The sequence below is a fragment of the uncultured Campylobacter sp. genome (assembly GCF_905372745.1).
GTDB lineage: Bacteria > Campylobacterota > Campylobacteria > Campylobacterales > Campylobacteraceae > Campylobacter_A.
Genome location: NZ_CAJPQR010000011.1, coordinates 1 through 57,671, shown reverse-complemented (window position 1 = coordinate 57,671; position 57,671 = coordinate 1). Strand labels below are relative to the sequence as shown.

The following is a 57,671-nucleotide window of genomic DNA, read 5'->3' as shown; positions in this document are numbered from 1 at the left end:
CGCCTATGATGATCCACGTGTAGGCGCTGATAACGATATGCAAGATACTGCCGACTGCTTCTAAAAATACCGAAAATATCATCGTAAAATTTCCTTTAGATACGGTTTGATGAGCGGATATAGCTCGCTAAGCTCGGGGCCGTGTTCGGCGCCCGTGAGCAAAATCCTAAGCGGCATAAAAAAGCCTTTGCCTTTTAACCCCGTGGCATCCATGAGAGCTTTTTTTAGCCCGTTAAATTCACCAAATTCGCTCAAATTTAGCGAATTTACAGCGGCCTTTATAGCCTCGCAACCCGCCTTAAACTCATCAGGGATAAATTTAGTCGCGAAAATCGCATCGACCTTGGCTTTTATCTCGGTTAGCAGGCTGCTTTCTTGCGTGTAAAATCTAGCTATAGCGGCAAATTCGGGCTTTATACCCATTAGCGCGGCTAGTCTTGCGTCGCCTGCTCTTTTGATGTGTTCGCGGTTGATGTGCTCTAGCTGTTTGACGTCAAATTTGGCCGGAGACGCCGAAACCTTCGAGATATCAAACCACTGCGCGGCTTCTTCTATCGTAAAGATTTCAACCGGCGCCTTGTAGCCTAGCGAGACGATATAGTTTGCGATGGCTTCGGGCATAAAGCCTTGCGAGAGCAGCCATTTTACGCTACTTTCGTTCTCGCGTTTGCTCATTTTTTTGCCTTCGACGTTTAGGATGATAGGCAGGTGGGCGTAGTTTATCTTTTGCGTGTAGCCTAGGCCCTCGCGGATGAGGTCTTGTTTTGGCGTGTTGCTGACGTGATCCTCGCCGCGGATGACGAAGGTTACGCCCTCCAGCATATCATCGACCGCGCAGGCGAAGTTATAAGTCGGCGTAAAATCAGCTCGCATAATCACAAAGCTATCGACGTTTTCAGGCTCGAAGCTGATTTCACCCTTTATAGCGTCTTTAAATTTCATCGTACCTAGCGGTTTTTTCATACGCACGACGAAAGGCTTTTGGTTGTTTAGCACTTCGTTGTCGCTTAGATGCTCACACGTACCGTCGTAGCGGTAGGCTTCGCCTCTAGCCTTTGCAGCTTCTTTTTTAGTCTCCAGCTCGCTTTCGGTGCAAAAGCACGAAAACGCTTTTTTATCTATCAAAAGCTTTGCCGCAAATTCGCGGTGAAATTTCAAATTTTTACTTTGATAATAAAGCGTGTCCCATTTGATACCGAAAAGCTCTAAAATTTCTAAAATTTCCTTGTCTTTTCCGGGGATATTGCGCTCCTTGTCGGTATCCTCGATGCGGATGATAAAGCCGCTTTTATCCTGAAGCGAACAGACGTAGTTTAGGATCGCAACCCTTAAATTTCCCAGATGCATATCGCCTGTAGGCGACGGCGCAAAACGATACATTTTTATTTCCTTATTGATTTTTGGGGCGATTATAGCATTTTTGGCATTTAACCTCGCTTTTTTATCTTTTGTGAAGCTAAAATAAATATAATTGATATCTAATTTTAAAATTTAAAGGAAAAAGATGAGTTTCATCAAGGAATTTAAAGAATTCGCAATGCGCGGCAACGTCATCGACATGGCCGTGGGCGTCGTAATCGGAGGAGCTTTCGGTAAGATCGTTACCTCGCTAGTGGGCGACGTAATCATGCCTATCGTGGGCGTACTAACTGGCGGCGTGAATTTTACGGATTTAAAATTTACGCTAAAAGACGCAGTCGGCGATACGGCTGCCGTAACCATAAACTACGGCTCGTTTATACAAACGATGGTCGATTTTACGATTATCGCGTTTTGTATTTTCTGCGTCGTTAAGGCTATAAATTCGCTCAAAAAACCAAAGGCGGAGGAGCCAAAAGCCGAGGAGCCTGCGCCGGTGCCTGAGGATATAGCGCTTCTAACCGAAATCAGAGATCTTTTAAAAAATAAATAAGAACACCAAATGCTAGAGCAAATCCCGTTTTTTCAGGGGCTAAACGAGGCCGAGCTAAAAAGGCTAGAAGATATCAGCATCCTAAAAAAATATAAAAAAGGTGAGTTTTTATTTATGGAGGGCGAGGAGTCAAAGTGGCTCCACCTCCTCATAAAAGGTTCTCTCAAGCTATATAAAATCGGCCCTAAAGGCAAAGAGATTTTTATGCATCAATTTAACGGGATTAGCTTCGTAGCCGAACTTGCCAACTTTGAAAATATCAAATTTCCGGCGACGGCGATATTTTTAACGGGCGGCGAGGTACTAAAAATCGACTACGATAAATTTTACGCCGAGTTTTTATCAAATCCGCGCGTATCGCTGCAAATAATCAAATCGCTCTCGCAAAAGTTAAAAATCGCAAGCGAGCTGATACATCAAGAACTCGTGTTAAACTCCGAGGCCAAGGTTGCGAGCTTTCTCGTTAATCACGCCGACCTTTTTAACGAGCTAAAACACATCAAAATCGCCTCCATCCTAAACATCACTCCAGAGACGTTTTCAAGGATCTTGGCGAAATTTAAAACACAAAATTTGATCGAACTAGACGCAAATAATAAAATCGTAAATATCGCTACAAGCGAGCTTTCGGAGATGTTTGAGGGATAAATTCGGCCGCTTGCCGGTTTTGTAAATTTAACTCAAATTTTACTTCGCGACTAATCCGCCAGAATTTTAGAAATTTGATCAAATTTGACGGCATTTAACGCCGATTTAAGCCCAGAATTTTAATTTTTCTTCTTTTGTGCAGCCTCGGTATCTGCTAGCGAGGCGATTTCGTATTTTTGATCGATGTAACCCATTTCTAGTAGCTTATTAAAGATTTTAGCCGTGAGAGGTCCGGCAGCCAGACCGCCGTGTCCGCCGTGCTCGATGATAACGGTAACGGCATATCTAGGCTCTTCGTACGGCCCATAAGTCGTGACCCACGCGTGCGAGCGGCGCAGATACTCCATGTCCTCTTCTTTCATACGCTTTTTTTCGGCCTGCGAGATGCCCACGACCTGCGCGGTACCCGTTTTTGCCGCTAGCGTGAGTTTTGCCTCTTTAAAATATTTATGCGCGGTGCCTTTTTTATGATTTACGACCTCATACATCGCCTTTTGGATGTACGGCAGCTGCTTTTTCTCAAACGGCGTGAGGATATCGTCGGTAGGCTCAAATTTAACCTCCTCGCCGTTTACGCTACGTAAAAAATGCGGGATGATATTTTTTCCCGTCGCTAGTATGCCCGTATATCGCACCACCTGCATCGGCGTCACGAGGAAGTTGCCCTGCCCGATCGAGGTAATGAGCGTCTCGCCCTGGTACCACGGCTGGGCGTACTTTTGCATTTTCCACTCGCGTCCTGGCACGATACCGACAAATTCATTTGGTAGATCAACTCCGCTCTTTTGCCCAAACCCCAGCCGCTCTAAAACCGGGGTTATAGCGTCGATACCGACCTTTAAGCTGCCTTTATAAAAATAATCGTCGCAGCTCTCTCGTATGGCCGAGTTCATATCCATAAAACCGTGTCCATAGACGTTCCAGCAACGGAAATTTCGCCCTCCAAGCTCAAACGAGCCTGAGCAAAAATACCCATCGGAGCGACTCATCTTACCGGTATCTAAAAACGCCATCGCCACGCCCATTTTGATAACCGAGCCCGGCGGATAAAGACCGTTTACGAGCTTGTTTGTGAATGGATGATCGATACTTTTAACAAGCTCGTCCCATTTAGCCTGCGAAAGACCCGTAACAAACGGGTTTAGATCATACTCGGGGAAGCTGCCCGCAGCCAGTATTGAGCCGTCTCTCACGTCCATCACGATGATGACGCCCGCGTTATCGCCGAAAATTTCCTCGATGTATTTTTGCATCTCAAGGTCAATCGTAAGCGAGATGTCCGAGCTTTGCGGGTAGCTCACGGATATCTCCTCTACCTCCTGATTTAGCGCGTTTACTTTTACCTTTCGCACGCCCTCTTGCCCCTGCAAGACGGAGTTATAAAAGCGCTCCGTGCCGCTTCTGCCCGTGTGATTGGTTAGCTTTGCGACGGGATCGGACTCGACGTCTTGCTGGTTTGCGCGACCGACATAGCCGATGATGTGCGAAGCTAGATTATTGTAGGGATAGTGGCGCTTTGATGCCGGCTTAACCTCTAAATTTTCTCGCAGCGAGAGCTCGGATATACGCGGTATCATCTTGTCATAATCCATAAAATCGATAATCTGAATGAAATCTTGGTTATAAGGCGAGTCGGCCTTGACGTATTCTCGCTTTAGTTTCGTGACGTTTAAGTCCTCGAATAAATTTTGCAAATTTGCAAGCTCGGCGTCTAAAATCTCCGCCCTCTTGCCGCTTAGATGCGGCTTTAGCGCGACGGAAAAACCGAGGCGATTTACCGCCATCGGGCGGCCTTTGGCGTCTAAAATCAGCCCCCTGACGGGAGCTAGATACTGCGTTTTTAGCGCATTTTGCTCGGCGATCTCCTCGTAAAAGTCATTTGATTTGACGCTAAGATAATAAACGCGCACCAGCAAAAGTACCCAGACGCTAAATATGATGCCAAACACTATGCGCATCCTCATAAGCGCCCCTTAAACAAAATTACCGCCAAAACAGACTCCACGCCGACGTAGATCAGGTATTCGTAGTCAAATTTTAGCATGGGTAAATTTGCCGCGTATGAGATAAAAGAGCTCGTCGCGCAGGTCCAAACATAACCGCTGGCGACGAATCCCGCCGCCAAAAGCTCTCTTGATTTTAGCGTAACGATGAGCCAGTCGGACATAAAATGATAAAAAAGCATAAACGCAATCACAGCTGAAAACAGCGCAAACCCGTGCGCCTGCTCGGCAAAAGTAAGGTAAAATAGGCAAAAATACCACTCCTTGCCAAACTCTTTGAGCGTCTTTTGCTTCTGCAAGGTTAGCATAATCATATAGGTGAAAAATATCCCGATAAGAGGCGGTAGATATGTAAATATAGTCGTTAGGCTCTGATAAACGATGAGAAAAGCCACCCAAGCAAGCTGCTTTAAAAATCGTTTCTCCGCGCCAAGTCTTCGCATCGCCGCACTCATTTGCATCGTTATAGGTTTTTAGCTAAATTTGCAAATTTAGTCTTGGAGTCGCTTAAATTTGTAAATTTAGTCGGAAAATTTGATGGTAAAAATGCCAAAATTTGCCTGAGGCTTTTTGATTTCATTACAGCCCCAGCGCGTTTAGATATATAAGCTCGTTTGCCTTTTCTACGCCCGTTTTTTTAAGCGCCGAAACGAAATGCGCGCCCGGATAGACTTTTAAAACCGCGCTTTTTTGGCTTTGATTTAGCTTGTCTGATTTTGTGAGGAAATTTAAAATTTTTTGATCGGGGCGCAGGAAGCTTTGCAAATAGTCGTTTACGTCCCTATCGATTTGCATATCAAACTGGCGCGAGTCGATGAGATGCACGAAAAGCTTTATGTTGGCTCTAAATTTTAGATATTCGTCGAGATTTTTTCTCCACTGCGCGTGCATGCTTTTAGCCACTTTGGCGTATCCAAAGCCCGGCAGATCGACGAAGGTCAAATTTGCCCTCTCCTCGCTTAGTTCGTCTTGCTCGTTTTTGATACCGAGCGCATATTCGACCTCGAAAAAATTTATGAGGCGCGTTTTGCCTGGCGTCGAGCTGCTTTTGGCTAGTCCTTTTTGATTAACCAGGGCGTTTATAAGGCTGCTTTTACCGACGTTTGAACGCCCTAAAAACGCTACTTCGCTAGAATTTGCAGGCGGAGCTAGGGAGATGTCGGGTGCAGAGATAATAAATTTTGCGTTTAAAACGCGGATCACTTTTTATCCTCAACCTGGAATATAAATTTAACCGGCTCTTTTTTGCCGCTGTTTACGTTATACATACCGCTATTTTGATTGACGGTTATCTTTTCGCCATAGACTTTTTTATCAGTTTCTATCTCGTGCAAAAATCCGTTGCCGTTTATCGTATATAAATTCGGCGTTGGCTCGTAAATAAGCTCGCTACCGCTACCGTCGTATGTTTTATTTTTGATAAAAACTCTAAATTTGGCGTTACCGGAAGCGACATATTTTAGCGGATTGCGATTTTTATCAAAATGTATAACGACGAGATTAGCAGTTAGCGTATCTTTACCTTTTTTAATATTTACGTTACCTTTAAATTCGCTTATTTGCTTGCCTTCGTCGGCGTAAAACTCATCTGCGGTGATCTCTACTTGCTCTGCTAAAAGAGGCAAAGCACCAAGCGCCAAAACCAAAACCGTCTTTTTAATCAAATTTATCTTTGTCATTTTTCGTCCCGTTTCTTTCTATCTTGTTCTATTAGGGCAAACGCTTTTTTGATATAAGCCTTTTTTAGCTCAAAATCGTAAACCAAAGCCTTGCCGACTACCTTATCCTCGTCGCGCGTCATCGTAAAAGGCGTCTCGGTCGCGGCTACTTTCGTCGCCGTACTATAAACGACCTCGTCCGAAAAAAACGTCAATTTTTCGCTATTAGCATATTTAGCGTTACCTTTAAATTTAATGCGACCTCCGTTATAAAATGCCTTATCTGCGCTAACGTTATGCTCCTTATTGTCCTTAAAGATTTCTGCCCTAAATTTTATAAATTCGTCAAATTCGGCGTATCTATTCCACGTATCGGCTTCGTATCTAGCATTTACAGTCGTGGCGTTTATCTCATAGTCGGTAACCGCGTTCATCTGCATATCCGCGCTAACTTCGCCGCCCTTTAAGAGTTCGCTATAATAAGGCTCCTCTATCGCCAAATAAACCATCGCCACGCTAAAAACGCTAACGACGATATAAAATATCCTTATAACCAACGTTTAGCCCACTCTCGCCTTAAGCCTTCGCTGTTTATAAGCATCTCTATCATCTCGCGCACCGCACCGTTACCGCCCTTGTAATTAAGCTTCGTTTTTACTTCAAGCTCTTTGATCGCGTTTTTTGGCTTAAAGCTCCATCCGACGCTTTTTAGCAGCTTGTAGTCGTTATAATCATCGCCTATAGCCGCAGCGTTTTCAAACTCCAGCCCTTCAAATTCCAGTATCTGTTTTGCGGTTTGAAGTTTATCGCTAACGCCTTGATAGACGTGCGTTATCTTTAGATCCTGCGCCCTTTTTTCGACGATTGGAGAGCTTCTGCCGGTGATAATCGCGACTTTTTTGCCAAGCTTTAGCCAGCTCTCGATGGCGTATCCGTCCTTGACGTCAAAAAATTTAAGCTCGTCGCCGTTAGGACTATAAACGATCTTGCCGTCGGTTAGGCAACCGTCTACGTCTAAAAATATAATCTCTATCATAGTACGCCTTTCGTGCTAGGCACGCCGACTCTGGAGTTTTTAGCCAAAGCCCTTCTTAGCGCGACGGCGCAGGCCTTAAAGCTAGCCTCCAAGATATGATGAGAGTTTCGTCCGCGAATTTTAGCGATATGTAGCGTAATTGCAGCATTAAACGCTAGGGCTTGGAAAAATTCGTTCGCCAGCTCTACGTCAAATTCGCCTACTTTGCCTTCGTTTATACTCTCATAGACTAAAAACGGGCGATTTGAAAGATCAAGCGCGCAGTTTACCGCAGCCTCGTCCATAACTACCGTCGCCTCGCCAAATCTCTCGACTCCGCTAAGCGGATAAATTTTCTCTCTTAAAGCTTGTCCGATAACGATGCCTACGTCCTCCACGCTGTGATGAAAATCTACATGCAAATCGCCCTTGCAGACAAGCTCCATATCAAAAAGCGCATGTTTGCAAAAAGCCTCAAGCATATGATCGAAAAATCCTATACCGGTACATATCTGGGCTTCACCGCTACCGTAAATCTCAAGCTCTAACCTAATATCGGTTTCTTTAGTTTTTCTTTGCATTTTATTCTCTCACGAAAAATGCGCCCGCGATATGACCGGCATTTATAAAGTCTTTAGCCTCGTCCTCGCTTCTAAAGCCGGCTATAAACACTCTATATACCTTACCTCCGTCAAGCTCGTAAGACTTTATAACCGTATCATACGCTCCATTGCCGTATTTGCCGGCGTATTGCTGTCTTTGCGCATTTGCGCCGCTTAAATTTTTAAACGCGCCGATTTGCACCATAAAGACTCCGCCGACAAAACTTTGCTGCTGGGTTTTAGCTATACCCGAACTTTGCGCGCCAGGTTTATTTTTGGCCTGAGGCGCCTGAGCGGTAGTTTTGTCGCTAACGTTACCGTTAAAACCTACGACTTCAAGCAAAACCGGAGCCGTGCCGGCGTTAAATACGTCGAGCTTTACCGCGCCGGTTTTTGAAAGGTCGATTACGCGACCGGCCACGAAAGGACCTCTGTCGTTGATACGCACGACGATACTTTTGCCGTTTTTTATATTCGTCACGCGCACCATCGTATTCATCGGTAGCGTCTTATGCGCCGCCGTCATAGCGTGCATATCGTATACTTCCCCGTTTGACGTCCTTTTACCGTGGAAATCAGGTCCGTACCAGCTAGCTACTCCGCTAGCTCTGTCGCCGACTTTTACGACCGTAGGATAGTACGTTTTACCATTTATGGTATACGGACGCATAGTGGCTTCATGCATGCCTTTAGATGAGTTTATTTTACCGCTTCCGCCCTTTTTAGAACCGCCGCCCGTTATGCCGCCCATAGGCGAGGTCAAAAACGAACAACCGCTCATAAAAAAAACTAAAAATAGGCTAAAAAATATAAATTTAACTCTACTCGGTTGCGGCAAGTTTAGCTCCTATAGAACCGTTTGAGCTCATTAGCGTATTAGCCTCTTTTAGATCTTCAAGCGCGACATCGAATTTTTGCGACACTTCACCTAGCGTCTCTCCGCTTTTTACCATGTATTCCGCCAAATAATTTACATTTTGTTCGCTAGGTATGACTAGTTTTTGATCAGGCTTAATTTCATTTGAAGCAAGGCCGTTGTACTCTTTTATAATTTTATGATTTACGCCCGTTTTTTCGGCTATGGTTAGCAACGTATCGTTTTCTTTGACGGTATAAATTTCAAATTTTCTATTTTTTGCAGCCTCGAAATTATCGTTAAACATTTTCTTTTTATTAGACGGTATATATAGATAATACGGCTTTTGCGTCGGAGGAGTGTAGACGAATTTTAAATGCATATTGTTTTCTTTCATCTTTTTTAGACTAAGTCCTATGCTGTCGCCGACCTCCATCAGCGTAGTACCGCCCGGGACGCTTACCTTAGATAGTTCGGCATTTTTGACGGCATCTTGGGTCTTGGTTTTAGCCACCAGGTTTTCTTGTTCTTTGGCTATATGCGCGATAGTTAAAATTTTCTTTACGAATCTTTTCGTCTCTTTGGGAATATAGCTTTTTTTATCGTCGAGTAAAACGGCTAGATCGTCGGTGCCGGCCTTTTTTATTCCCTCTCTTAGCCTTGCGTCGCCGCAGTTATAGGCCATCATTGCAAGATACCACTTGCCAAAGTCGTTTTTTAAGCTTTGTAGGTATTTAGTGGCCGCAGCGGTAGCCGCCATAGGGTCTTTTCGCTCGTCGGCATATTTATCGACTCTAAGGCCGTAAAGCCTAGCCGTAGACTCCATAAATTGCCAAATTCCGATGGCTTTCTTGCTAGATACTATATGGTTTGAAAAACCGGACTCCGTCATAGCAAGATATAAAAACGACTCCGGGATACCGGAATCTTCTATAATCTTTTGAAGCATCGGGATATGCTTATGACCGTTTCTTATAGTATCGGCAAACTCTTTTCTTTTGCTATCTTTGATAGATTTTTTTATATCGTTATAATAAGAACTCTTCATAAATTTAGCGTCTATGTCGAATTCTTTTAAGATCATCTTTTGGGTTTGCTCTGAGTCGCTACCGGTTGCGGACGCAAAAAGCCATCCCGCACAGGCTAGACACAGCATTATTACTCTAAAGATTTTCATTTTTCTCCTTGATTACGTGTTAAATTTCGTAAAAATTTTCTTCGCGTTTTTCGTAGTTATTTGCATTACCTCTTCTTCTTCTTTTAAATTTAAAATCTCAGCCATCTTTGCCGCAACCAACCGCGTAAAAGCAGGCTCGTTTCTTTTGCCTCTAAAGGGCTCCGGCGTCAGATACGGCGCATCGGTTTCAAGTAGCAGCCTATCTAGCGGAATTTGGGGCAAAATTTGAACCAAATTCTTTGCGTTTTTAAACGTCAAAACTCCGCCGATGCCAAAATAAAATTTGCCCATTTTAGCAAGCTCTAAAAGCAACGGCGAAGCGTTATAGCAGTGTAAAACCGCAGCAACCAGCCTGCTTGCATACTCTTTTAAGATATTAAAACTATCTTCGTTTGCATCTCTTATATGCAAAATGACCGGCAAATTTAACTCTGCCGCCATATCAAGCTGTGCTCTAAATACGCGCTTTTGTTCAGCTTTTTCCGCTTCTTTTTCGTTCTCATCCTTGGGCAAGCGGAAATAATCAAGCCCACACTCGCCCACGGCTATACACTTTTCGTCTCGCGCAAATTTACGCAGCGCCTCTTCGTCAAATCCCGCCTTCTCATACGGATGAACTCCGACGGCAAAAAATATATTTTCAAATTCGTGGGTTATTTTAGCCGCTTTTGGTAAATCATTAATATCAGCCCCAGGTATCAGTACTCCGCCAATACCGTTTTTACGGGCGTTTTCGATAACTTGCGCAAGATCGCCGTCAAAGCTTTTGTCATCCAGATGACAATGCGTGTCTATTATCATCAGGCTATTTCCACCCTATTTCTACCGTTTTGTTTAGCTCTGTAAAGAGCCTCATCGGCAAGCTCCAAAATTTCGTCAACGTTATAATCGCTTTTACCGAAAGTAACGCCTATGGAAACCGAAATTTTAACCGATTCGTTTTTAATATTTATCGGATTGGCTGCTATTGCGGCTCTTAATCCGACGAAAAATTTAACCGCGTCTTCTTGCGATACGTTTTTTAATAAAACGCAAAATTCTCCGCCGCCGAATCTAGCCGCTATATCGCTGCTTTTGGTGTCGTCGATTAATTTTTTAGCCAGTAGTTTCAAAATTTTATCGCCGCTATCTTGTCCGTATTTATCGTTGATATTTTTAAGCCCGTCTACATCGATCACGGCTACGGCGTAAGGCATAGGATTTTCTTCCAAACTAGCCAAGTACCCTTGCATATCGTCGTAAAAATACCTTCTATTAAATAATCCGGTTAGAAAATCTTTATTGGCGAAATTTGCGATTTTATTGATATTTTCCATATTTTCTATAGTATTATTTACGCGGCAAATAAGCTCTTCTTTTAAAAACGGCTTAGCGATAAAATCATTAGCTCCGTTTTTCAAAAATACCGCGCCGCTAACGTTTTCGTTCGCGCTAGTCATCATTATAACGCCTAGTTCGTTTTTATCTTTTTGTTCCCTTAGCTCTTTTAAAACCTCCAAACCGTCTTTTACCGGCATACCGTAATCAGAAACCACGAGTTTTATATCGGGATTATCGGCAAAATAATTCATCGCTTCTTCGCCGTGAGCCGCCGTAAATACTTGAAACTGCAAATTCTGCAATATTTTTTTTACGTCGTTTCTAGTCTGCATTACGTCTTCTACTACCATGACCTTATACTGCTTGTTGTTTTTTAGCCTATCTATCATATGAAATATATAATTTACGTCGCTCATATTTCCCTTATAGACGTAGTCCACGATGTCCTTGTCCATAAAAGTCTCTCTAGTCTTATCGTCCATACTGCCCGTTAAAACTATAATCGGTAAGCCCTTAGACGCTACGAAATCGACCACTTCGCCGTTTGGAGCATCGGGCAAATTTAAATCGAGCAAAGTTATAAAATAATCCTTAGCCTTCGTAAGAAACGCTTGCGCTTCGGCTAAGCTGTGAGCGACGTCCACTTGCATTTCAGTATTATCTTCCATCTTTTTAGCGATTAGCTTTGCTAAGGCTTTGTTGTCTTCTACTATTAAAATTTTACTTTTTTCCATAAATATCCATTTAAAAATTTTCGAGAATATACCATTACTTTTCTTTTTTCAACCTAAATTTTAAGCCAAACTTAAACAACCAAAAGCTGACGGGCGAAATTTATCGCTTCCTCAGTTATACGTTCGCCGCTTATCATACGAGCCAGCTCATTCACGCGCTCCTCGTTTTTTAGTTCCCTTACGTTCGAGGTTTCGCCGCGCTTTTCGACTAGAAAATGCGAATCGGCCTTGGAGCTTAGCTGCGGCTGATGCGAGATGGCAAAAATTTGATAAAATTTGGCCAAATTTAGCAGCACGTTTGCGATACTCATCGCCTCTTTTCCGCTTAAATTCGCATCTATTTCATCTAGGATTATGACGCCCTCGCCGCCTCCGGTGATCTTGCTTTCGCTCGCGATAAAAGCTAGCCTTAATCGGTTTAGCTCGCCCGAGCTTAGATTTTTTAGCGCCGTCTCGTTTAGGCTCAAATTTACCTCGTCCCTGCCGGCGGCGTCTAGGGTTTTGCTATTTATCTTCAATGAAATCTCGCTCATATAAAGCTCTTTTAAAAACGAATTTATGAGCGACTCAAGCTCCTTTAAATTTGCCGCGCGAGCTTGGCTGATTTTATCCGCCAGCGCGTTTACCGCGGTTTCATTTTGCTTAAATTTACGCTCCAGCTCGCTTTTTTCAAAGCTTATATTTTCATATCTTGCTAGCTCGGCTTTGCGCGTTTTTAGCGTATGGAGTGCCTCTTCCTCGCTGCCGTAGCGACGCACGAGCGAGTTTATCGCCTCGATGCGGTCTAGCACCCCCTCGATATCCACGTCTTCTAGCTCGTCCATGTTTAGATTTTCGCGCGCTACTCGCAGCTCGTTCATCGCCTCTTCAAAAAAGCTGCTATCGATATCGCTGATGTTTAGCGCATCCGTCACGGCCTGCTCGAAATTAAAAATTTGCTCCGCCCTATTCCACGCTTCTAAAATTTTATCCTTTTTACTTAGGCGCTTTTTTAGCTCCATAAGCTCGTCAAATTCTCCGATCTTCGGACTCACGCTTTCTATTTTATTGATTTCAAAAGAAGCAAATTCCTTTAGCTCCTCCACTCTTTTTTCTTCGTCGACTATTTTTTTCAGCTCGCGAGAAATTTGGCTAAATTCATCAAATTTGAGCCTAAATTCGCTCAAAATTTCGTTAAATTTAGCGTCTTTTTTCGCTTGCAAGCTATCTAGCAAATTTAAAAATCTCTCGTTTTCAAATTCGTTTATTTCCTTTGCGGATAGGTATTTTACGTGCTCTTTGGCGATGCTGGCTAGATTTTTTTTAGAAACGGCTTGCGAGTTTATAAAGTAGCGCGTCGTTTTGTCGCGAAAGAGCTTAAAGGTATTTATCTCCTCGCTCTCAAGGCCGAATTCCTCGAGGTTAAATTTATGCGAGACGTCTGCCTCGATCAGCTTTGCTTCGCTGTCCTTTAGCCCCAAAACCGCCATGATGGAGCCCATCAGGACCGATTTGCCCGCACCGCTCACGCCCGTAAATACGCTAAGTCCGCGCCCGAAATTTAACTCGACGTTTTCAAAACTCAAATTTTGCTTTATCAAAATCCGCTCAATCATTATAACCCCAATGCAGCTTTTCTTTTAAAATTTGAAAGTAATCTCTCCCGACGTGGCGGATTAGCCGCGCCGTGCTCGCGCTTAGCGTCATGCTCACGCCCCCAAACTCGCTCATCTTATACCTATCCTGCCCGTCGATAACCAATACCGCCGCGCTTGCGGTTTTAAATTTGATCTCAAATCCGCGCGGAAGCACCACCGGACGCTGCGTGAGCGAGTGCGAGCAAACGGGCGTAACCAAAAACACCTCACTCAAAGGATAGGTTATCGCCCCGCCCGCACTCATGTTATATCCGGTTGATCCAACGGGCGTAGAGACGATGACGCCGTCGCCAAAATACGCGTTAAAGTATTTTTCGTTCCAAAAGGCCTCCACGTGCGTCATGGAGCCAACCTTTTCGCCCACGATCACCGCGTCGTTAAATGCTATTTTACGTAAAATTTCGCCGCTTTTTTTGTGCAAAAAAACGTCAAGCATAAAAGGGGTCTCGACCTCAAATTTGCCCTCGAAAAACTCGGCGAAAAATTTCTCACATTCATTCATCGTGATATCTGTTAAAAACCCTAGCCTGCCCGCATGAATGCCTAGCACGAAGGGCGAAATCTCGGCCGCGTTTCTGCAAAGCGAGATGATCGTGCCGTCGCCTCCCAGCGAGATCAAAAAATCGCACTCCGTAGCCAGCTCGCACACCTCAAATCCTTGCAAATTTGAGCCCTCTTTTAAATTTAGATGTTTAGCGAGCACGTTTTCAAACAAAATTTGAACGCCGTACCTAGCTAAAATCTCGCGCAAGATTCGCGCGTTTTTAACTAAATTTGCATTGATTTTTGCGACTAGGCCGACTTTTTTTACCTTAGTCGGAAGTAATAAATTCTCTTTTTTCATAGAGCGGATTTTATCACATTTTGTTTTAAAAAAGCTGGGAGCAAGCAAATTTCTAGTATAATGGGCGCGTTAAAAACAGCAAAAGGAGTGAAAATGCGTAGCCATTACTGCACTGATTTAAGCAGTGCCGACATAGGCAAAGAAGTTACGCTTTGCGGCTGGGTAAATACCTACCGCGACCACGGCGGCGTTATATTTTTAGACCTGCGCGATCGCACGGGACTGATCCAGATCGTATGCGACCCGGCAGATAGCAAGAGCTCTCACGAGGCCGCGTCGCACGTTCGCGACGAGTATGTGTTAAGGATCAAAGGCAAAGTCCGCGCTCGCGGCGAAGGCCTGGTAAATCCGCGCCTAAAAACGGGCGAGATCGAAGTAGTCGCAAACGAAGTGATAGTAGAAAACCCGAGCGAGGCGCTGCCTTTCGTCATCGGCGACGAGAGCGTAAACGAGGACATCAGGCTAAAATATAGATTCTTGGACCTTAGAAACGAAAAACTTCAAAATATCTTTAAAATGCGCTCAAAAGCGGCGATCGCGGCTAGAAACAGCCTAGATAAAATGGGCTTTATCGAGTTCGAAACGCCGATTTTAACGCGTGCGACTCCTGAGGGTGCCAGAGACTATCTAGTGCCTAGCCGCGTATATCCGGGTCAGTTTTATGCCCTGCCGCAAAGTCCGCAGCTTTTTAAACAGCTTTTGATGTGTTCCGGCTTTGATAAATATTTCCAGATCGCAAAATGCTTCCGCGACGAGGACTTGCGTGCCGATAGACAGCCTGAATTTACGCAGATAGATATCGAGATGAGCTTCATCGAGCAAGAAGATATCCTAAATATGGCCGAAACCATGCTAAAAGACGTATTTGCCGCATGCGGATACGATATACAAATCCCTTTCCGCCGCATGAGCTACAAAGAGGCTACCGAGAGCTACGGTAGCGATAAGCCGGACCTACGCTACAACCTAAAGATGATCGACGTTATCGACATTTTCGCGCGCTCTAGCAATGAAATCTTTAGCAAAATCGCAACCGAACCTAAGAAAAACCGCATCAAAGCGCTAAAAGTACCAAACGGCGACAACATATTTAGCAAGCGCGAGATGAACAGATTTGAGGAATTCGTCCGCAAATTCGGCGCTCAAGGCCTTGGCTACTTCCAGATGAAAGAGGACGGGCTAAAAGGACCGCTTTGCAAATTTTTCGAGCAAAGCGACCTTGACGAGATTGTCGCTCGCTGCGAGCTAAAAGTCGGCGACGTCGTATTTTTCGGTGCCGGCAAGAAAAAAGTCGTACTTGACTACATGGGGCGATTTAGGATTTTCCTCGCAGAGCAAATGGGTATCATCGATCAAAACAAAATGGAGTTTTTATGGGTGCTTGACTTCCCGATGTTTGAGCAAAACGACGACGGTAGCTACTCAGCCATGCACCATCCGTTTACCATGCCTAAAAACATCGACGAGCCCGATCTCGAAGACATCCTATCGGTCGCTCACGACGTCGTGCTTAACGGCTATGAGCTTGGCGGCGGTAGCGTGAGGATACACAAAAACGACGTTCAGCAAAAGGTATTTAAGCTACTTGGCATCGACGAGGCCGAGCAACGCGAGAAATTCGGCTTCTTGCTCGATGCATTAAGTTTTGGCGCGCCTCCGCACGGCGGTATCGCGATCGGCTTTGACAGGCTAAATATGCTAGTAAACAAAACCAGCTCGATCCGCGACGTCATCGCCTTCCCTAAAACCCAGCGCGCTCAGTGCCCACTAACGAAAGCGCCGAGCGAAGCTAGCGGTGAGCAGTTGAGAGAATTAGGGTTAAGGCTACGAGAAAAAGAAAAATAAGCTTGAAAGCGTCGTCTCGCCGCGCTATACGTCGTTGGTTTTAAAATTTGTCGCTCCGCAGGCTATACGCCTAGCGCACGCTTAAATTTTAAAACCGCCTTGTCTAGCTTGGCGATACTTCCGCTTCAAATTTAGTTGATTTTATTTTTTATTGAAAGAAAAAGCAAAGCATTAAAATCGTCGTAAGATATTTCTGCTTTAACTTTTTATAACAAAAATGAAGGTGAAGTATTTTTCGCTTAGACGAGGCGGATTTTAATTTTTAAGCGTAGATAGAACATATAGTTCATCGAGCTTAAAAATTAAAATTCAACGAAGTATAAGTAGAAAAAGGCAAGCCGTTTTAAAGGAAATTTTATGAAAAAACTATTTTTAATCATCGGCGCTCCGGGTTCGGGCAAAACCACCGACGCATCGCTAATCGCACAAGAGGACGCCAAATTTGCGCACTTCTCGACCGGAGATCTACTCCGCACAGAGGTTGCCAGCGGCTCAGAGCTTGGCAAACTAATCGACGGATTCATCTCAAAGGGTAACCTAGTCCCGCTTGACGTCGTCGTAAACGCGATCGTCTCAGCGATCAAAAGCTCGGACAAATCAAACGTCATCATCGACGGTTACCCGCGCAGCGTCGAGCAGATGACCGAGCTAGACAAGGTGCTAGCCGCGCAAAACGAGATCGCGTTAAAAGGCGTGATCGAAGTGGACGTTAGCGAAGCCGTCGCACGCGAGAGAGTACTCGGACGAGCGCGCGGAGCCGACGACAACAATGAGGTTTTCAACAACCGCATGAAGGTTTATCTAGAGCCGATCGAGGCGATACGTAAATTTTACAAAGAAAAAGGCCTACTTCACGTCGTAAACGGCGAGCGTGCGATCGAGCCTATCGTAGCCGACGTCAAAGCTCTCGTAAATAGCCTATAAATATTTTTTAGAGCCTCAAGCTAGGCTCTAAATTTAAGCTTCCCATAAATCCAAATTAACAAAAAATTCACGGAATATCATTAAAATCCGCACTATGATTTCACAAAAATCACATAAAATTTTAAAGGATACGTAATGTTTAAGAAAATAGTTTTATCAGCGGCTCTTGCAAGCGCTATGTTTGCGGCGGGCGGATTTACCGGCTCAAACGCGCAAGGCACGGCAAATCAAGGCGGCTTCGTCGGCAAAGGCGCCTTGAGCGCAAGCACGGTAAAACAAGCCCTAGCGCTACCGGATGACGCTCGCGTCGCACTTGAGGGCAAGATCGTCTCCGAGTTTCGCCCGGAGCACTATCAGTTCGTAGATAGAAACGGCGACGCGATCGAAGTCGAGATCGATCACAAGGACTGGAGAGGCATAACCGTCGATGAAAACACGCCCGTGCGCATCTACGGTGAGGTTGATAAGGACTTTACTAAAACCTCTATCGACGTAAAAAGTATCGAAATAATCAAATAATTTTGGGGCGGTTCGCCGCCCGAATTTATCTTAAATTTACCGCTTTAAATTTAATCCGCAAAACGTAAATTTAACCAGCAACATTCTAATTTCCAAGCGCAATCCAAATCCGTCGTTTGTTGAAGCCGATTAAAATCTAAAACAGTACCGCTACGACAGTGCCGCCTTTAAATTTTACAGCCTATAAATCTCGCTGTTCGCCGAATTTTAAGAAAGCGAATTTACCGCCGTAAGCCAGCCAAATTTTAGCTAGCAAAAGCTCTCGTTTTACTCCAAATTTAGCCGAGATTTTATATAATCTCTTACTCAAATTTCAAGGCAAGTATCTCAAAGCGTTTTGTTACAAAACGCCGCGTGATAGGAGCTTTACAAAGGATAAAAATGGACGTTTCAAAAATCAAAGCAGGTTCAAACCCAGACAAAATCAACGCCGTGATCGAGATCCCGTACGGCTCGAACATAAAATACGAAATCGACAAAGATAGCGGCGCGGTCGTGGTCGATCGCGTGCTCTACTCGGCGATGTTCTACCCGGCAAACTACGGCTTCGTGCCAAACACTCTCGCAGCAGACGGCGATCCTGCCGATATATTGGTGCTAAACGAATACCCTCTACAAGCAGGCAGCGTGATCCCGTGCCGCCTAATCGGCGTGCTCGTGATGGAGGATGAAGCAGGTATGGACGAGAAGCTACTGGCCGTACCGGTTACCAAGATCGATCCGCGATTTGACGGGATCAAAAGCTATAAAGACCTACCTGAGGCCACGCTAAATAAGATCAAAAATTTCTTTGAAACTTATAAAATTTTAGAGCCTAACAAATGGGTCAAGGTTAAAGAATTTAAAGACGCCGACGCCGCGAAAGAGATCCTGGACGCGGCAATCAAAAACTACAAATAAGCCGCTCTCTCGGCTTGCTTGGCCGCCGTTTCGTTAAACCCAAACAAGCGGCGGCAAATTTTAATCAAAAAGGATAAAAATGGATATACTAAAGCTACTTTTGGGCAACTCCGGCGGTATGATAGACGCGATGTCGCAAAAAAGCGGACTGGCGGCAAACGACGTAGAGGCCGTAATTTCTAAGGTCGCGCCGATTTTCATGCAAAGAGCGAACGAAAATTTTAAATCTGACGCGGATTCGTCAAATTTCCTAGAGATGATCCGCCGCTCAAACCTTGACGAGATGGCTGACGCCCCGCAAAACATTAGCGTCGCCGAAGGTAACGAGCTACTAGGCGTACTAACGGGCTCAAAAGAAAACAGTAACGCCCTAGCTAGCGACGTGGGTTCGCAGCTGGGCATCAGCGCGGACTCTATCAAAACCTTGCTACCGATGATCGCGCCGATGATCGCGGGCATGATAAACAACCAGCTAAAAGCCTCAAATTTGCAAGGCTCTGCAGACAGCGGCTCCATGATGTCGATGCTTACGCAGTTTTTGGATCAGAACAAAGACGGCTCGATCGTGGACGATATTTTTAGGATCGCAGGCAACTTTTTAGGTAAAAAATAGACTTTAACTCCTTAAGGCCTTTGCTAAAATAATAAAACGGCAAAGGTCTTGATTAGATCTTATTCGTAAATCCAAATTTTTCTTGCGTAAATTTAATCCCCATCCGTACAAAACCCATTTGCTACCGCCGATTATCCGCCTTATTCGTGCCGATGATTTACTTTAAAAAATAAGCCTCAAAAATCGTAAAAGCCTACGGCCTGCGCGAGTTAGCGACCAGGCGCACGAAACCAATGCTCGTCGCTACGCTTACCCCCGCAAAATTTTTTTTACAAATTTTATACGAAAAATTTTCTTTTTTTACTGATTTACCTTTAAAATGCGTCTTAGCAGGCTTAAATTCTGTTCTAAAATCTTAAATTTGATTTGCTTTATTATAATGTAAATCTAGCTTAATTATTTAAGTATTATTTCATTAAAGTCAAATTTAAACCCAAAATTTGTTTCTATTTTACACACTATAAAAGCAAAAAATACCTACGCTCCGTGGCGTATCCATGATGCCGTAAAGAGTAACCAAGCGAAACAACGATAAATTTTTTGCTGAAGAACGCTGTATAAAGCTCAAATTTTCTTTATTCAAAACATTAGACGATAACTTTTATTGCTTAAAAAGAGGCAATGAGAGATAATTACTCCGATTTAAATTTTTTACAAAGGATAAAAAATGAAAGACTTAACTTTGATGACCAACATCGAAGACCTAAGGCAAGTGTGCTACCGCAACGTGCCTAAAATGTTTTATGAGTACGTAGATACGGGATCTTGGACACAGACCACGTACCGCGAAAACCGCACGGACTTCGAGCCGATAAAATTTAAACAAAAAATCCTAGTAGATATGGCAAATCGCAGCCTAGAGACCCAGCTGCTAGGCAAAAAGGTAAAATTTCCGGCTATGACCGCACCGGTGGGTTTTATGGGTATGATGTGGGCGGATGGCGAGATACATATGGCGCGCGCCGCTCAAAAATTCGGCATACCTTTTACGCTCTCTACTATGTCGATCTGCTCGATCGAAGACCTAGTCGAAGCCGGAATCGAACCGTTTTGGTTTCAGCTTTACGTTATGCGCGATAGAGAGTTTATGAAAGACCTAATCCGCAGGGCAAAAGCCGCAAAATGCTCCGCTCTCGTCGTCACGGTCGATCTGCAAGTGCTGGGAAATCGCCACCGCGATATCAAAAACGGTCTATCTACGCCGCCTAAATTTACGATACCAAATCTCATAAATCTAAGCACGAAAATCCCGTGGGGACTAAGGTATCTAAAAAACAGACGCTGGACGTTTAGAAATATCGCCGGCCACGCAAAAAACGTAAGCGATCTAAGCTCGCTAAGCTCATGGACTAAAGAGCAGTTTGATCCGAGCTTGCAGTGGAGCGACATCGAGGAGATCAAAAATCTCTGGGGCGGTAAGATAATTTTAAAAGGCATTATGTTGCCCGAAGACGCGCAGCTAGCCGTCAAGCACGGCGCAGACGCCATCATAGTATCAAACCACGGCGGACGTCAGATGGACGGCACTCTCTCCTCGATCAAGGCGCTACCTGATATCGTCGCAGCCGTCGGCGATAAAACCGAGGTGTGGATAGATAGCGGATTTTACACCGGTCAAGATATGCTAAAAGCGTGGGCTATGGGCGCAAAAGGCGTAATGCTCGGACGCGCGCCTGTTTACGGACTTGGCGCATACGGCGAGGAAGGCGTTACGCGAGCGCTGCAGATCCTATACAACGAGATGGATACGACGATGGCTTTTGCCGGACATAGGGATATCAAGGACGTAACAAACGATATTTTGATCCCAGGCACCTACCCCACGCCAAGCATTTAGACGAGTTAGGCGGATTTAATTGGCATGCGGCTGCGATAATCCGCCTTTATCTTATTTTAAACTTAAATTTAGGCGCTTGGACAAATTTATACCTGATTTACCGAGCGCCCGGCCTAGAGCAAATTTAACGCAGGCTCGCCGCATAAACCAAAGGCGGCGCAAAATCGCTTTGTATTAAATTTATCCTACCGCCCGCAAACTGCGTCGCCTTTTTGCTTAACGTAAAATCTCTTAAAATATTGTAGCGACTAGCCTGACCTAATCTTGGTTTAAAATCCCAAACAACGGCATTTTTGGATTTTACCTCTATAAAATTTACGAAATAAAACAAAATTTGCCGACTCAAAAGATGATTTTATCAGCTTCTCTCGTTTGCCTTAAATTTAATCCGCCCGGTCTTGGCAAAAGATAGCACGGTTTGCGCTACTTAAAAATTCTCTCGTCAAATCACGCAGTCAGGCTTTGTCGGTTTTTGATTTATATTGGCAAGGCGTGGGGCTAAAGCCGAGTTTACGGGCATATTTTGCCGTTTTGCAGATATATCTTTAGCCTTGGCGCCTAAACTTTAAGCTTTAGCCGCTAAATTTAGCACAGCCCGCAAAAAGGCCGTTTCGCTCGCGCTCTTAGCCGAGTTTTTGATTGCGCCTAATTTGATGCGCCGTTTTACAAAGCAAGGCTGTTTGCTAAATTTAAGTTGCCGCAACGTCAAATTTATAAGCGACCGAGGCAATATCTAAATTAAAATCTTGACGCGCCAAAAAAGCTTATTTTAGCCCTTTTTTAAGCTTTCTAATAAGAAATCTCGCCAAATTAAGCTCGTCAAAAAGCGATTTTTCGATGCAAAGCGGACGGTCAAAAATAAGATCGCAGATGAGTTCGGCGCCTAGCACGGCCGTACAAAGCCCGCGCGAGCCGTGAGCGGTGCTTACGTAGACGTTTGGCACGTATTTTGGATGCGGATTGGACTTGCCTTTCGTCCAAAGCAGCGATTTGTAGGTATCTTTATAAAAATGCTCATCATAAAGTCGCCCGATGAGCGCAAATCGGTCGCCGCTATAGCTGCGGTAGCCTACTTTTGAGCCGATTATTCGTATGTTTTGCGGTATTTTAGCTGCGATGTTTGAGCTGTTTTCAGGCACAGTCAAATTTGACGCATCTCGCGCCTGTACGGGGTTGCTCGCGGTTTTGGCCGGCAAATCCATGATTTTGCTTAAATTTACGCCGCCCTTGCTCAGCTCCAAGCGATCCGTATTTTCAGCATCGCCGTCTGGGCCGATAGTCAAATTTAGCTCCCGCGCTCCGTTTAAATTTAGCCACTCGTTTTTTGCAAATTTGCCGTCCAAAAACTCGGCAACGTCGGCTAAATTTTTCTTATCGTCGCTAGAGCGCGACTCGTCCAAAAAAAGATTTCTATCATAAGTCGCGCCGATCACTTGCACGCCTTGGGTAGGCGGGCATACGTAGCCTTTAGCGCTAAAGGGCGCAGGCGTCCAAACGGCTGGCTTAATATGCGTGACCTGGCCGCGCACGGAGCTGAGCCTGATGTCGTAGTCCGCAAAGAGCTCCATACTCTCGCTACCGATAGCTAGCACGAGTACGTCGGAGTCAATGATTCGTCCATCCTTAAAGCGCGCCCTAACCGCGCCGCTCTCAAGCGTCTCAAAGTTCTCAAATTCACAGTTTAAAAGCGTTTTTATGCCTGCAATTGCAGCCTTGCACATCTTTCTGGGGCGAGCTTTTGCGCCGCTAAAGATAAACGCGCTAGCGTAGGGCTCGCTATCGAATTTTAGCTCAAAAACGCCGTTATCCGCGTCAAATTCGTGCCACTCGTAAAAGCGCTCCAGCGTCTTTTGCTCGTACGCGTAGTCCGTCGCGCCGCAAAACTCTATCTCATCAGCGCCGAGGTTTTGGCCGTAAAAGCGCGCCGCCTGCAAAAACGCGTTCATATGCATGCGGCCTAAATTTACGGTTGGTTTCGTGATAAGCGGCATCAAGATCCCGCAGTGATTTCCGGAGCCGTTTAGTGCGATGTCGCTGCACTTTTCGGCGATCGTGACGTCTAGGCCGCGCTGGCGCAACTTAAACGCGCAAACGCAGCCCGCCACGCCGCCGCCGATAATTAGCGCCGTCTTTGGAGCGATCGTGGCGGCGGGATCAAATCTGCTAAACCAAATCTCGCTTCTAGCTTGTCGCTCGCCCGCAAATTTGGCACGTAGCATCTCGCGCTTTTTGCCGTAGCCTTTTAGCAAATTTACCTCAAAACCGCTATTTTGCAGGGCTCTTTTTAGCGCGCCCGAGGCCGAATACGTGCAAACGCTAGCACCAAAAGCGCATAAATTTGCGATTTTAGCGCAAACCCGCTCGCTCCACATCGCTTCGTTTTTAGCAGGAGCAAAACCATCCATAAAAACAGCGTCCGCGATAAAGCTAAGCTCGTCTAAAACCGTATCCACATCGCCAAAGCATAAAGTAAGCGTGACGTTTGGAGCTAAATTTAATCTATGAAATCCGCGAATAAGAGGCGGGTAGGCACCCAAAAGCTCGCCTGAAACGTCCGCAAGCTCGCTAAAATTCGCGTAAATTTTAGCTAGATCGTCTCTAGCGATAGGCGTTTTTTCGACACTTACGAAATTTAAAAATTTATCAGAGTTTTTAAATCTTTTAAAAGCGCAGAGGAAATTTAACCCCGCACCAAATCCCGTCTCAAGCACGTTAAATTCGCTCTTTTTCTCCCAAAATTCATCAAAAACGGAGTTAAAAACGTACTCGCTCTGGCCTATGGGATCATCTGCGTTAAAGTAAATGTCGTCAAAATCGGGACTAAACGGGACGGCGCCTCTAAAAACAACTCGCGCGCTTTTCATCGCTGATTTGAAAAATAGACGTCTACGCCGTCTGCAAGCCCCTTGGCTAGGGCGTCTTGGTATTTTGAGTTGTTTATTAGCTCGCCCTCGCTAGGATGCGTGATATAGCCGACTTCGACTAGGACCGCTGGCATCAGCGCGCCTACTAGTACCCAAAACGGAGCCTCGCGCACGCCGCCGTCGGCGGTCTTTGGTATCACGGTTTTAGCCTGCGCCAAAACTTCACGCTGAACGTCGATAGCTAGCTTATTTGAGGCGATGATTTTTTCGCGATTAAGGAAATTTAAAAATGTCTGCTTAGAAAAATAGTTCATTTCATCGACGTCCGATTTATTTTCGAGCGCGGCGGCGTTTTTGCTACGCTCGGAGCGAGCCGGCGAGAGGAAAAAGGTCTCGATACCTCGCATAGATGCGGTCTTTGCCTTGTTTGGCGCGGCGTTTGCATGAATGGAGATGAAAAGATCCGCAGCCTTGTCGTTTGCATACTTCGTGCGGTCGCGAAGGTTGATAAATTTATCCTTGCTGCGCGTGTAATAAACCTTGTAGCCGCGTCCTTGCAGCTCTTTGCCCGCCTTTTGCGCGATACTTAGCACGATATTTTTTTCTTTGAGCTGGCCGTTTACGGCGCCTGGATCGTCGCCACCGTGCCCTGCGTCAAGGACGATGACTTTGCCTTTAGCGCTTGTGATTTTTTTAGTACTTGGGGTTTTTACCAAAGGAACGGGCGTCTCCTCCTCGGGCTTAGGTTTTGGAGCGATTTCTTGGTCGTTTTGGGCGGATTTAGCGGCTTGCTCGGCTTTGGTTTGCTGATTTTTAGGCTGAATTTTTTCGTTTTGTTTCGGTTCTATTTGAGCTTTTTGAGCCGCTTTTAAATTTTCCTTGCTTTTGCTTTCCGGCGTTTTAACGCTTAAAGAGTCCGAATTTTGAGCGGTTGCTTTTGAAAATATCACGGATTGATTTTGGACGCGCAGCTTTAAATTATGCTTAAATTTATCGATGAACACCACCCTAACGGTATTTGCGTCAAACTGGCTAATGCGAATCTCGTCGACTAGATAATTTTTGATCCTCTGCGGTTTACCCCCGCTCCAAATGCCCTTAAATTCATATATGCTTTTATATGAACCTTTTTGATTTAGATCGGTCTTTTTTACGTCGCCGCCGTCTAAGGGACGGCTAAATTTTAGCTCCAGCTTACCGCCGGTATCTGCCGCCTCTAGCAGATATAGAGTCTGTGTCTTTACGTTTTGCGCATTTTTGCTAGATAGCGGAGCGGATGAAAGCTGTTTTAATTTAACCGGCTCTTTTTGCTCCGGCTCTTTTGCTTTGGTTTCTTTAGCGGGTTTGGACTCTTGTTTAGGGCTAGCGCTCTTTGGCTGCGGTATACCGGCTAGCTCTTTTTCGTAAGACTTGCTATCAAGCCCTAACGTTTTGGAGCTTTTTATTAGCCTTTTTAGGCTTTCGGCTCTTAAATTTACGTTATTTTCCATTATGGATTTTACGTAAAGCGTCCTTAGTTCTTGATGCATGGCGATTTTATCTTTATTGCTTGCGCTAGCGAAATTTTTATCGAATTTATCTAGACTCGATAAAGCGCTAGCATAAACCGCACCGGTAAGAAAGAATAAAAATATTAAAAATACTTTAACTATCTTCGCCATTTATCAGTTTTTCAAATAGCTCTTTTACGCTTATGATCTCGTTTAGCCTGTATCCGTTGGCGCCGGTGAAAAACAGTCCCGTGTCTTTTCGTCCCGCAAATGCGTCGTAAAGACGGTCTGCGATACAGTAGCCGACTTCTTTAGCTTCCTTGCCGCGCTGGCACGGGCTTACGCAGTTGCTTACGCAGCTGATTTTGGGCCCTTGGCGTTTATCCACCAAATTTAGCAAATTCGTCCTGACGCCGCGAGCAGGATATCCTACGGGGCTTTTGATTAGCTCGATGTCCTCTTTTTTGCAGTTTAAAAGTACTTGCTTAAATTCCTCCGAGGCGTCACACTCGTGAGTGCCGATAAAGCGAGTGCCCATCTGTACGCCGTTTGCGCCTAGACTAATCGCCCTATCGATGTCGCTTTTATCCCAGATGCCGCCTGCGGCAAATAGCGGGATATCTCCCCACTCTTTGATCTCGGCCGCTACTTGCGGGATTAAATTTTCTAGGCTATACGCGGGATCTAGGCACTGCTCGTAGGTAAAGCCCTGGTGACCGCCGCTAAGAGGCCCTTCAAGCACCACCGCGTCAGGAAGCCTGCCGTAGCGCCCCTGCCAGCGTTTGCAGATGATTTTTAGCGCCTTGGCCGACGATACGATGGGTACCAAAGCGACATCTGGGAAACCGACCGTAAATTCGGGCAAATTCGTAGGCAAGCCAGCACCCGTGATGATCACGTTTATGCCGTGGTCGCAGGCGTCTTTTACGATGCGATCGTAGTCGTTGCTAGCATATAGGATATTTACACCAAGGGGCCTGTCGCCGCAAATTTTACGAGCGTTATCGATAACGGCTTTTAGCCCCGCGCGCGAGTAAAAATTTCCGCTACCGTATGGCTTGGCGTTTAGCTCTTTGGTGATGTATTTTCGCCCTTCGTAGTAGCCCGTTCCCACAGAGCTTATAACGCCTAGACCGCCTTCTAGGCTGACGTTTCCGGCGAGCCTATCCCAGCTGATGCCAAGCCCCATTCCGCCTTGGATTATGGGGTGAGCTATCTCGTATTTTCCGATTTTTACCGACATCACGTTACCTTTAATTTCGCAAATTTTCGCTTGCCTACCTGCAAGATATATTCGCCCGCTTCTAGCTTTAACTGCTCGTCGCTTAGCTTTTGTTGATTTATACTGACGGCGTTTGCGGCGATATCGCGGCGGGCTTGAGAGTTTGAGCTAGCTAGCCCGCACGCCGTTAGAGCTTCTACCACCCAAACGCCCGCTTTTAGCTCAAATTCGGCTATTTCGGTAGGGATTTGATTTTGCGAGTGTACGCGGTCAAATTCGGCATTTGCCTCTTTCGCCGCCGCTTCGCCGTTATATCTGGCCGTGATTTCTAGCGCGAGAGCCTCTTTTACGGCTTTTGGGTGAGCTTTGCCGCTAGCTACGTCTGATTTTAAATTTGCGATTTCCTCGGTACTTTTTTCGCTTAAAAGCTCGTACCAGCGCCACATCAGCTCGTCGCTGATACTTAGCGTTTTAGCAAACATATCGTTTGGTGCGTCGGTTACGCCGATATAGTTTCCTAGGCTCTTGCTCATTTTATTTACACCGTCAAGCCCCTCTAAAAGCGGCATCATGATGACGGCTTGTTCTTTACCGACGTTATAAACTCGCTGCAAGGTTCGCCCCATCAGAAGGTTAAATTTCTGATCCGTGCCGCCCATTTCGATATCGCATTTCATCGCGACGCTATCGTAACCCTGCAAAAGCGGATACAAAAACTCGCTAATAGATATCGGACTGCCCGCGTTTAGACGCTTTTCAAAGTCGTCGCGCTCAAGCATCCTAGCCACGGGAAAGGTGCTAGTTAGCTCCACGATACCCGCAGCCCCCAGCTCGTTACACCATTTTGAGTTAAACATTATGCGCGTTTTGCTCGGATCTAAAATTTTAAACACCTGCTCCTCGTATGTTTTGGCGTTTTTCTTAACGATGTTTGCATCAAGCTTTTTTCTAGTCGCCGATTTGCCGCTAGGATCGCCGATTTGCCCGGTAAAGTCGCCTATTAAAAACTGCACTATCGCGCCGTGCTTTTGTAAAAAAGCCATCTTTTGAAGCACCACGGAGTGTCCTAGGTGCAAATCCGGAGCCGTCGGGTCAAAGCCTGCTTTAACGTAGAAATTTTCGCCTTTTTCGTAGTAGTTTTTTACTAAATTTTCTATGCGCTCCTCGTCTATCATCTCGGCGACGCCTTTTTTTATCTCGCTCATTATTTTGCTCAAATTTTCGCCCATTTTCTCTCCTAAATTTATTAATGTCCGTATGCGTCGTCAAGCGACACGAAGTCAATGATCTTGTAGCGATCTTTTAGCCGCTCTTTTATTTCGTTTACGTTTAAATTTTCGCCAAGCTCGATCGTTAGCTCAAAAAGATCGGCCGTAGCCTCTCTGGTTTCAGTAAGGCTGATCGTTACGAGGTCGATTTGCATTTTCGCCATAAAAGTTAAAAACTCGGCTAGCGATCCGCGCCTGTTTTCAAGACTCAAAATAATCTTAAATCTATGCGGAGCTATCTTCGTCCATTTGACGAAAATCATCTCATTTTTCTCCTCCGCTAGCTTCATAAACCGTTCACAAAGCTTGTGATGAACTGTAACGTGATGGTAGTTTCTAAAGCCCACGATATCGTCGCCGCGTTTTGGATTGCAGCAATAATCAAACTCTACGCTATTTATTTTGTGATTCGAGTAGATCACGATATTTTCAAATTTTTGCTTTTTTACGTTATATTTATCCGTTAGTGCGATGGCAAATGGACGGTCTTTTTTTACGTATTTTTTTAGCGCGTTTACGATGTCTTGTAAGTAAACCGAGTCAAATGCGGCCTTAAAAATTTTCTTGGTTAAATTTTCGCTATCCACCCACTGCGATATAGTTTCGGAAGGAACGCCGAAAATCCCGCTTAAAATCTCAAGCGCAACCATGTTATTTATATCTCTTATCTTTTGCTTGCAGTATGAGCGTATCGTAGCTCTAGCCTTGCCCGTTTTTACGCTGCTTAGCCACGAACAACGGTATTTTGGCTCATCGCCCGTTACGATGCTCACTATGTCGCCGTTTTTTAGCTCCGTTAGTAGCGGCACTCGCATACGGTTTACATAAGCCTCTTTTGCATATAGTCCTACTTGCGTATGTATCTCGTAAGCATAATCAAGCGCGGTCGCGCCGCGAGGAAGCGTAAATATATCTCCCTTTGGCGAATAAACCGCGACGTCTTCTACGTAGAGGCTATCTTTTGCGTATTCGTAGAGCTCCTCCGGATTCTCGTTTGCCTCTTCTATGCCGTTTTCTATGCCGCTGATGTCGCTTAGCCAGTCGAGTTTCGGGTTTAAAAAGCCGCCGCTTTTATATTTCCAGTGCGCCGCGACGCCATACTCTGCGGTTTTATGCATATCAAAGGTACGAATTTGCACCTCAAAGATGCTTTTGTTATCAAATATCGTCGTGTGTATGGTTTGGTAACCGTTTTGCTTAGGAAGCGCGATATAGTCTTTAAAACGCGATATTAGAGGATTAAAATTTATATGTAAATTTCCAAGCACTAAATAGCAATCCTGCGGCTCCTTAACCAGCACGCGAGCGGCTAATAGATCAAGTACCTCCTCTATAGAGATACCTTTTCGCTGCATTTTTAGATAGATAGAGTAGTGGTGCTTGACGCGCTTTTGTATCTCAAAGTCTGTTTCGCTAAAACCGTTTTCAAGCAAAATTTGAAAAATTTTATCGGTAAACGCGTTTAGCTTTAGTACGAGCTGTTGCTTATGCTCGTTTAAATAATCGTCTATTTTTTTGTATTCTTCCGGTAAAGCGTATTTAAAACTAAGATCGTCAAGTACGTTTTTTATGGACGAGATACCTAATCTATGCGCGATAGGGGCATAAACCATCAACGTCTCTTCGGCGATTCGCTTTTGCTTTTCGGGGCGCAAAGCTTGTAGCGTTAGCATGTTATGCAGTCTATCGCAAAGCTTCACAACGAGCACCCTCACGTCCTCGATCGATATAAGCAGCATCTTACGAAATGTCATAGCTGACGCCGCCAGACGCTCGTTTGATTCCGAGCTTGCTAGCTTATCCTCTCTGATAGCTACGATTTTAGTTAGTCCTTCGACTAGCTTTGCTACCTCTTCGCCAAAGTCCTCACGTACGCTTTCTATCGATCTATCCGTATCCTCGACCACGTCGTGTAGCAAGGCGGCGATAATCATATCCTCATCCCCGCCCATATGCGCTACAATGCAGGCTACTAAGATTGGGTGTATCGCGTAGGGTTCGCCGCTTTTTCTAAACTGTCCGGCATGAGAGATGACGCAGCACTCGACGGCGCGCTCTAAATTCGGAGTAAAGCACACTAGCGAGCCAAGTAGCACACGCGCCTGCGATACGTCTTTGCATGCAAGCACGTCGTCTATTAGCTGCTCTAGTAAAAACCCGCTATTTGGCTGCTTCAACTATGCCCTCTAAAGCTATTTTACCCTCGGCTATCTCGCGCAATGCGATATCGGCAAATTTCATCTTGCTAACATCGATATCAAGCAGACTTTTTGCTCCGCCGGCTAGCGCCTCGGCTCTTTTGGCTACGACTAGAGCAAGCTTATATCTATCGTCTCCGACGAGTTTTAAAGCCCTTGCCGCTACTTCTTCAGATCTCATTTATTCTCCTTAAATTTAATTTCTCACGACGGAGCAAAACGCGCTCTCGTCGCCTTGTATGATTTTAAGCAAATTCCCGTCTTTAAACATATTACAGACTAAGATCGGTAGCGAGTTGTCTTTAGCTAGCGCTATGGCCGTATCGTCCATCACTTTGATATCGTCGCTCATAGCAAGCTCGTAGTTTAGCTCTTTTAGCAGCGTCGCATCGTCGAATTTATTCGGATCTTTATCGTAAACGCCGTCTACTTTCGTAGCTTTGATTATCATATCCGAATCAATCTCGATAGCGCGCAAAGTCGCAGCCGTATCGGTGGTGAAAAACGGATTTCCCGTGCCTGCGGCAAATATCACCACGCGACCTTTTTCAAGGTGTCTGTTTGCGCGTCCTACGATAAAGGTTTCGCAGATAGCCTCCATCTTTATCGCGCTTTGTACGCGTACGTCTAGGCCTACGCTCTCTAGCGCTTCTCTCATCGCGATAGAGTTTATCACGGTAGCTAGCATACCCATATGATCGCCGCTAGTGCGCTTTATGATGCCGTCTCTAGCCGCGCTAACTCCGCGTATGATGTTGCCTCCGCCGATAACGATACCCACTTGGATACCGTTTTCTACTAGCTCTTTTATCTGTTTTGCGATAAATTTAAGCACCGCGTTATCTATGCCAAAACCGCTATCTCCGGCTAACGCCTCGCCTGAAAATTTAACTAAAATTCGCTTCTTTTTCTCCATTTTTCATCTCCTTAAAATTTTGCGATTTTAACTAAATTTGCTTTAAATTTTGCTAATCCGCCCGAAAAACGGCTATTTTAAGCCGATTATCTCAAGCGGATCTATATGATAGTTTTTTTGCGTAACTTCAAAGGTGAGATCTCGCTGAACGCGACCGATGACATAGCCTTTTTGCACTTTAGCGCCTACTTTTACGGTAGGAGCGATCTGGCTAAGGTGTGCGTAGATAGTGTGGATGCCGTTTGGATTTTCGATAATTACGACTTTATCTAGCATCGCGGTTTCTTTAGCAAAGACCACTTTACCGTTAAATACGCTTTTTACCTTCGCGTCCGGCGAATTTGCGCTTAGCACGACCGATTCGTTAAAAATTTTGATGCTATAGATAGGGTCTACGTAGTTGCCGAATTTTTGCTTAACGGTAAAGCTCTCAAGCGGTGCGATCGTTTTTTCGCCGCTATATTTTTTCACGAGGCTAGTTTGATAGCTCGAGCCAAACTGCTTCACGTCGCCATCAGACGCGCTCACGCCGGCCTCGCCTTTTTTATTGTTCTTATTTTTTTGAGCTTTGGCTTCGGCCGCTTTTTGCGCGGCTAGAGCTTTTTTAGCCTCTTCGCTCTCTCTTTTTGCGACGATTTTTAGCTCTTCTAGCGTCTTTCTGATCTCGTCTTGTTGGGCTTGCAGGCGCGAGAGTTGCTTTTGATAAATTTCTTTATCTCGCTTTAAATTTGCCAGCGTTTTCATCTGCTTATCTTGCAGGGAAACTAGCTCGGCTTGCTTGAATTTAAAATTTTTTAAATTTGATTTTATGCCCTCTATCTTATCGTTTTGGGTTTTTATCAAATTTTGCGTACTTTCATACTGCTTGGCAAGCGCGTTAAAATCGTCTTTTAGTACCGAATTTAACTTACTTAGTATCTCCGTGGCGATGATGCTATCTTCGCCCTCGGCGTATTCTTTAGGCATTATAAGATCAAATGAAAACTCGTCTGATATGATACGCACGATACTTTTTTGGATATCTTTTTGACTTTGGGTTAAATTTTTATTTTGATTTACCAGCTCATCAAGCTCGTTGCCCGCGCTTTTAGCGCTATTTTCCAGCTGCGCTATTTGCATGATGAGCTCTTTCATCTTATCATCGGTTTGTTTAACGCTTTTTTCGCCGCCTATGATATCGCCGGCTAGGTCGTCTAATTTTTTATTCAGCTGTTTTTCAAGGTCTTTTGAGGACTCAAGATAAGTCGTTTGGTTTCTGATTTTTTCGTTAGTATTAGCCAAAAGCGCGCAAAAAGCCGCTAGCAAAAGCAAGGCGACTCTCATATACCCGTTCTACTCTTTCGCATAACGGTATAAACGGCTAGAAAACTAAGCGTCAAAGAGACTAAAAGCAGCATCGCTCCGTCATAAAACGCATCGATTGCGGGGAAATTTATATTTAAACCGCTCGCAGCGTCTTTTACGGGCTGAAAATCAGGTAAAAACGCGTAAAAAACAACCGTAAAAACGGTTGCGATAAACGAATCAAATAGCGCGGTTTTGTATAGCGCGCCAGATTTTAGCCACGAAGGAGCGCCAAGCAGCGTCATGATCTCGATACGTTCCTTATGCTCGTAAAGCCAAATTCGCATCTGCTTTAAGATAAGCATAAGGCCGATGAGTCCGATGAGGCAGGAAAATATCGCCGAAATATTTTTAACGAGCTGTAAAATTTTATAGACCTTATCGTGCGTTTTAGAAAACGTCTCTACCCTGCTCACGCCCGCGATTTTTGCTATTTTATCTTTGATTTCGCTCATGTATTGCGTACTTGGGAAGGCATTTAGTCTAAGCGAGTAAAATTTAGGCAAAGCCTCTTGCAAAACGGCGATATTTTTAGCCGAGATGTCCTTTGATAGCTTTTCTAATACGGATTTTGAGCTAAGAGGCTCAAGCGACTCAAACGTATAAACAAGCGGCTTTACGTCGGTAGCGTTTAGTTCGTTTTGACTCACGATGATGATGGTATAGTCTTTGTTCATCATATTTTCGTATTCGCTAAGGGCGCGATTTGCCGACAAGATAAACTCTATACCAGCAAGCAAGGCTACGAGCGGGATGATAACGCTAAGGTGATTTTTAAAGGATTTCATATATGCGTCCGTTTTCTATAACCAGATGTCTATAAGGCACTCTTAGCGATACCGGTATATGGTGCGTAACTACGACGATACAAGTGCCAAGATACTCTTTTGCCGAGCGCAAAAGTCCCCAAATAACGTCGCTTGAGTATTCATCTAGGCTACCAGTCGGCTCGTCGCAAAGCAACAAATTCGGATTATGCGCCAAAGCCCTAGCCATCGCTGCTCGCTGCTGTTCTCCGCCGCTTAGCTCGTTTGGAAATTTATCGGCTCTATGGAGCAAATTTACGTGCTTTAAAAGCTTGGTCGCCTGATTTTTACAGACGCTTGCGCTTAGACCTTTTATCATCAACGGCAACATCACGTTTTTTTCGATATTCCACTCGCTTATCAAGCGATAATTTTGAAAAACCACGCCGATTCGTTGCCTTAGTTTGTCTAAATTTTGCTGAGTTATATCCGTCATATCCGTCAAACAAACGCTCAAAGAACCCGCGCTTGGCTTCATCTGGCCGTAAAAAGACTTTAAAAGCGTGGACTTACCGCTACCGCTTTGCCCCGTGATAAAAACGAAATCATCAGAATAAATGTCAAATTTAGCGTCCGTTATTAGATTTTGCTCGTTCTCGTACCCTAGGCACAGTCCGCTTGCGCTAATTATTTTTTGCATCCGCTAAATACTCCTTAAACGCAAGATGCGCCTTTAAATTTTCAGCCGTAACGAGCGGCTTTTTTATAAAATATTCCGCGCCTTTTTCGCCGAGCAAGACATAGCAATGCTCGGGTGCGTTAAATGCACCAAACGCCGCGCGAATTAAAATTTCGCCGCCCTCTTTTTCGTATTTTTCCTCTAAATGCAAGAAAAAATCATCCTCTTTTATCGTTTGGTTGCTAAATTTAGCCGTGATCTTACTCGTGTCGTAGCCGTTTTCAAATTTTAGCTCGCCCTGATCTGCTCTAGGCTTGCTTTGCTTTTCGCAGGTAAAGATAACGTCGTAAATATCTTTTTGATGCCTTTTCCAGCGGTCTTCATATTTGCTGCTTACTTTTAGATTGCGGTTTTTATAAATTTGCACGTCGGCGTCGCTTAGATCTAAAATTTGCGCCAAAGTAAAGTCCGCATACTCGCGGCTATCGGTTCTTAGCTCAAATTTGCCGCCAGCTTTTAGCGTTCGTTCGCACCCTAGGGCAAATTTCGCCGAGGCTACGCGCCTATGAGGAGCGTCGTCCCAAGGTACGGGAAAATGCAAGAAAATCTTATCTATAAAATTTGACTCCACGAGCGACAAAAGCAGTCTCGCGTCGCAGTTTACGAGCATGACGTTGTTTAGATTTTTAGCTTTAGCCAGCTTTGCGACCTGCTCGAGCGAGGGTTTATAGACCTCGATGCCGACGACTAGGGTATTTGGATTATTTTCCGCCTGGAATAGCAAGTGCCTGCCCGAACCAAATCCGATCTCGATAAATTTGCTCTCAAATTCGCTCTTAGTTAAATTCTCAAGCAGCTCGCCCACGCTAAAGATCGCCGAATATTTTTGCGTGAGGCGCGTATTTTTTACCGCGATGGCTTCACTTAAAATTTGATCGCAATAAAGCTCTTTAAATTTAACCAGAGCATTTTGCAAAAGCCCTATTTTAGCAGGTTTTGTTAGCTTTTCGCCTTTTACTACCCAATCATTTTCGCGCTTTTTTAGCGTGATAAAAAACTCCTCGCTAGAGCTTTTGGTATAAACGAGGCTAACGCCTTGCCTGCCGCGAGCCTCCCACAAAAAGCTTATCTCGCCGCAATCTTTTGGAGTAAAATTTACGTTTTTAGCTATAAAATTGGGCATTATTCGACGGTTATCTCGGCTTTTGCAGAAGCATCGGAGCTTATGCCGTATTCATCTACGGCGATCACTTTATAGCTGTATTTTTGCCCGTAAGCAACGCCGTTATCGACGAATTCGTTGCCCGTTATATTTGTAAATTTTTGCTCGCTTCCGCCGCCGTCTCTTATAACGGTAAAGCTTCTAGCCTTATCAGAGGCGTTCCACGTGAGCTTAACCGCCGTGCTGTCGGCCACGATAGATGATACGACCGGCGCGTCGATAGCTCCTAGCGTCATGCCAATGATAGGCTCGCTAGGCTTTTTAGACTCTAGGCCGTCTTTATCGACGATGGTGATTTTATAGTATCTTGTCGCGCCGTTTTCGTTTATGAGATCCTCGTAGCTGTTTGACGTGGTTTTAACAAGATAAGTGTAGGGCATAAATTTACTTGACGCGCTGTAAATTTTATAGTAGGCAAAGTCGTCGCTAGCCACGCTATCCCATATCAAAATAATCTTTTTAGGCGCGTTTTGAGTAGCTTGGGCGTTTACGACCTCGTTTGGTAGTTGCTTTGTTGTAGAGTCCACGATCTCGCTCGGTTTTGAGATCGTGCCGCTAGTCGTTTTTACGAAAACTCTATACTTGTAGCTTTTGCCAGACTTCACGTCGTCATCGATATACTCGGCGTTTAGTCTGCCTTTTACCTCGGCGATTTGCCTCCAATTTTCTTTATTTATATCTGCTTTTTCGATGACGTAAGACGCCGTGCGAAGATCAGGATGCGGTCTCCAGATGAGTTTTACGCGCTCAGGTAAATTCGTAAGCGCTCTAACGAAAGGTACCGAGTCCATAAGAGGCTTAGTCGTCGCGCTAACGACGATGCCTTGATTTGAGACTTGTTTGCTCTCGTTATACGTCCTCATCTCGTACGAGTATGTCGTCTCTGGGGCTAAATTTGCGTCCACATAGTGGCTGGCAAAGCGGTCTTTTATGTCGGCTACGACCTTCATTTTGCCGTTATTTTCGTTTGGATTTGAGCGGTATAGATAGTAGCCCGCGACGTTTGAAGTCGGAGTCGGCGTCCACTCAAAGCCAACTTCAGTCATATCGCTTATGGTTTTTAGGCTCTGGACGGTCGGTAAATTCGCATTTACTTGCGCGGGACCGCTAGATGATACGCATCCACTCATCATAACGGCTAAAGAGCTCGCTAAGCCCCATAAAATCAATCTTTTCATCTATATTCTCCTTGCTAAATTTGCTAAGTAAAATTTCACTAAAATCATCCCAAATAGGCGCGACAAAGCTCATTTGCCCGCCCGTGCGCGGATGCGTGAAATATAGCCCGTAGGCGTGAAGCATTACTCGGCCGATTTTATCCTTTTCGCTCTTAAAACCGTATAAAGCATCGCCCAAAATATGGCGGTTTAGGCTAGCTAGATGCACTCTTATCTGATGAGTTCTGCCTGTAAAAAGCTTTGCCGCGATCAAATTTACGCCCGCGTTTTTACCCTGCGCGGAGCCGTCAAATTCGCCAAAAAGCAAATTCGCAAAGGCGCTTTTTGCCGCGCGACCGCTTGAAACTATCGCCTTTTTTAGGCGGTTAGCGGGATTTCGTCCGATAGCTCGCTCGACGATGCAGTTTTGCTTGAGCGGCAAATCCGTTAGCGCTAGATATATGCGCCCCATACTTTTGTCGCTTAGCTGACTTGAAAGCGCGGCGTGAGCGGCGTTGTTTTTAGCTACGACGATAGCTCCGCTAGTGCCTTTATCTAGCCTGTGCACGATACCCGCCCTGCTTTGTCCGCTTAAATTCGACAGCAAAAATCCCTTTGCCCCGAGCCAATCCACAAGCGTAGGCTCCTTGACGCTGGGAGCTGGATGGACGACTAAATTTGCCGGTTTATTTAGCACGAGCAAATCCTCGTCCTCGTAAATGATCGGCACTTCGAATTCCGCTTCAAATTTAGCCGTATTAGGCTCGCTTTGCTCAAATTTTATCCTCAAAACGTCGCCTAAATTTAGCTTTGCGGAGGGCTTAGTTAGCGGCTTGCCGTTTAGGCTAACCAGCCCGCTTTTTATCAAATTTAGCGCTTGGTTTCTAGCGACGTTTAGCTCGGCCGCCAAAAACGCGTCCGCCCTCGCCTTCGCATCTTCTAAAATTTTGATCTCTTTTTCCGTCATTTTTAGATTTGTTTCCTTTAAAATGCTATAATCGCTCAAAAAAGGCAAATTTTTGATAAGACTCGATAGGCGAATTTTAACCCATTTTGACTTCGTTCAGCCGTTTTTGATACTTCCTATTATTATTTTATCATACATTTTGGTTTCTGAGGCAAATTCTATCCTAGCCGGCAAGCAGCTTGTATATTTCGGCGTGGGTCTAGCTGCGTTTTTATTTTTCTTTTTGCTCCCCATTCGCAAGATCGCCTGGCTCATACCGCTATTTTACTGGATTTGCGTCGTGCTGCTTATTTGCGTCGATCTTTTTGGCGCAAGCAAACTGGGCGCAAAAAGATGGCTTGAGTTTCCTTTTATCCACTTTACGCTTCAGCCATCAGAGATCATGAAACCGGCGCTTCTTTTGATGCTAGGCTACCTCATAAAACAGCACCCGCCCGGCGAAGAGGGGTACGGACTTAAAGATTTTGGACGGCTTAGCCTTTACATCCTTTTGCCTTTCGTGCTGATTTTAAAAGAGCCTGATTTAGGCACCGCTTTGATACTACTCATCGTGGGCTACGCCGTGCTTTTTATCATCGGGGTAAATAAAAAAATCTGGTTTGCGATATTTGCGGGGATTTTGCTCGCCGCCCCCTTGATTTACGAAAATTTGCACGATTATCAAAAAAAGCGCATTACCGATTTTTTAAGCGAGGAGTCTAACTACCACGTACGCCAAAGCATCATCGCTATCGGCAGCGGCGGACTAAAGGGCAAACCAAAAGACGAAGCTACGCAGACGCATTTTAAATTTTTACCCATTTCCACTAGCGATTTTATTTTTGCTTACACGATCGAGCGATACGGATTTTACGGCGGGCTTGCGCTACTTAGCTTTTACGGCGCGCTGATAGCTCATCTGCTCAGCCTAAACTACGGGCTAAAAGATGATTATTTCACCCAGACCATGACGTCTGGGATTGGGATACTCTTGTTTATCTACGTTAGCGTAAATATCATGATGACGATAGGATTTGCGCCGGTGGTGGGCATCCCGCTGCCGTTTTACAGCTACGGCGGCAGTAGCTTCGTTACTTTTATGTGCCTTTTTGGGATTTTGCAAAATTTGCTAGCTTTTCGCTTTGATCCGACCTATAGGCTGGTTAAATTTAAAATTTAACCGACGTATTTTATCTTTGCGGCGCGGCGGCCTTAAGCGCCGTACGAAAGCTCTAGGGTGAGTTTCATTAGGCAAATTTGACCCGCGGACTCTTGCCTACGAGGCGGCTTACGAGAGCATAGCCGTAGCATTTACTCCATAGTAAATTTTACTAGCCTCGGTTTTAGTCAAATTTAGCTTTTTTATCGCTTGCGGTCTTAGCTGACGCTAATGCCGAATTTCGCTCGCGCCCTTTGCAGATCCTCCTCGCAGTCGATACCGATGCTGTCGCTTTGCACTTCGAGCATGAGGATTTTCTCGCCGTTTGATAGAGCGCGCAGTTGCTCGAGCTTTTCGGTATTTTCGAGAGTCGACGGCGCAAATGAGCAAAATCTTTTTAAATTTGCCGCGCTGTAGCCGTAGATGCCCAGATGCGCCTTGTACGCGTCAAACGGCGCGCGGTCAAACGGGATGCGCGAGCGCGAAAAATAAAGCGCGTAGCCCGCGTCGTCGGTCACGACCTTGACCAGGTTTTTATCGTCCGCTAGCTCGCTGCCGACAAATTTAAAACACGAAAACATAAATGCTCTCTCCGCGTTTTTCTCGCAAAATTCTCTAAATTTGACGATATTTTCAGGCTCGATAAAGGGCTCATCGGCCTGCACGTTTATGATGATTTCGCTATCTTTGACACCGAGTATTCCCGCAGCTTCGTTGATGCGGTCGGTTCCGCTTTGATGCGCCTGGCTCGTCATCACGGCTTTAAAGCCGAATTTTTGCGCGATCTGCACTACGCCCTCGTCGTCTGCGGCGATCACGACTTCGTCCGCCGCACTCACCTTGCGCGCCGTAGCGACAAACATCGGCACGCCGTTTATCTCGCGTAAAATTTTATTAGGCATTCGCGTCGAGGCGAGCCTTGCAGGGATGATGATCATCGCTCGATCCAGGCTAAAATTTTAGCCTCTATATCGCTTTTTGCGGCGATTTCGTTATGCACGGCGGCTTTTGTAAAGAGCGACCTTATCGCGCCTGGCACTTCGTCGTTAAACTCCGCTGCCAAGGCCTTAAGCCCGCTTTTTTCGTCTTTTAGTGTTTCATTTTTTAGCGCCTTAAACATACTCGGAGCAAATTTGACCCAGTGCGCGGTCGATGTTATCACGCACGGACGCGCTAAATTTGCCGCCGCTTTAAAGCAAGTAGCCGTGTGAGGATCGACTGCGACGCCTTTTGCCGCCCACTCTTTTATAAATTTCTCACACTCCTCGTCGCTGCAAAAATCAGCGTCAAAGTCCTCTTTTAGCGCGTCTAGCTCGCTATTTGAAAGCTCGTAAAAGCCATCGCTAGCAAGATTGTCCATAAGTTCCTTAGTTCGCACAGCGCCAAATTTATCAAAGAGCAGCCTCTCGACGTTTGAAGAAACCAGGATATCCATGGCTGGACTGATCGTCTTAACCAGGCTTTTGCCGCGCAGATCGTATCGCCCCTGCGTGAAAAACTCAGTCAGGATGTTGTTTGCGTTTGAGACGATTTTGATTTTGCCGATTTTCGCGCCCATTTTTTTAGCGTAGTATGCGCCTAGGGCGTTGCCGAAGTTACCGCTAGGCACGACGATGTCAAATTCGCCCTTTAGCGCGCCCGTTTTTAGCAGGTAGACGTGGGCGTAAACGTGATAGATGATCTGAAACAAAATTCGCCCGAAATTTACCGAATTTGCCGCCGAGAGCGAGAGTCCGGCAGCGCTTAGACGCTCTTTAAATTTATCGCTAGCAAGCAAGCTTTTTAGCGCGCGTTGCGCATCGTCGAAGTTGCCCTCGATGCCGATTACTTTGAGGTTTGCAGCATCTGCGTTGATCATTTGTAGGCGCTGCACCTCACTCGTACCGTCTTTTGGATAGAGGCAGACCACCTTGACGCCGGGCGCGTCCGCGAACGTCTCTAGCGTCGCAGGTCCCGTGTCGCCGCTAGTCGCGCACATTATGAGGTATTTTTCGCCTCTTTTTGCGGCTAGCTCGCTAAGCAGCGCGCCAAACGGCTGTAGCGCCATATCCTTAAACGCGCGCGTAGGACCATGATAAAGCTCGTTTACGTAGAGGTTTTCGCCGATTTTTCGCACTTGCACAGGATTTTGCGGATCGTCAAATCTCTCGTACCGCTTCACCGCCCTCTCAAACATCGCCGCATCCGCGTCAAATCCAAATTTCTCTATAATTTTCAGAGCGATTTGCGCGTATGTTAAATTTACCGCCTCCGCAAAAAATTTATCGTCCAGTCGCGGCAACTCTGTCGGTGCGTAAAGCCCACCGTGAGCGGAGCTAGGGCTCAGTAGCGCTTGGCTAAATTCTACGCTTTTTAGGCTCTCGCCCTCGCTTGCTCTAGTTTGAAATAACTTCATTTACTTTCCTTTTTTATCCATTTTTTGTATTTTTTACTAGCTTTATCCGCCTTAAAAGCCACAATCTCGGGCAGCTCGTAGTCGTGATGTTTTGCGATAAATTTAGCAACTTTTTTAAATTTAACCGCGGTTTTTACGAGCAAAACCCGCTCCTTTTCGTCCTTTACCTCGCCGTCCCAAAAATGAACGCTATTTGTCTTAAAAACGCTGACGCAAGCGGCAAATTTAGCTTTTACGAGCTTTTTGGCTAGAGCTTTGGCTGCGGCCTTATCGGCGCAAGAAGTTAGTACGAATTTCATTAAAGCGTCCTAAAATTTTTAGCAGATTATAGAATTTTCTCTTTGATAATTCGTTTAAATTTATCCGCCAGCGTCGTTTTTAGCGCGATGACGGAGAGCGGCAGACCAAATTCATCCATCTTTACGGCATCTTTTCGCGTAACCAAAAGCGAGGTCGCGCCGTAGCGCCCTAGTATACTCCCTAGCTCGTCCCGCGAAAACGCGTAGTGATCGGGATAAATTTCGCACCCTACGCAAAGGCTAAAATAGGGCTCCAGGCGCTGCGGATTTGCGATAGCAGTCACCAAAACCATCTTTGGCGTCTGGTTTAAAATTTCGCTTGTGCGCGTAAAGTCCTCGCCCTCTTTTACGACGTAGTCGGCTTTGGCGTAAAATTTGCTCGGGTAGCGATACGCGCCGCTAGGTAGGACGAAATCAAAATACGGCTTTGCGGATGGGCGGATCAGGACGTTAAATTTTTTGATGTGAAATTTGCCGAAGCCGTCATCGAGCAGTACGTACTTTGCGCCTATTTTTTTGGCCTCGTTTATGGCGATGTCGCGGTTTTCGCTCACGATGACGTTTGCGTTTTTCACGCTTTTTGCGTACTCCATCGCCTCGTCGCCGCTAGCCGTGACGCCCACCAAAATTTCGCCCGAGATCGCGACCTTGACGAGTCCGCTTGAAGCTCTGCCGTAGCCTCGCAAAATGACGACGCCGCCCTCAAATTCGTTTAATATAGAAATACCAAGCGGCGTCTTTCCGCTGCCGCCTAGAATTAAATTTCCGATGCTGATAATCGGCAAGCCAAAATCCTCGGCTCGGCTAAATTTAGCCTTTAAAATCACGCCCGCGCAGTAAAGCGCGCTTAATGGCAAAAGCGCTATAGCTAGGCACTTTTGCCATAAATTCGGAGCGTAAAAATACTCCTGCGCAAAGGCGTAAATTTGGCGCTTAAGCACGAGTTCTAGCTATCTCCAGCATAGTCTCGCACACGCGGTGCGCCTCCTCGTCGCTAAGCGCGTTATAAACCGGAAGCGAAAGCACCTGCTGATACGTCCTTAACGCGTTAGGAAAAGAATTTACCTTAAGCGAATATTTACTTTTATAGTAGCTTAAAAGATGCATAGGCTTATAGTGAAGCGCCGTGTGAATGCCGCGCTCTAGCAGCTCTTTGGCAAACCCGTCGCGATTTTTGTCGATTTTGATGATGTACTGGATATATATGTGATCGCGTTTTTTGATCGGAAGCGAGACGTGCGGGCAGTCTGCTAGCGCCTCGTCGTACAGCGCGGCGATAGCGCGGCGACGCTGGATAAATTTATCGTTTTTTTCAAACTGAGCCATCGAGTATGCGGCGCAAAGTCCGGTTAGATCATACTTCACGCCGATATCCACGACGTCGTAGATATAGCCTAGGTTGCCGTCTTTATCTATGCCGCCTTTTACGATGGCATAGTTGCGTAGCAGCCTAGCGCGCTCGGCGATAGCATCGTCGTTAGTGAGCATAAATCCCGCCGTCGCGATTGGATTAGTCATTTGCGAATGCATATTAAAGCAAGAGACTAGCGAGCGCTTATCAGAGCCGATTTTGACGCCGTTATACGTTAGTCCTATAGATTTTCCCGCATCGCTTAGCACTTTTATTTCGTATTCGTTAGCGATGTCGTATATCTCGTCCATATCGGCAGCCTGCCCGCCTATATGATTTACGAAGATTCCTTTTAGCTTTTTGTGATTGTGGATTTTTAGCGTATTTCTTAGAGACTCGGCGTTCATATTAAAGTCGTCTTCGTTTATATCGACAAATATCGGCTCGGCGTCAAAATGCCTAATCGCCTGCGCGACGCTAGGGGTAGAATTTACCGAGCAGATGATCTTATCGCCGCGCTTTAGATCCATCGAACAAAGCGCCAGATGATGCGCCGCGCTGTTGTTATTCGTCGTTATGGCGTGCTTGACGCCAAAATACTCCTGTAGCTCGCTCTCAAATCTTCCCACGATCGCCGAGCCGTGGTCTTTTAGCGCCTCTTTGATGAGATTTATCTCCGTATCGTCGATAGACGGTCTAAAAAACGCTATTTCTTCCATTCTGACCTCCTTATTTTTATTTTTTACCTTTTCTTGTTTTTAATATCGACCGACTTTAGCGCGAGATTTTATGATTTTACGCTCGTTTAAATCAGCCCCTTATGTTTTTCCGCTCGCATCAAACGACGCGTCCAAGCCGCCAAACTAGCACTTGCCGCCGCGAGATTAAATCAAACTTGCGAGCAAATTTAATCTGCGCTCGCTGCCGCGAGCCTGTATTTTCTCGTTTTAGGGCGTTTTACCGTTTATATAGCAAAAAGTCTCAGCTAAATTTACGCGCCAAAACCGGTAAATTTAGCTCAAATTTTACTCGTCCTCTAGGCTAGCAATTGGCGGCAACGAGAGCTTAAATTTATTTGCTCTCATTCTTGAAAACACCGTAGAGACGAGCTTTTGATCAAATTCTCGCGCCAGTTCAGCCTCGCTTTTACTCTGCGTCAGACGTAAAACTTCATCCAGCCGCTCGTAGCTATAGCCTATATCAACCTCGTCGCTTTGCCCTTCCCAAAGGTCGGCAGACGGGGCTTTTGCGATGATTTTTTCATCGATGCCTAGTTCGCGCGCCAGCTCGTAAATTTCAGTCTTAAAAAGCTCGCCGATCGGATTTAGCGCGCACGCCATATCGCCGTAGATCGTACCGTATCCAAGAAGGCGTTCGCTTTTGTTGCTAGTACCCACAACTAGCGCGTTTATCTTTGCCGAATAGTCATAAAGCAGGCACATCCTGGCTCTTGCGCTTAGGTTTCCCATACGCAAATTTGACAGCGGCTCGCCGATTTGCGCGGTAAAACTATCCAAAATCGGCTGGATTTCGATGATTTTATGCGTTATTTTTAGATCTTCGCAAAGCTTTAGCGCGTCACTTAAATTTCGCTCGTTTGAGTACTTCGTCGGCATCAAAAGCGCATGCATTTCAAAGCCCGTGCGCGCGCAAAGAGCGGCTACAACGGCAGAGTCCAGACCGCCGCTAACGCCCAAAACAAAACCATTTGCGCCGCTTTTTTTAAGGTAGCTCGTCAAAAATTCTACGATTTTCTCGCTAATCTTCGCCCAATCTCTCATCGTCTCCGCCGTCAAATTTAACTTTTTTCTTAATTATACATTTATAATTATAAATTTAACTTTTAAGCTTAAAAAATATACAATCTATTTTAATTAAAATTTACAAAAGGACTAGCTTGAAAATTTTATCAAAACCATGCGGCGATTATCAAACTAATTGCTACGTAATATCCAAAAATGGGCGTGAAATCATCATTGATGCGGGACAAGATTCGTTTAATTACGTTTGCGAAATTTCACACGCTCCACTCACGATACTAAACACGCACGGACACTTTGACCATATTTTTGACTGCGCCCGCTTAAAAAATTTTTTTAATATTTCTACGCACATTCATAATAACGATGCCTTTATGCTAAAAGACGACGTTTGGGGCGCAGGATACGAGACGACCGACGAGGCGATCTGCGTAGGCGGAGCGAAATTTGAGGACGCTAAATTTAAGATAGAAGACTTTGAGATCGAGTTTATGCATTTTCCGGGACATACGCCGGGATGCTGTATGGTGCGCGTGGACGACGTTATTTTTAGCGGAGACTTTTTATTTAAAGGCTCGATCGGACGCTATGATTTTTTGTTTTCAAACGCCGAGGATATGCGCCAAAGCCTGCTAAAATGCAAAAAAATGCAGGGGGATTTTACGCTTTATCCCGGACACGGCGAAAAAACGACGCTAAAAGCCGAGCAGGCAAATTTGGACTTTTGGTTAAAGCGGCTAGACGGACGGTTTTAGATTTTTATCAAAATGTTCGCTGCGCTAAGGCGGCTTTTGCGGCTCGGTTAAATTTAGCCGTTAAATCGCGACGGCTAGGTTAAATCAACCAAAATGCGCTAAGAATAAAATTTGGCGACGCAGCAAAAGGACTTAAATTTATAAAATACAACTTGGCGCCATCACTTAAGCTTAGTTTTAGATTCTTGCCCTCGTCCGACTTGTACGTATTAAATTTGACGCTTTAATTTAGCACGGACAGGGTGCGAAATATCCAAGCGTCTGAGTAAATTTACCCTGCTTTACGACCAAAATTTAATGCCTCATTTCAAAAAATCCGATAAAATCTAAAATTTCGCCGTCAAGAAATAAAACTCAAAGACGGTGCTTTTAAAACGGTCTAGGCGGCTTTGGCGTCGCCCGTGCAGATCTGCTCTTTTGGTTTGCGTCGCCCGCACAAGCGCTAACCGCCTGCCCGCAAGCTAACGTTTTGCCAAGCATTTTTGCTTCTTGCGGCTTAAATTTTTGATTAAATTTGATTCGGGCAAATTTTGAACGTAAAGCGATAAGGCCAAGTATTTTATAGAAACATTTTGCTTCGCAAAAACGCTACGCTTGTTTTGAGATGGATTTGAATGTTGTGAAGCAAAAATGAGCAAGGCTAACCAAATAGGTTGCCGCAGCGATATTTTTGCAAGCTCATTCAAAGACGCTCAAAAGACGAGCCGTTATCCCCAAAATCATAGAGGCAAGGCGTAAAATTTAAACCCTTCTTGCTCAAACCCACTCGCAAATGCCTGAAATTCCTCAAATTCGGCGCTGTTAAACTCCGCTCGCCAGATCGCGCCCTCCTCGTTAAATTCGCGCTCAAAGCTTAAATTTCGCTTTTCAAAATAGTGCTCAAAGCGCGAGCCAAGCGCGTATGGCGTAAAAAACAGGCAAAGCGATTTTATCTCAAATTTAGCCAGCGCGCCGCAGGCCGAGGCCTCCTCTATTGCCGCGTTTACCGCTGCGCCATACGCTCGCACGAGTCCGCCCGTGCCTAGCTTTATCCCGCCGAAATACCGAACAATGAGCGCGCCCGCGTTTACGAGCTGGGCGCCTCTGAGCGCGTTTAGCGAGGGCTGTCCGCTCGTGCCCTTTGGCTCGCCGTCGTCGCTTTGATTTTCTACTATCTGACCGTAGCCGTTTCGCTCGCGCAGCGCCCACACGACGTGCGCGGCCTTTGGATGCTCGGCCTTTAGGCGCTCGTGCAAGGCCTTAAACTCCGAAATAGGGCACAAAAAACACAAAAACGTCGATTTTTTGGCTTCAGTTTTGGTCGATACGACCCGCAAAACCGTTTGCAATTTTCTCCTTTAAATAAAGCCAGATTTTAGCGAAATTTTAAAAATATTCTTATAAAATGGCGGCTAAAATGAAATAAGCTCTCAAAAAAGAATGAAAATGTTTAAAAAAATCTCAAAAAAAACGCTTTGGCAAATCATCGCTATGATCGTATCTAGCGCCGTTTTTAGCGGCTCGGGGATCCTAATACTAGCCTTTATAAACAAATACCTCTTAAATTTAAAAGAACAAGACACCCAAATTTTGCTCGCGTTTTTCGCGCTTTTGATTTTGTTTTTGGGCTTTTCGGTGCTCTCGCGCATCGCTCTTAGCGTGATCGGCAACGATTTTGTCTACGAACTGCGCACCAAAACGATAAAAAGGATTCTAGATACCGCAAATCAAAAAATCGTAGCCGCGGGCAAGTCGAATTTGATCGCCTCGCTCTCAAGCGACGTGCGCAGCCTAACCGACGGCTTTATGCAGGTGCCAAGCATCATCCAAGGCGTGCTCATCATCGGCGCGACGGGTGCTTATGTGCTATATATCTCGGCCGAGATTTTCGTGTTTTTGGTGCTTTGGACGGGCGCGGCGACGTGGATCTGCAAGCGCTCGATCAAAAATATCCACAAATACTTCGAGCAATACCGCAAGTGCGAGGACGCGCTATACCGCGACTATCAGACCTGCATCGAGGGGCATAGGGAGCTTAGCTTAAATTTAGCCCGTGCGAAGCGACTTTTTCTGGAGCGTTTCATACCCAACGCAAAAAGCCTGCGCGAAAATATCGTAAAAGCTGAGATCCATCAGTCCTTTATGAGCAACTGGCTAAACACCGTGATGCTGGGCGCCGTGGGCATCGAGATATATTTTTGCCTAGCTTGCGGCGCCGCAAGCCTACAAGACGCGATCACGGTGGCTTTGGCGATACTTTTTTTGCGAGCGCCTCTCATGATGCTGCTTTACTCCGTGCCTAGCGTCTTTCGCGCGCGTATCGCCTACGAGCGGCTAAAAAAGCTAGACCTAGCACCCTTTGAGCCGGAATTTGAGCTAGGCGAGACAACTCCGCAAATTTGGCAAAAACTACGCCTAAAAGATATAAATTTCGCCTACGACGAGGGGAGCGAATTTGCGTTAAAAGATATAAATTTAGAGATCAGACGCGGCGAGACGGTGTTTTTGATCGGCAAAAACGGAAGCGGCAAAAGCACGCTGTTTATGATTTTAGCGGGGCTTTTAGCGCCAAAAAGCGGCGAGATGTTCGCCGACGACGTCAAGATTACCGAGTCAAATTTAAAAAGCTACGCAAATACGATCAGTGCTGTGTTTAGCGACTTTTATCTCTTTGACGAGGTTATGAGCGACGACGAGGCGCTGATAGAGGTGCTGCTAAAAAAGATGTCGATAGAAAATAAAGTAAGCGTCAAGGACGGAAAATTTAGCACGCTAAATCTCTCTCAAGGCCAGAAAAAGCGCCTTGCGATGGTCGCGGCGCTGCTTGAAAAGCGCAAATTTTTGATCCTTGACGAGTGGGCGGCCGATCAAGACCCAGAGTTTAGGCGGCATTTTTACACTGAGTTTTTACTGGGGCTTAAGGCGCAAGGCTACACGATTTTTGCGATCAGCCACGACGATGCGTATTTTGACGCGGCAGATAAAATTTACGAGATAAAAAACGGGCGAATCGTGCTTGTTAAGGGCTAAAATTCAGCTAGAAACGGTTAAAATAACAAATATCATTTTTAACTAAGGAGATAATATGAAGCTGGACGAAGAAGCAAGAGAAGCCAAAGAGATGGCGCTAGGAATGATGAACGATAACTTCATCGGCATTACCGAGGATATGTGCGCGAGATTCGGCGGCTTTACCAACCCGCAAAACGTCAAAATGACCGACATCACCGAGGACGGCATGCATATCGCCTGCGACGAGGGCGAGGTGTTCGTACCGTTTGAGAAAAAAGCCGAACTAACGGTCGAGAGCCTACGCGACGAAGTCATAAATATAGTAAATAGTATGGAAAACTAGCGGCGGCGCGAAATGTTTGAAATCAGACAAAAGGGGCACGCAGGGCCGACGCGTCCCAAAAAAATAAAAATGGCGACTAACGCCGAGGTGGAGAAATTTTTAACCGAGGAGCTGCCCGCGCAAAAAGACGGCGTGATCTATATCCACGTGCCTTTTTGCGATAATATCTGCTCGTTTTGCTCGATGAACCGCACGAAACTAGAAGACGAGCTAGACAGCTACGCGCAGTATCTGCTGGGCGAGACCAGGAAATACGGCAAATTTCCGTATCTGCAAGCTAAAAATATCCGCAGCGTATATTTTGGCGGCGGCACTCCGACGATACTAAAAGAAAAGCACCTAGAACCGATCATCACGGCTCTGCGATCAAATTTTAATATCTCGGACGACTGCGAATTTAGTCTAGAAACCACGCTGCATAATCTAAATTTGAGCAAAGTACGCCTACTAGAAAGCCTAGGCGTAAACCGCTTTAGCATCGGCGTGCAGACGTTTTCGGACAAAGGTCGCAAACTGCTAAACCGCGTCCACGACAAAAAAGGCGCGATAGAGCACCTAAAAATGATCAAGCAAAATTTTAGCGGCATGGTTTGCACGGATATTATATTTAACTACCCTGAGCAAACGATAGACGAAGTGCTAGAAGACGCGCGCCTAGTAGATGAGCTAGAAATCGACAGCACGAGCTTTTATTCGCTTCAGCTTTTTGAAAAATCGCAGCTCGCAAAGACCGTAACGCAGGACTACTACGACGTGAACTACGAGCACGAGCTACACAACGCTTTCTTTGAAAAGCTGCTAGGCACGGGCAACTACGAGGTGCTAGAGCATACTAAATTTAACCGCATCGGCCGCGACCGCTATCAGTATATCCGCCTAAGCCACCAAGGCGCCGATATCCTGCCACTAGGAAGAGGCTCGGGCGGAAGGCTAGGCTACTACGACATCTATAACGCTAAAGAAAAAATGCGTATGATAAACAAAGTAGACGACAAACAGCGCGCCGAGGGACGGCTAAAAAGCCTCTTTATGTACCCGAAAATCGACCTCGCGCAGGTAAAAAGCCTGGTTGAGGGCGAGACGTTTGACGCGCTAACGGAGTTTTTCAAAAAATGCGAGAGCAAAGGCTATATGCGCATAGAAAACGGTTTTTTAAACTACACGATCGACGGCGTATTTTGGGGTATGTCGATCGGCACCGAAGTAGCAAATATCTCACAAAAGGACTTTGAATGAAAAAAATAGTTATCTACACGAGCGCGACGGGAAATACCGAGAAAGTCGGTCTTGCCATCGCAAACGAACTTGGCTGCAAAGCGGTCAAATTTACCGAGGATCTGCACCTAAATTTGGACAGTTACGACTTTATCGCGCTTGGATTTTACGTCGATAAGGGCGACGCGGAGCCTAAATTTAAACGCTTTTTGCGCGAGGTAAGGGGCAAGAAAGTCGGCGTATTTATGACGCTAGGCATGGATCCCGAGCACGAGCACGCGATGAACTGCCTAGAAAAAGCAAAAGTCGTATTGCGCGAGGGCGAAAATGAAATTTTACGCGAGTTTTACTGTCAGGGCGCGATCGATCCAAAGGTCATCGAGCAACTACGCAAAATGGGCGAAGCCGCACCAAACGACCCGCGCTACGCCGTAACCCCTGAGCGCGAAGCCAGATGGGCTAGAGCCGCAACTCACCCAGACGCAAACGACCTAGAAAACGCAAAGGCGGCGTTTAGAGGGATATAAATTTGCCGCCGCCCGGCAGTCAAATTTGCCCTAGCGGCGTAAATTTATGCGTTAAATTTAGAGTACTTATCTTTTAAATTCGCAAATTCACGTTTTATTTTTAGCTTTTATTTAAATTTATCGAGATTAAAATTTTGATAAATTTTACACACCGAAACTCGAGTCTTGAAAACGCGAAATTTAAATTGGTTAAATTTGATACTATCGTGCAGTGTATTTTTAAATTTAATTATTAAAATATGCGACGCTTTGCGCGAGCAAAGCAGTGTCGCCACCTTAAACGTGCAGTGGGGTTAGAGAGGGCTTGGGAGAGGAAGGGGCGACGCTCCGTAAGTAGAATCCCCTTCCTCTCCCAATAAAAGAGGAAAGCTTTAATTTTTTAGAAGCTACAAATACGTAAAGTTAAATTTGACGAAAATAAAATTAGCGCCATAAAGATGCAAATCTCGGCAAGTAAAATTTGTAATTTTAACTTCAAATTTGAACGTCAATAATTAAGGCAACGTATCGTGAGATGACTTTTAATGATTTCACTTCGTTGCCCTTGCAAGGCAAGCCGCAAATTTATCGCTAAATCCTCCTTAATACATTAAATAAGCCAAAACTCGCTATAATCTCCTAAAAAATCAAAAGGAAAATTATGATACAAACTTGTTTATTTCCGGCTGCGGGCTACGGCACGAGATTTTTGCCCGCGACTAAATCGCTACCAAAAGAGATGCTGCCGATCCTCACAAAACCGCTCATTCACTACGGCGTGGACGAGGCGCTAGAGGCCGGTATGAAAAACATGGCGTTTATAACCGGTCGCGGCAAGCGCGCGCTGGAGGATTATTTTGATATCAGCTACGAGCTCGAGCATCAGATATCTGGCACCAATAAAGAACACCTGCTAACTGAGATCAGAGAGCTGATGGCGCGCTGCACGTTTTCATTCACGCGCCAAGAGAGCATGAGGGGCCTAGGCAACGCCATCCACACGGGTAAAGTCCTCGTGCGAGACGAGCCGTTTGGCGTAGTGCTGGCCGATGACCTGTGCATCAACGAAGAGGGTGAAGGCGTGCTATCTCAAATGGTAAAAATTTACGAAAAATACCGCTGCAGCATCGTTGCCGTAATGGAAGTGCCGATCGAGCAGAGCAAAAACTACGGCATCGTCACGGGCCGCGCGATCGAGGACGATCTGCTGATGGTTAGCGACATGGTCGAAAAACCCGACCCTAAAGAAGCTCCGAGCAACCTAGCCGTCATCGGCCGCTACATCCTGACGCCTGATATTTTCACGATCCTAGAGCGCACCAAACCCGGCAAGAACGGCGAAGTGCAAATCACCGACGCGCTAAAAGAGCAAGCCAAAGACGGCATGGTGCTGGCGTATAAATTTAAAGGCAAGCGCTTTGACTGCGGTAGCGTCGAGGGCTTCGTGCAGGCGACAAATTTCTTCTACGAGCTAGGCAAAAATGCTAAAAAATGAGCTATTTTTCGAAAAAACGCCGCTAAGCGCGATCGGCTCCTACGCCAAACGCATGAACGACGAGCTAAAAGGCGGCGAGATCGGCTACTATCACCTGCCAGAAATCGGCGCAAATTTACTAAGCGAAATCGCCGAGTTTGAAACGACGCTCGCGCACGTAAAAAGCGTAGTGCTAGTAGGCATCGGCGGTAGCAGCCTGGGCGTCAAGGCGCTAAAAACGATGCTCTCAAGCGCTAAAAGGAGCCGCGAGCGTGAGCTTTATTTTCTCGATAACGTGGACGCCTTTAGCTTTGAGAGCGTTTGCGAAAACATCAAATTTGACGAAACGCTTTTTATCATCTCGTCAAAATCAGGCACTACGATCGAGACGATCACTCTGTTTAAGTGCATTTTGGAGCGCTTTAAGCCCTCAAATTTGAGCGCAAATTTCATCGTCATAACAGACCCCGCCTCGCCGCTAGAAGCCTACGCGAAGCAAAACGGCATCAAATTTTTTAATATACCTAAAAACGTCGGCGGTAGATTTAGCGTGCTTAGCGCGATCGGACTCGTGCCGCTGATGCTGTGCGGATACGACGCGGCGGCGCTACTGGAAGGCGCCAGGGCGTGTAAAAAGCGATTTTTAGAAGACGGCGACGATACGCTGCTACAAAAAGCCTACCACTACGCGACGCACAAAAACGCCAAAATCAACGTGATATTTAGCTACGGCGATAGATTTTTGGAGTTTAACGACTGGTACGTCCAGCTGTGGGCGGAGAGCCTAGGTAAGAAAAAGGGCTACAAACGCTACGGACTCACGCCCGTCGGACTCATCGGCTCGCGCGATCAGCACAGCTTTTTGCAGCTCATCATGGACGGCGTGAAGGACAAAACGGTAAGCTTCATCAAGGTAGCCGCCGCAGACTCAAACACGGCGATACCAAGCATTAGCCTAAACGGCCTTGAGGGCTGCGACTTTGTAAACGGGCTAAATTTGGGCGAGCTAATCAACGCCCAGTGCAGCGCCACCATGCATGCGCTCGTGCAAGAAGGCATCAGCGTAGACGTCATCGAGCTTGAGCGGTTAGACGAGGCGAGTGCGGGATTTTTGATTTATTATTTCGAGCTTCTCACGTCGGCTACTGGCATAATGCTAGGCATAAACACCTACGATCAGCCGGGCGTCGAGGTCGGTAAGCGCATACTAAAGACGATGCTAACGGCCGGAAAATAGCTCTCTAATCCCGGCTAAAACGGCTTTTGGCCGGGATTATAATTTTATCCGGGTCGGTTCTTGCGTTTAGATACCGAATTTACGGTAAATTTAAAAAGTAAACCCAAAAAACCGATCCTTAAAAAGCTGAATTTACCAAACGACGAATACGAATCATCCGTACCTTTCGCACGCTTCAAACGATATGTACCGCACGGCAAAATAAAACAAAAATCAAAGCAGCGCAAGCTAAAAGCATATGTTTGTTAAGTCGCTAATCCGTCACCGTAAGCCAAATCCCTATCCCGCCGGTATTTACGCGTATCATCGGCGCTAGAACGCACGCGACTTTAGCTCTCTCGCCGCGCCCAAGCTAAATTTATCGTAAAATGCGAGCCATAAACTAAACTACGAAATCGGTCGGCCTGCGGTAGATATCAAGTTTTTTGAGTTAAATTTAAGTAGGCATTAACCCTACGGCTTAGATTTACGCGTAGCAGCGCAAGCTAAAATAAATCAGGCCCATATAAACGTAGCTTGCAAGCACGGCTTATAACTCTCTAAAATTTTAAGCGAGTTAGCTTTAAATTTAGCGCACGAACGACATGCATACCATTTAAGGGCGCTCGCCTAAATTTAGCCTTCGCAAAAACCGCTTAAGAAAAACGAATTTAGTTTTTTTAGTTTTTAAATTTTAGCCCAAAATTACGCACCTACGGCGCTGGCTAAATTTATGCAAGAAGACCGGGCATAAATTTACCGGCCTATTTTGCCGCGCGGGCAGCCTTTAAAACACGCAAAACGGCAAAAGTAAAGCTAGCGGCTTTTTCCAAGCTCCGCCTGCGCAAATAAAACTAACGAAAAAACTAAACCTCCTCAAGCCCCATCAAAAGCCTGATAGCAAGGTTTGCCTCGTGATTTGCGCAGATCGCCACGCGCGCAGCCATGAGCCCCTGCCCTACGCCCGCAGCATTTTGCAGATCGCCGCACAGATAGACGTTTCTGGCAAATTTGACCGTTTTTATGAGATTTGAGCTAAAGTGCCCCGCCATGCCCGACGCCCCGACGATCTTTTTATCCCGCAGGCTCGCGCCCGCCTCGTTTACCATCATCGCCTTGCCCGCGACGTTGTCAAACGCCTCGCAGATGATGCTGCACGGCGCGAAAATCTCGGCGACGTTGGCAGCAGTTAGCGTCACGTCGTGCGTCACGACCTCGACAAATGGATTTACCTCAGCGATGAGCTCTTTTAGCGCGTCCGTCTTTTTCATGCCGATGTGGCGGACGAAGTACTGCTGGCGGTTTAGGTTGCTAGGCTCCACGACGTCAAAGTCGGCCAGTACGAGCTTGGCGACGCCCGTGCGGGCAAGGCTCAGCGCGATATTTGAGCCAAGACCGCCCAGCCCCGCCACACCCACGCAACCGCCAGCTAGCGCCGCGTTTAGCTCGGGGCTGTTTCTGGAGGCGATCATAGCTTTTAGCACTTCTCGCCCAGGCATCGCGCCACGCCTGATAAATACGACGTTTGAGCCGTCTTTTAGCTCCAAATTTTCCTTCGTCGCAAAGCCGTCGAGGATAAAGATATCAGGCTCACTCGCGTTAAATTCGGCTAGAAATTTATAAATCTCGCCGTTTTTATCGCCCAGAGCCTCGTTTTTTAGCTCATCCATCGTATTTGCCGCGACTTTAAATTTCGCTCCGTTTAGCGTTATCTCTTTCATTTTTCTCCTTTAAATTTACAAAATCATAGCGCAAATTTATAAAATATTTCGTTAAAAAGTCGGCGTAGTCGCGTTTTTAAATATTTGCGTAATCTACCGTACGCAAAATACGGGCGCTAGCTTTATCTTAAATTTTAGGTTTTGCCGTTTGCTTTTATATAAGATAAACGTAACTACTAGCGGCATAAAAAACAAGATAAATACCGCAATAAACTCAAGCAAACTTGCACGGTTTGACGCAAGCGCCATCGCGCCGGCAAAAGCCAAAAATCCGCTAATCCCAAAAGCGATGCCGAAAATTATTTTTTTAAACGGCGACATAACGGCCTTATTACGCTCACTTTTAATATCCTCATAGCTTTTTTGGCGTTTTTGAGCTATGGTTTGTAAGATGGCTTCATTAGGATTCGTTTCGGCGCAGGCTTTGCCTAATATATCGCTAATTTCAAACGCCAAATCAGTCAGCCGTTCGCGCCTTTTAGCAGATAGCGCTCCTGAAAAATTTATCTTTTGGATTTCGGTGCCTATTTCTTTTTGTATCTCTACGAGCCTATCAAACGACGCGCTATTTTCGCTTATTTTGAAAAAATCGGAACTATTTAATCCAAAATCGCAACTTGAGACGTATGTTACCGTTTTTACGTCGTATCCGCACCTTTGCAAAAAATCGCCTAGGCAAAATTGGGAGACTTGAGCTACGTTTTTTAAAATTGTTCCTTTTTAGCTGCGGCTATCTGCGCCTGCGTCATCTTTTTTGCCCCAAAGCTTTGACTTGAATAAATCCTAAATCCCCCGCCAAGACTTTTACTAAAGCTCAATCGCATACAAATCTCCCCGTTTTATAAGATGCCGCGCGTAATCAAAATTTTGAGACGAATTTTATAAACTCCGCCCAAATTTATACCACCCGTAAACGTCGCCGTCAAGCTCGCCGTGAAATAGCGGTTTGAGTTTTAAATTTAGCCTTACCGCAGGCGCGTCTAAAAGCTCGCTCGAGCGGTAGAGCAGCAGCCAATTTACGCGCTCATCTAGCGCTTTTAGCGCGTTTTCACCGCCCTCAAACATCGTTAAACGCGGCGCAAAGGCTTCGTTTATATCGCTCGTTACGCGCACGCTCCTGCCCGCCACGCCAAAAAGCGGTATAGACGCGTCAAACTCGCGCTCGCGCGAGTAGATCATCACGTTTGGGTTTTTACCGCCCTCTATCAGTCTGGTATCGAGCCTCGGGCGGTCGGCGCGGACGGTGGCGCCGCCGATAACTAGCAGCTCGGCCACGCTACGCAGGCGGTGAGAGTGGGTGCGGCTGGCTAGATTTGAGATGATTTTGCTCTGCGCGGTGCCTACTGCGACGCCGTTTGCGCTAAGGGCGAGCTTAAAAAAGCTAAAATTCCCCTTCTGCCACGATAAAAACGGCTCAACCAGATCGTCCGCCTGCTGCCTTAGTACGTCAAATTTGACCGCTACGCCGCCGCTTAGCAAGATATCCGTGCCGCCGCTAGCCACGGCGTTTTCGTCGCTTCTAGCGATAACGACTTCGGCAAATTTTAGCCGCCTTAAAAGCTCTGCGCATGGCGGAGTTTTGCCGCGGTGAGCGCAGGGCTCGAGCGTCACGTAGGCCTTGGCGCCTTTTAGCAGATCGTCGTGATTTTGCAGGATGTATTCATACGTGAAATTTGGCTCCAAGTCCGCATTTTCAAGCTCTGCGGCGTTTTCAAATTTGACGCCCAAAGCCGCATTGTAGTCTCGTAGAAAATTACTCAAAAACGTCTCACTTTTTTCGCAAAGCGCCAATAAAATCGCGCTTGGCTCGGCGTGCAAAAAGCCTGCCTTTTTATGCGCGGCTACCGAGAGCAGCCTACCGCCGGCATCTAAAACCGCGCAACCGACGGCGGGATTTGGGTAGGTTAAAATTTGAAACTCCCAAGCCTTTTTTATGGCTAGAGACATATAAAATTCGTCGTTTATCATCGCTTTTGCCTAGTTAAATTTGAGGTATTATACTAAAATTTGGCCCGTAGCTTACGGGCGAGTTTGATTAAATTTATGGAGGTACTTTAGTCGCTTTGCTCGGAGTCAAGGGTATTTGGCGCATAAATGTCATGTAGACTAAAATAAATGGTGGAAGCGAGGTTGTTCGATATTTAGCTTTAAATATCGTGTTTGTCGCACTTCTCTAAAAAATAAAGTCCATTTTTACACACTTAAAAACACATTCGCGGCACTTTACGAAGTTGTTAAAAAGTTTAAGCTAATCGGCGGTAAAAAATCGGTAATGAAAAGTTTAGTTTTCAATACAAAAACGCAGATATGCCCTAAAATAAGCACTTTGAGATTTAAGCATTTGCCGTTTTTAAGTTTCAAACGCTTAAACGGCTAAATTTTCTTAAGAATTGGGTATGTTTCACGGCTTTTTTGGCTCGAAACTTAATTAAGCTTAGTTTGTGAAACAAAAGCCGTTTTTATTCGTTTCACACCTGCCACTCGTTCGAGCCGTAAATCCCCAAAACATAAATAACGTCATCCTCTATCGCGTAAGGTATCACGTAGCTTTTAAAAATAAGGTCTCTGACGCGCTCATCGTCAAAGCTTGCGGACTTGCGATACATAAGAGGGCTGTCGCTTATTGCTTGTAGCTTTGCGATCAGCTTGTCTCTAAAATCTCGCGCCCTGCTCGGGCTATCTTTTGCAATAAAGCCAAATACCGTCTTTAGCTCGCGGTTAAATCTAGCCGTGCGCTTAATTACCATTTTTCCATCTCGGCTTTTAACGTCTCTAGCGGATAGGTTTCAAGCTCGCCGCGCCTGATCGCTTCTATGTCGGCTTTGTATCCGGCTATTCTTTGCTCCATTGTCTTGCCGTCGTCGTAGATCGGATAATCCTCGTCGATAATCAACTTTTGATTAGTCGTATCCGCTAACGCTTTACTTATCGCCACTATTTGGCTTATTAGCGTTTCGTCTGCTCGTATGGTTAGAGTTTGCATATCCTAGCCTTTGTTTTAAAATCCTATGAGCCATTTTAACCGCTTAGGGCTTAGGGTTTGTTAAAGCGGTCATTTCCGTAGCCGTTAAACCGTTTTGCGCTGATGGTAGCGATATTTACTTATCGGCTAGGCGGTCATTTTTTGCGCTCAAAAACGCGCTCAATTTTTCCGCCTAGTTTGGGATTGCTTCGATAAAATCGGGCTTTATCCGTCCGCCCTGCGCTCATTTTTCGCCGTTAAATTTTAGGTTTCATTGCTGTGGGTTAATCCCGCCATTAACGGCGCTTGGTGTTTCATTTATCACTTATCCGATCTATCGCTTAACATATCTTTTTTTTTTAAAAAAATACGGCGCGCAAAAAATGAAATGCACCCGGCCGATGTTTTGGCTACTCGGTCGTAGAGAT

56 protein-coding genes (1 of these 56 running past the window's edge) are annotated in these 57,671 nt (G+C 45.7%); 16 read left to right on the top strand and 40 right to left on the bottom strand.

Features of this window, described 5'->3' with window-relative positions; genetic code table 11:
• Together QZ157_RS04865 and gltX are read right to left on the bottom strand one after the other, a co-directional pair.
• Positions 1–82, bottom strand: the start of a protein-coding gene (locus QZ157_RS04865; RefSeq protein ID WP_295142577.1) for a YggT family protein. 206 nt of this gene lie to the left of the window's left edge; the window shows 82 of its 288 coding nt (coding positions 1–82); the start codon lies at positions 80–82; its stop codon lies off the left edge, out of view.
• Positions 79–1,380, bottom strand: coding sequence for a glutamate--tRNA ligase (gene gltX, locus QZ157_RS04860; RefSeq protein WP_295142575.1), 1,302 nt, complete (start codon positions 1,378–1,380; stop codon positions 79–81). The genes QZ157_RS04865 and gltX overlap by 4 nt, the downstream gene beginning before the upstream one ends.
• 124 nt (positions 1,381–1,504) lie before the next feature.
• Between gltX and mscL the strand changes: the two genes are divergently transcribed.
• Complete coding sequence (gene mscL, locus QZ157_RS04855; RefSeq protein WP_295142572.1) at positions 1,505–1,912, top strand: large-conductance mechanosensitive channel protein MscL; 408 nt, start codon at positions 1,505–1,507, stop codon at positions 1,910–1,912.
• A gap of 9 nt (positions 1,913–1,921) precedes the next feature.
• A complete protein-coding gene (locus QZ157_RS04850; RefSeq protein ID WP_122874191.1) occupies positions 1,922–2,560 on the top strand; it encodes a Crp/Fnr family transcriptional regulator in 639 nt (212 codons plus the stop codon).
• 119 nt (positions 2,561–2,679) lie between these two features.
• Here the strand turns inward: QZ157_RS04850 and mrdA are convergent, their stop codons facing one another.
• From mrdA to QZ157_RS04785, 13 genes are all read right to left on the bottom strand, one after another.
• Positions 2,680–4,524 (bottom strand): penicillin-binding protein 2, encoded by a 1,845-nt coding sequence (mrdA, locus tag QZ157_RS04845; RefSeq protein ID WP_295142567.1) that lies wholly within the window; start codon positions 4,522–4,524, stop codon positions 2,680–2,682.
• The gene (locus QZ157_RS04840; protein ID WP_295142564.1) at positions 4,521–5,018 is read right to left on the bottom strand and encodes a hypothetical protein; all 498 of its coding nucleotides are present in this window, start codon (positions 5,016–5,018) and stop codon (positions 4,521–4,523) included. Before QZ157_RS04840 ends, mrdA begins: the two co-directional genes overlap by 4 nt.
• Before the next feature lie 124 nt (positions 5,019–5,142).
• Positions 5,143–5,766 carry a ribosome biogenesis GTP-binding protein YihA/YsxC gene (yihA, locus tag QZ157_RS04835; protein ID WP_295142563.1) on the bottom strand — a complete coding sequence of 208 codons (624 nt, stop codon included), beginning with the start codon at positions 5,764–5,766 and terminating at the stop codon, positions 5,143–5,145.
• Positions 5,763–6,242 (bottom strand): lipopolysaccharide transport periplasmic protein LptA, encoded by a 480-nt coding sequence (lptA, locus tag QZ157_RS04830; protein ID WP_295142560.1) that lies wholly within the window; start codon positions 6,240–6,242, stop codon positions 5,763–5,765. The genes yihA and lptA overlap by 4 nt, the downstream gene beginning before the upstream one ends.
• A complete protein-coding gene (gene lptC, locus QZ157_RS04825; RefSeq protein WP_295142557.1) occupies positions 6,239–6,778 on the bottom strand; it encodes an LPS export ABC transporter periplasmic protein LptC in 540 nt (179 codons plus the stop codon). The genes lptA and lptC overlap by 4 nt, the downstream gene beginning before the upstream one ends.
• Entirely contained in the window at positions 6,769–7,257 is a 489-nt protein-coding gene (locus QZ157_RS04820; RefSeq protein ID WP_295142556.1) for an HAD hydrolase family protein, read from the bottom strand. The genes lptC and QZ157_RS04820 overlap by 10 nt, the downstream gene beginning before the upstream one ends.
• Complete coding sequence (hisB, locus tag QZ157_RS04815) at positions 7,254–7,817, bottom strand: imidazoleglycerol-phosphate dehydratase HisB (protein ID WP_295142553.1); 564 nt, start codon at positions 7,815–7,817, stop codon at positions 7,254–7,256. The genes QZ157_RS04820 and hisB overlap by 4 nt, the downstream gene beginning before the upstream one ends.
• Before the next feature lies 1 nt (position 7,818).
• Positions 7,819–8,676, bottom strand: a complete 858-nt coding sequence (locus tag QZ157_RS04810) for a septal ring lytic transglycosylase RlpA family protein (protein ID WP_295142552.1) — start codon at positions 8,674–8,676, stop codon at positions 7,819–7,821.
• Complete coding sequence (locus tag QZ157_RS04805; protein WP_295142549.1) at positions 8,660–9,871, bottom strand: lytic transglycosylase domain-containing protein; 1,212 nt, start codon at positions 9,869–9,871, stop codon at positions 8,660–8,662. Before QZ157_RS04805 ends, QZ157_RS04810 begins: the two co-directional genes overlap by 17 nt.
• 12 nt (positions 9,872–9,883) lie before the next feature.
• Positions 9,884–10,672 (bottom strand): TatD family hydrolase, encoded by a 789-nt coding sequence (locus QZ157_RS04800; RefSeq protein WP_295142547.1) that lies wholly within the window; start codon positions 10,670–10,672, stop codon positions 9,884–9,886.
• The gene (locus QZ157_RS04795; RefSeq protein ID WP_295142545.1) at positions 10,672–11,925 is read right to left on the bottom strand and encodes a diguanylate cyclase; all 1,254 of its coding nucleotides are present in this window, start codon (positions 11,923–11,925) and stop codon (positions 10,672–10,674) included. The genes QZ157_RS04800 and QZ157_RS04795 overlap by 1 nt, the downstream gene beginning before the upstream one ends.
• 71 nt (positions 11,926–11,996) lie before the next feature.
• A complete protein-coding gene (locus QZ157_RS04790; RefSeq protein ID WP_295142542.1) occupies positions 11,997–13,520 on the bottom strand; it encodes an AAA family ATPase in 1,524 nt (507 codons plus the stop codon).
• Positions 13,513–14,406, bottom strand: coding sequence for an NAD(+) kinase (locus QZ157_RS04785; RefSeq protein WP_295142540.1), 894 nt, complete (start codon positions 14,404–14,406; stop codon positions 13,513–13,515). The genes QZ157_RS04790 and QZ157_RS04785 overlap by 8 nt, the downstream gene beginning before the upstream one ends.
• Positions 14,407–14,499: 93 nt before the next feature.
• On the opposite strand from QZ157_RS04785, the gene aspS reads away from it, so the two are divergent.
• The 6 genes from aspS (at position 14,500) to QZ157_RS04755 (ending at position 21,044) form a co-directional block, all read left to right on the top strand.
• The gene (gene aspS / locus QZ157_RS04780; protein ID WP_295142538.1) at positions 14,500–16,251 is read left to right on the top strand and encodes an aspartate--tRNA ligase; all 1,752 of its coding nucleotides are present in this window, start codon (positions 14,500–14,502) and stop codon (positions 16,249–16,251) included.
• A gap of 357 nt (positions 16,252–16,608) precedes the next feature.
• Positions 16,609–17,175 carry an adenylate kinase gene (locus tag QZ157_RS04775; protein ID WP_295142536.1) on the top strand — a complete coding sequence of 189 codons (567 nt, stop codon included), beginning with the start codon at positions 16,609–16,611 and terminating at the stop codon, positions 17,173–17,175.
• A gap of 135 nt (positions 17,176–17,310) precedes the next feature.
• A complete protein-coding gene (locus tag QZ157_RS04770) occupies positions 17,311–17,694 on the top strand; it encodes a NirD/YgiW/YdeI family stress tolerance protein (protein WP_295142533.1) in 384 nt (127 codons plus the stop codon).
• Between the two features lie 381 nt (positions 17,695–18,075).
• Positions 18,076–18,594 carry an inorganic diphosphatase gene (ppa, locus tag QZ157_RS04765; protein WP_295142531.1) on the top strand — a complete coding sequence of 173 codons (519 nt, stop codon included), beginning with the start codon at positions 18,076–18,078 and terminating at the stop codon, positions 18,592–18,594.
• A gap of 79 nt (positions 18,595–18,673) precedes the next feature.
• A complete protein-coding gene (locus QZ157_RS04760) occupies positions 18,674–19,207 on the top strand; it encodes a DUF937 domain-containing protein (protein WP_295142528.1) in 534 nt (177 codons plus the stop codon).
• Between the two features lie 667 nt (positions 19,208–19,874).
• On the top strand, positions 19,875–21,044 hold the full coding sequence (locus QZ157_RS04755) for an alpha-hydroxy acid oxidase (protein WP_295142525.1): 1,170 nt from the start codon (positions 19,875–19,877) through the stop codon (positions 21,042–21,044).
• Between the two features lie 764 nt (positions 21,045–21,808).
• On the opposite strand, the gene mnmC is transcribed toward QZ157_RS04755, so the two are convergent.
• The 13 genes from mnmC to QZ157_RS04690 all read right to left on the bottom strand — a co-directional run bounded on the left by mnmC (position 21,809) and on the right by QZ157_RS04690 (position 37,117).
• Entirely contained in the window at positions 21,809–23,908 is a 2,100-nt protein-coding gene (gene mnmC / locus QZ157_RS04750) for a bifunctional tRNA (5-methylaminomethyl-2-thiouridine)(34)-methyltransferase MnmD/FAD-dependent 5-carboxymethylaminomethyl-2-thiouridine(34) oxidoreductase MnmC (RefSeq protein ID WP_295142523.1), read from the bottom strand.
• Positions 23,905–25,569 (bottom strand): N-acetylmuramoyl-L-alanine amidase, encoded by a 1,665-nt coding sequence (locus QZ157_RS04745; RefSeq protein ID WP_295142520.1) that lies wholly within the window; start codon positions 25,567–25,569, stop codon positions 23,905–23,907. The genes mnmC and QZ157_RS04745 overlap by 4 nt, the downstream gene beginning before the upstream one ends.
• Positions 25,553–26,641, bottom strand: coding sequence for a nitronate monooxygenase family protein (locus QZ157_RS04740; protein WP_295142517.1), 1,089 nt, complete (start codon positions 26,639–26,641; stop codon positions 25,553–25,555). Before QZ157_RS04740 ends, QZ157_RS04745 begins: the two co-directional genes overlap by 17 nt.
• A complete protein-coding gene (gene tyrS / locus QZ157_RS04735; RefSeq protein WP_295142515.1) occupies positions 26,641–27,849 on the bottom strand; it encodes a tyrosine--tRNA ligase in 1,209 nt (402 codons plus the stop codon). Before tyrS ends, QZ157_RS04740 begins: the two co-directional genes overlap by 1 nt.
• Before the next feature lie 17 nt (positions 27,850–27,866).
• On the bottom strand, positions 27,867–30,065 hold the full coding sequence (locus QZ157_RS04730; protein ID WP_295142512.1) for a RelA/SpoT family protein: 2,199 nt from the start codon (positions 30,063–30,065) through the stop codon (positions 27,867–27,869).
• The gene (locus tag QZ157_RS04725) at positions 30,049–30,267 is read right to left on the bottom strand and encodes a DNA-directed RNA polymerase subunit omega (protein WP_295142509.1); all 219 of its coding nucleotides are present in this window, start codon (positions 30,265–30,267) and stop codon (positions 30,049–30,051) included. Before QZ157_RS04725 ends, QZ157_RS04730 begins: the two co-directional genes overlap by 17 nt.
• Positions 30,268–30,282: 15 nt before the next feature.
• Positions 30,283–31,002 carry a UMP kinase gene (gene pyrH / locus QZ157_RS04720; protein WP_295142506.1) on the bottom strand — a complete coding sequence of 240 codons (720 nt, stop codon included), beginning with the start codon at positions 31,000–31,002 and terminating at the stop codon, positions 30,283–30,285.
• A gap of 72 nt (positions 31,003–31,074) precedes the next feature.
• Entirely contained in the window at positions 31,075–32,325 is a 1,251-nt protein-coding gene (locus tag QZ157_RS04715; RefSeq protein ID WP_295142503.1) for a peptidoglycan DD-metalloendopeptidase family protein, read from the bottom strand.
• Positions 32,322–33,134 (bottom strand): FtsX-like permease family protein, encoded by an 813-nt coding sequence (locus QZ157_RS04710; RefSeq protein WP_295142501.1) that lies wholly within the window; start codon positions 33,132–33,134, stop codon positions 32,322–32,324. Before QZ157_RS04710 ends, QZ157_RS04715 begins: the two co-directional genes overlap by 4 nt.
• Positions 33,121–33,792: an ABC transporter ATP-binding protein gene (locus QZ157_RS04705; protein WP_295142499.1), complete on the bottom strand. Its 672-nt coding sequence runs from the start codon at positions 33,790–33,792 to the stop codon at positions 33,121–33,123. The genes QZ157_RS04710 and QZ157_RS04705 overlap by 14 nt, the downstream gene beginning before the upstream one ends.
• Positions 33,776–34,954, bottom strand: coding sequence for a tRNA (guanosine(46)-N7)-methyltransferase TrmB (trmB, locus tag QZ157_RS04700; RefSeq protein WP_295142497.1), 1,179 nt, complete (start codon positions 34,952–34,954; stop codon positions 33,776–33,778). The genes QZ157_RS04705 and trmB overlap by 17 nt, the downstream gene beginning before the upstream one ends.
• Positions 34,954–36,171 carry a hypothetical protein gene (locus QZ157_RS04695; protein ID WP_295142494.1) on the bottom strand — a complete coding sequence of 406 codons (1,218 nt, stop codon included), beginning with the start codon at positions 36,169–36,171 and terminating at the stop codon, positions 34,954–34,956. Before QZ157_RS04695 ends, trmB begins: the two co-directional genes overlap by 1 nt.
• Positions 36,101–37,117 (bottom strand): RluA family pseudouridine synthase, encoded by a 1,017-nt coding sequence (locus tag QZ157_RS04690; protein WP_295142491.1) that lies wholly within the window; start codon positions 37,115–37,117, stop codon positions 36,101–36,103. Before QZ157_RS04690 ends, QZ157_RS04695 begins: the two co-directional genes overlap by 71 nt.
• Positions 37,118–37,169: 52 nt before the next feature.
• On the opposite strand from QZ157_RS04690, the gene QZ157_RS04685 reads away from it, so the two are divergent.
• Positions 37,170–38,276, top strand: a complete 1,107-nt coding sequence (locus QZ157_RS04685) for an FtsW/RodA/SpoVE family cell cycle protein (protein ID WP_295142488.1) — start codon at positions 37,170–37,172, stop codon at positions 38,274–38,276.
• A 197-nt stretch (positions 38,277–38,473) separates the two neighbouring features.
• On the opposite strand, the gene kdsB is transcribed toward QZ157_RS04685, so the two are convergent.
• From kdsB to QZ157_RS04655, 6 genes are all read right to left on the bottom strand, one after another.
• Complete coding sequence (gene kdsB / locus QZ157_RS04680; RefSeq protein WP_295142485.1) at positions 38,474–39,193, bottom strand: 3-deoxy-manno-octulosonate cytidylyltransferase; 720 nt, start codon at positions 39,191–39,193, stop codon at positions 38,474–38,476.
• Positions 39,190–40,650, bottom strand: a complete 1,461-nt coding sequence (gene thrC / locus QZ157_RS04675) for a threonine synthase (protein WP_295142482.1) — start codon at positions 40,648–40,650, stop codon at positions 39,190–39,192. Before thrC ends, kdsB begins: the two co-directional genes overlap by 4 nt.
• Positions 40,647–40,949: a divalent cation tolerance protein CutA gene (gene cutA / locus QZ157_RS04670; RefSeq protein WP_295142480.1), complete on the bottom strand. Its 303-nt coding sequence runs from the start codon at positions 40,947–40,949 to the stop codon at positions 40,647–40,649. Before cutA ends, thrC begins: the two co-directional genes overlap by 4 nt.
• A gap of 26 nt (positions 40,950–40,975) precedes the next feature.
• On the bottom strand, positions 40,976–41,890 hold the full coding sequence (locus QZ157_RS04665) for a tetraacyldisaccharide 4'-kinase (protein WP_295142478.1): 915 nt from the start codon (positions 41,888–41,890) through the stop codon (positions 40,976–40,978).
• On the bottom strand, positions 41,883–43,019 hold the full coding sequence (locus QZ157_RS04660) for a DegT/DnrJ/EryC1/StrS aminotransferase family protein (RefSeq protein WP_295142475.1): 1,137 nt from the start codon (positions 43,017–43,019) through the stop codon (positions 41,883–41,885). Before QZ157_RS04660 ends, QZ157_RS04665 begins: the two co-directional genes overlap by 8 nt.
• A 306-nt stretch (positions 43,020–43,325) precedes the next feature.
• Positions 43,326–44,081 carry an NAD+ synthase gene (locus QZ157_RS04655; RefSeq protein WP_295142472.1) on the bottom strand — a complete coding sequence of 252 codons (756 nt, stop codon included), beginning with the start codon at positions 44,079–44,081 and terminating at the stop codon, positions 43,326–43,328.
• A 116-nt stretch (positions 44,082–44,197) separates the two neighbouring features.
• On the opposite strand from QZ157_RS04655, the gene QZ157_RS04650 reads away from it, so the two are divergent.
• Entirely contained in the window at positions 44,198–44,815 is a 618-nt protein-coding gene (locus tag QZ157_RS04650) for an MBL fold metallo-hydrolase (protein WP_295142469.1), read from the top strand.
• Positions 44,816–45,534: 719 nt separating this feature from the next.
• Here QZ157_RS04650 and QZ157_RS04645 read toward each other — a convergent pair.
• Positions 45,535–46,143, bottom strand: a complete 609-nt coding sequence (locus tag QZ157_RS04645; protein ID WP_295142467.1) for a YigZ family protein — start codon at positions 46,141–46,143, stop codon at positions 45,535–45,537.
• A gap of 97 nt (positions 46,144–46,240) precedes the next feature.
• Here QZ157_RS04645 and QZ157_RS04640 point away from each other — a divergent pair, with 97 nt between their 5' ends.
• From QZ157_RS04640 to QZ157_RS04615, 6 genes are all read left to right on the top strand, one after another.
• Complete coding sequence (locus QZ157_RS04640) at positions 46,241–47,824, top strand: cyclic peptide export ABC transporter (protein WP_295142465.1); 1,584 nt, start codon at positions 46,241–46,243, stop codon at positions 47,822–47,824.
• 55 nt (positions 47,825–47,879) lie between these two features.
• A complete protein-coding gene (locus tag QZ157_RS04635; protein ID WP_295142463.1) occupies positions 47,880–48,149 on the top strand; it encodes a DUF2470 domain-containing protein in 270 nt (89 codons plus the stop codon).
• A 12-nt stretch (positions 48,150–48,161) separates the two neighbouring features.
• On the top strand, positions 48,162–49,385 hold the full coding sequence (locus QZ157_RS04630; protein WP_295142460.1) for a radical SAM protein: 1,224 nt from the start codon (positions 48,162–48,164) through the stop codon (positions 49,383–49,385).
• Entirely contained in the window at positions 49,382–49,891 is a 510-nt protein-coding gene (locus tag QZ157_RS04625) for a flavodoxin family protein (RefSeq protein WP_295142457.1), read from the top strand. The genes QZ157_RS04630 and QZ157_RS04625 overlap by 4 nt, the downstream gene beginning before the upstream one ends.
• A gap of 640 nt (positions 49,892–50,531) precedes the next feature.
• Positions 50,532–51,365 carry a UTP--glucose-1-phosphate uridylyltransferase GalU gene (gene galU, locus QZ157_RS04620; RefSeq protein ID WP_009492940.1) on the top strand — a complete coding sequence of 278 codons (834 nt, stop codon included), beginning with the start codon at positions 50,532–50,534 and terminating at the stop codon, positions 51,363–51,365.
• Complete coding sequence (locus tag QZ157_RS04615) at positions 51,352–52,581, top strand: glucose-6-phosphate isomerase (RefSeq protein WP_295142452.1); 1,230 nt, start codon at positions 51,352–51,354, stop codon at positions 52,579–52,581. Before galU ends, QZ157_RS04615 begins: the two co-directional genes overlap by 14 nt.
• A gap of 845 nt (positions 52,582–53,426) precedes the next feature.
• Here QZ157_RS04615 and thiF read toward each other — a convergent pair.
• From thiF to QZ157_RS04590, 5 genes are all read right to left on the bottom strand, one after another.
• A complete protein-coding gene (thiF, locus tag QZ157_RS04610) occupies positions 53,427–54,281 on the bottom strand; it encodes a sulfur carrier protein ThiS adenylyltransferase ThiF (RefSeq protein WP_295142449.1) in 855 nt (284 codons plus the stop codon).
• Positions 54,282–54,374: 93 nt separating this feature from the next.
• Entirely contained in the window at positions 54,375–54,944 is a 570-nt protein-coding gene (locus QZ157_RS04605) for a hypothetical protein (protein WP_295142446.1), read from the bottom strand.
• Positions 54,945–55,160: 216 nt separating this feature from the next.
• Positions 55,161–56,249, bottom strand: a complete 1,089-nt coding sequence (gene ribD, locus QZ157_RS04600; protein ID WP_295142444.1) for a bifunctional diaminohydroxyphosphoribosylaminopyrimidine deaminase/5-amino-6-(5-phosphoribosylamino)uracil reductase RibD — start codon at positions 56,247–56,249, stop codon at positions 55,161–55,163.
• A 500-nt stretch (positions 56,250–56,749) separates the two neighbouring features.
• Positions 56,750–57,028: a type II toxin-antitoxin system RelE/ParE family toxin gene (locus QZ157_RS04595; RefSeq protein WP_295142442.1), complete on the bottom strand. Its 279-nt coding sequence runs from the start codon at positions 57,026–57,028 to the stop codon at positions 56,750–56,752.
• Complete coding sequence (locus QZ157_RS04590; RefSeq protein ID WP_295142439.1) at positions 57,022–57,264, bottom strand: hypothetical protein; 243 nt, start codon at positions 57,262–57,264, stop codon at positions 57,022–57,024. The genes QZ157_RS04595 and QZ157_RS04590 overlap by 7 nt, the downstream gene beginning before the upstream one ends.
• Positions 57,265–57,671 lie beyond the last annotated feature (407 nt).

Coding starts and splice junctions, on each gene's coding strand:
- QZ157_RS04740 (WP_295142517.1), bottom strand. CDS start 26,641: ATGTCGGTAAAAATCGGAAAATACGAGATAGCTCACCCCATAATCCAA.
- tyrS (WP_295142515.1), bottom strand. CDS start 27,849: ATGGGCGAAAATTTGAGCAAAATAATGAGCGAGATAAAAAAAGGCGTC.
- ppa (WP_295142531.1), top strand. CDS start 18,076: ATGGACGTTTCAAAAATCAAAGCAGGTTCAAACCCAGACAAAATCAAC.
- thiF (WP_295142449.1), bottom strand. CDS start 54,281: ATGAAAGAGATAACGCTAAACGGAGCGAAATTTAAAGTCGCGGCAAAT.
- QZ157_RS04655 (WP_295142472.1), bottom strand. CDS start 44,081: ATGAGAGATTGGGCGAAGATTAGCGAGAAAATCGTAGAATTTTTGACG.
- QZ157_RS04705 (WP_295142499.1), bottom strand. CDS start 33,792: ATGCAAAAAATAATTAGCGCAAGCGGACTGTGCCTAGGGTACGAGAAC.
- lptA (WP_295142560.1), bottom strand. CDS start 6,242: ATGACAAAGATAAATTTGATTAAAAAGACGGTTTTGGTTTTGGCGCTT.
- QZ157_RS04630 (WP_295142460.1), top strand. CDS start 48,162: ATGTTTGAAATCAGACAAAAGGGGCACGCAGGGCCGACGCGTCCCAAA.
- gltX (WP_295142575.1), bottom strand. CDS start 1,380: ATGTATCGTTTTGCGCCGTCGCCTACAGGCGATATGCATCTGGGAAAT.
- mrdA (WP_295142567.1), bottom strand. CDS start 4,524: ATGAGGATGCGCATAGTGTTTGGCATCATATTTAGCGTCTGGGTACTT.
- QZ157_RS04695 (WP_295142494.1), bottom strand. CDS start 36,171: ATGAAAAGATTGATTTTATGGGGCTTAGCGAGCTCTTTAGCCGTTATG.
- pyrH (WP_295142506.1), bottom strand. CDS start 31,002: ATGGAGAAAAAGAAGCGAATTTTAGTTAAATTTTCAGGCGAGGCGTTA.
- kdsB (WP_295142485.1), bottom strand. CDS start 39,193: ATGATCATCATCCCTGCAAGGCTCGCCTCGACGCGAATGCCTAATAAA.
- thrC (WP_295142482.1), bottom strand. CDS start 40,650: ATGAAGTTATTTCAAACTAGAGCAAGCGAGGGCGAGAGCCTAAAAAGC.
- hisB (WP_295142553.1), bottom strand. CDS start 7,817: ATGCAAAGAAAAACTAAAGAAACCGATATTAGGTTAGAGCTTGAGATT.
- QZ157_RS04800 (WP_295142547.1), bottom strand. CDS start 10,672: ATGATAATAGACACGCATTGTCATCTGGATGACAAAAGCTTTGACGGC.
- QZ157_RS04790 (WP_295142542.1), bottom strand. CDS start 13,520: ATGATTGAGCGGATTTTGATAAAGCAAAATTTGAGTTTTGAAAACGTC.
- QZ157_RS04760 (WP_295142528.1), top strand. CDS start 18,674: ATGGATATACTAAAGCTACTTTTGGGCAACTCCGGCGGTATGATAGAC.
- QZ157_RS04715 (WP_295142503.1), bottom strand. CDS start 32,325: ATGAGAGTCGCCTTGCTTTTGCTAGCGGCTTTTTGCGCGCTTTTGGCT.
- QZ157_RS04805 (WP_295142549.1), bottom strand. CDS start 9,871: ATGAAAATCTTTAGAGTAATAATGCTGTGTCTAGCCTGTGCGGGATGG.
- QZ157_RS04850 (WP_122874191.1), top strand. CDS start 1,922: ATGCTAGAGCAAATCCCGTTTTTTCAGGGGCTAAACGAGGCCGAGCTA.
- QZ157_RS04725 (WP_295142509.1), bottom strand. CDS start 30,267: ATGAGATCTGAAGAAGTAGCGGCAAGGGCTTTAAAACTCGTCGGAGAC.
- QZ157_RS04635 (WP_295142463.1), top strand. CDS start 47,880: ATGAAGCTGGACGAAGAAGCAAGAGAAGCCAAAGAGATGGCGCTAGGA.
- galU (WP_009492940.1), top strand. CDS start 50,532: ATGATACAAACTTGTTTATTTCCGGCTGCGGGCTACGGCACGAGATTT.
- QZ157_RS04785 (WP_295142540.1), bottom strand. CDS start 14,406: ATGAAAAAAGAGAATTTATTACTTCCGACTAAGGTAAAAAAAGTCGGC.
- QZ157_RS04755 (WP_295142525.1), top strand. CDS start 19,875: ATGAAAGACTTAACTTTGATGACCAACATCGAAGACCTAAGGCAAGTG.
- QZ157_RS04640 (WP_295142465.1), top strand. CDS start 46,241: ATGTTTAAAAAAATCTCAAAAAAAACGCTTTGGCAAATCATCGCTATG.
- QZ157_RS04615 (WP_295142452.1), top strand. CDS start 51,352: ATGCTAAAAAATGAGCTATTTTTCGAAAAAACGCCGCTAAGCGCGATC.
- ribD (WP_295142444.1), bottom strand. CDS start 56,249: ATGATAAACGACGAATTTTATATGTCTCTAGCCATAAAAAAGGCTTGG.
- aspS (WP_295142538.1), top strand. CDS start 14,500: ATGCGTAGCCATTACTGCACTGATTTAAGCAGTGCCGACATAGGCAAA.
- QZ157_RS04770 (WP_295142533.1), top strand. CDS start 17,311: ATGTTTAAGAAAATAGTTTTATCAGCGGCTCTTGCAAGCGCTATGTTT.
- mscL (WP_295142572.1), top strand. CDS start 1,505: ATGAGTTTCATCAAGGAATTTAAAGAATTCGCAATGCGCGGCAACGTC.
- QZ157_RS04595 (WP_295142442.1), bottom strand. CDS start 57,028: ATGGTAATTAAGCGCACGGCTAGATTTAACCGCGAGCTAAAGACGGTA.
- QZ157_RS04840 (WP_295142564.1), bottom strand. CDS start 5,018: ATGAGTGCGGCGATGCGAAGACTTGGCGCGGAGAAACGATTTTTAAAG.
- trmB (WP_295142497.1), bottom strand. CDS start 34,954: ATGCCCAATTTTATAGCTAAAAACGTAAATTTTACTCCAAAAGATTGC.
- QZ157_RS04710 (WP_295142501.1), bottom strand. CDS start 33,134: ATGAAATCCTTTAAAAATCACCTTAGCGTTATCATCCCGCTCGTAGCC.
- QZ157_RS04660 (WP_295142475.1), bottom strand. CDS start 43,019: ATGGAAGAAATAGCGTTTTTTAGACCGTCTATCGACGATACGGAGATA.
- QZ157_RS04820 (WP_295142556.1), bottom strand. CDS start 7,257: ATGATAGAGATTATATTTTTAGACGTAGACGGTTGCCTAACCGACGGC.
- cutA (WP_295142480.1), bottom strand. CDS start 40,949: ATGAAATTCGTACTAACTTCTTGCGCCGATAAGGCCGCAGCCAAAGCT.
- QZ157_RS04690 (WP_295142491.1), bottom strand. CDS start 37,117: ATGACGGAAAAAGAGATCAAAATTTTAGAAGATGCGAAGGCGAGGGCG.
- mnmC (WP_295142523.1), bottom strand. CDS start 23,908: ATGAAAAGCGCGCGAGTTGTTTTTAGAGGCGCCGTCCCGTTTAGTCCC.
- QZ157_RS04590 (WP_295142439.1), bottom strand. CDS start 57,264: ATGCAAACTCTAACCATACGAGCAGACGAAACGCTAATAAGCCAAATA.
- QZ157_RS04625 (WP_295142457.1), top strand. CDS start 49,382: ATGAAAAAAATAGTTATCTACACGAGCGCGACGGGAAATACCGAGAAA.
- QZ157_RS04775 (WP_295142536.1), top strand. CDS start 16,609: ATGAAAAAACTATTTTTAATCATCGGCGCTCCGGGTTCGGGCAAAACC.
- QZ157_RS04795 (WP_295142545.1), bottom strand. CDS start 11,925: ATGGAAAAAAGTAAAATTTTAATAGTAGAAGACAACAAAGCCTTAGCA.
- QZ157_RS04745 (WP_295142520.1), bottom strand. CDS start 25,569: ATGGCGAAGATAGTTAAAGTATTTTTAATATTTTTATTCTTTCTTACC.